49 protein-coding genes and 1 riboswitch (2 of these 50 running past the window's edge) are annotated in these 55,862 nt (G+C 66.1%); of the genes, 23 read left to right on the plus strand and 26 right to left on the minus strand.

The window, feature by feature from the left end:
• Nucleotides 1-1,097, minus strand: partial view of an MFS transporter gene (locus U0C82_RS07790; protein WP_322186508.1) — the 5' portion only. It extends 148 nt beyond the left edge of the window; 1,097 of the gene's 1,245 nt are visible here — the first part of the coding sequence; its start codon is at nt 1,095-1,097; its stop codon lies off the left edge, out of view.
• 311 nt (nt 1,098-1,408) lie between these two features.
• Between U0C82_RS07790 and U0C82_RS07795 the strand changes: the two genes are divergently transcribed.
• On the plus strand, nt 1,409-2,053 hold the full coding sequence (locus U0C82_RS07795; protein ID WP_322186509.1) for a hypothetical protein: 645 nt from the start codon (nt 1,409-1,411) through the stop codon (nt 2,051-2,053).
• 121 nt (nt 2,054-2,174) lie between these two features.
• Here U0C82_RS07795 and def read toward each other — a convergent pair whose 3' ends face one another.
• A complete protein-coding gene (def, locus tag U0C82_RS07800) occupies nt 2,175-2,699 on the minus strand; it encodes a peptide deformylase (RefSeq protein ID WP_322186510.1) in 525 nt (174 codons plus the stop codon).
• 572 nt (nt 2,700-3,271) lie between these two features.
• Here def and U0C82_RS07805 point away from each other — a divergent pair.
• Nucleotides 3,272-3,895 carry a CarD family transcriptional regulator gene (locus U0C82_RS07805; protein WP_322186511.1) on the plus strand — a complete coding sequence of 208 codons (624 nt, stop codon included), beginning with the start codon at nt 3,272-3,274 and terminating at the stop codon, nt 3,893-3,895.
• Between the two features lie 628 nt (nt 3,896-4,523).
• Nucleotides 4,524-5,387, plus strand: a complete 864-nt coding sequence (locus tag U0C82_RS07810; protein WP_322186513.1) for an RNA polymerase factor sigma-32 — start codon at nt 4,524-4,526, stop codon at nt 5,385-5,387.
• Between the two features lie 225 nt (nt 5,388-5,612).
• Here the strand turns inward: U0C82_RS07810 and U0C82_RS07815 are convergent, their stop codons facing one another.
• Together U0C82_RS07815 and U0C82_RS07820 are read right to left on the minus strand one after the other, a co-directional pair.
• The gene (locus U0C82_RS07815) at nt 5,613-6,134 is read right to left on the minus strand and encodes an arsenate reductase ArsC (protein WP_322186514.1); all 522 of its coding nucleotides are present in this window, start codon (nt 6,132-6,134) and stop codon (nt 5,613-5,615) included.
• A gap of 144 nt (nt 6,135-6,278) precedes the next feature.
• Nucleotides 6,279-7,031 carry a potassium channel family protein gene (locus tag U0C82_RS07820; protein ID WP_322186874.1) on the minus strand — a complete coding sequence of 251 codons (753 nt, stop codon included), beginning with the start codon at nt 7,029-7,031 and terminating at the stop codon, nt 6,279-6,281.
• Nucleotides 7,032-7,384: 353 nt separating this feature from the next.
• Here U0C82_RS07820 and U0C82_RS07825 point away from each other — a divergent pair, with 353 nt between their 5' ends.
• The gene (locus U0C82_RS07825) at nt 7,385-7,678 is read left to right on the plus strand and encodes an Rdx family protein (protein WP_322186515.1); all 294 of its coding nucleotides are present in this window, start codon (nt 7,385-7,387) and stop codon (nt 7,676-7,678) included.
• An 85-nt stretch (nt 7,679-7,763) separates the two neighbouring features.
• Here the strand turns inward: U0C82_RS07825 and U0C82_RS07830 are convergent, their stop codons facing one another.
• A complete protein-coding gene (locus U0C82_RS07830; RefSeq protein ID WP_322186516.1) occupies nt 7,764-8,165 on the minus strand; it encodes a DUF427 domain-containing protein in 402 nt (133 codons plus the stop codon).
• A gap of 225 nt (nt 8,166-8,390) precedes the next feature.
• Here U0C82_RS07830 and U0C82_RS07835 point away from each other — a divergent pair, with 225 nt between their 5' ends.
• Entirely contained in the window at nt 8,391-9,782 is a 1,392-nt protein-coding gene (locus tag U0C82_RS07835) for a nucleobase:cation symporter-2 family protein (protein WP_322186517.1), read from the plus strand.
• A 181-nt stretch (nt 9,783-9,963) separates the two neighbouring features.
• Here U0C82_RS07835 and ppa read toward each other — a convergent pair whose 3' ends face one another.
• Entirely contained in the window at nt 9,964-10,503 is a 540-nt protein-coding gene (gene ppa / locus U0C82_RS07840; protein WP_322186518.1) for an inorganic diphosphatase, read from the minus strand.
• A 310-nt stretch (nt 10,504-10,813) separates the two neighbouring features.
• On the opposite strand from ppa, the gene U0C82_RS07845 reads away from it, so the two are divergent.
• From U0C82_RS07845 to fliK, 7 genes are all read left to right on the plus strand, one after another.
• Nucleotides 10,814-12,670: a flagellin N-terminal helical domain-containing protein gene (locus U0C82_RS07845; protein ID WP_322186519.1), complete on the plus strand. Its 1,857-nt coding sequence runs from the start codon at nt 10,814-10,816 to the stop codon at nt 12,668-12,670.
• 342 nt (nt 12,671-13,012) lie between these two features.
• Nucleotides 13,013-14,836 carry a flagellin N-terminal helical domain-containing protein gene (locus tag U0C82_RS07850; RefSeq protein ID WP_322186520.1) on the plus strand — a complete coding sequence of 608 codons (1,824 nt, stop codon included), beginning with the start codon at nt 13,013-13,015 and terminating at the stop codon, nt 14,834-14,836.
• A gap of 219 nt (nt 14,837-15,055) precedes the next feature.
• The gene (fliF, locus tag U0C82_RS07855; protein ID WP_322186521.1) at nt 15,056-16,717 is read left to right on the plus strand and encodes a flagellar basal-body MS-ring/collar protein FliF; all 1,662 of its coding nucleotides are present in this window, start codon (nt 15,056-15,058) and stop codon (nt 16,715-16,717) included.
• A 3-nt stretch (nt 16,718-16,720) separates the two neighbouring features.
• Nucleotides 16,721-17,614, plus strand: a complete 894-nt coding sequence (locus tag U0C82_RS07860; protein ID WP_322186522.1) for a hypothetical protein — start codon at nt 16,721-16,723, stop codon at nt 17,612-17,614.
• Nucleotides 17,611-18,795: a MotB family protein gene (locus U0C82_RS07865; protein ID WP_322186523.1), complete on the plus strand. Its 1,185-nt coding sequence runs from the start codon at nt 17,611-17,613 to the stop codon at nt 18,793-18,795. Before U0C82_RS07860 ends, U0C82_RS07865 begins: the two co-directional genes overlap by 4 nt.
• 1 nt (nt 18,796) lies before the next feature.
• A complete protein-coding gene (locus U0C82_RS07870; protein WP_322186524.1) occupies nt 18,797-20,131 on the plus strand; it encodes a hypothetical protein in 1,335 nt (444 codons plus the stop codon).
• Nucleotides 20,128-21,669 carry a flagellar hook-length control protein FliK gene (fliK, locus tag U0C82_RS07875; protein WP_322186525.1) on the plus strand — a complete coding sequence of 514 codons (1,542 nt, stop codon included), beginning with the start codon at nt 20,128-20,130 and terminating at the stop codon, nt 21,667-21,669. Before U0C82_RS07870 ends, fliK begins: the two co-directional genes overlap by 4 nt.
• A gap of 79 nt (nt 21,670-21,748) precedes the next feature.
• Here the strand turns inward: fliK and U0C82_RS07880 are convergent, their stop codons facing one another.
• Complete coding sequence (locus tag U0C82_RS07880; protein WP_322186526.1) at nt 21,749-22,855, minus strand: 2'-deoxycytidine 5'-triphosphate deaminase; 1,107 nt, start codon at nt 22,853-22,855, stop codon at nt 21,749-21,751.
• Between the two features lie 107 nt (nt 22,856-22,962).
• A riboswitch (SAM riboswitch) is annotated at nt 22,963-23,040 on the plus strand.
• A gap of 91 nt (nt 23,041-23,131) precedes the next feature.
• Between U0C82_RS07880 and U0C82_RS07885 the strand changes: the two genes are divergently transcribed.
• From U0C82_RS07885 to U0C82_RS07900, 4 genes are all read left to right on the plus strand, one after another.
• The gene (locus U0C82_RS07885; protein WP_322186527.1) at nt 23,132-24,328 is read left to right on the plus strand and encodes an O-succinylhomoserine sulfhydrylase; all 1,197 of its coding nucleotides are present in this window, start codon (nt 23,132-23,134) and stop codon (nt 24,326-24,328) included.
• A gap of 247 nt (nt 24,329-24,575) precedes the next feature.
• Nucleotides 24,576-25,331: a sulfite exporter TauE/SafE family protein gene (locus U0C82_RS07890; protein ID WP_322186528.1), complete on the plus strand. Its 756-nt coding sequence runs from the start codon at nt 24,576-24,578 to the stop codon at nt 25,329-25,331.
• Nucleotides 25,332-25,524: 193 nt separating this feature from the next.
• Nucleotides 25,525-26,994, plus strand: coding sequence for a mannitol dehydrogenase family protein (locus U0C82_RS07895; RefSeq protein ID WP_322186529.1), 1,470 nt, complete (start codon nt 25,525-25,527; stop codon nt 26,992-26,994).
• A 102-nt stretch (nt 26,995-27,096) separates the two neighbouring features.
• Nucleotides 27,097-27,825, plus strand: a complete 729-nt coding sequence (locus U0C82_RS07900; protein ID WP_322186530.1) for a glutathione S-transferase — start codon at nt 27,097-27,099, stop codon at nt 27,823-27,825.
• Nucleotides 27,826-27,963: 138 nt separating this feature from the next.
• Here the strand turns inward: U0C82_RS07900 and U0C82_RS07905 are convergent, their stop codons facing one another.
• Entirely contained in the window at nt 27,964-28,788 is an 825-nt protein-coding gene (locus U0C82_RS07905; protein WP_322186531.1) for a lytic murein transglycosylase, read from the minus strand.
• A 359-nt stretch (nt 28,789-29,147) separates the two neighbouring features.
• Here U0C82_RS07905 and U0C82_RS07910 point away from each other — a divergent pair, with 359 nt between their 5' ends.
• A complete protein-coding gene (locus U0C82_RS07910) occupies nt 29,148-29,717 on the plus strand; it encodes a TlpA family protein disulfide reductase (RefSeq protein ID WP_322186532.1) in 570 nt (189 codons plus the stop codon).
• A 27-nt stretch (nt 29,718-29,744) separates the two neighbouring features.
• Here the strand turns inward: U0C82_RS07910 and U0C82_RS07915 are convergent, their stop codons facing one another.
• The 7 genes from U0C82_RS07915 to U0C82_RS07945 all read right to left on the minus strand — a co-directional run bounded on the left by U0C82_RS07915 (nt 29,745) and on the right by U0C82_RS07945 (nt 37,260).
• A complete protein-coding gene (locus U0C82_RS07915; protein WP_322186533.1) occupies nt 29,745-31,079 on the minus strand; it encodes an ABC transporter permease in 1,335 nt (444 codons plus the stop codon).
• Entirely contained in the window at nt 31,076-31,777 is a 702-nt protein-coding gene (locus U0C82_RS07920) for an ABC transporter ATP-binding protein (protein WP_322186534.1), read from the minus strand. Before U0C82_RS07920 ends, U0C82_RS07915 begins: the two co-directional genes overlap by 4 nt.
• Nucleotides 31,774-32,211 carry a hypothetical protein gene (locus U0C82_RS07925; RefSeq protein ID WP_322186535.1) on the minus strand — a complete coding sequence of 146 codons (438 nt, stop codon included), beginning with the start codon at nt 32,209-32,211 and terminating at the stop codon, nt 31,774-31,776. Before U0C82_RS07925 ends, U0C82_RS07920 begins: the two co-directional genes overlap by 4 nt.
• Before the next feature lie 173 nt (nt 32,212-32,384).
• Entirely contained in the window at nt 32,385-34,010 is a 1,626-nt protein-coding gene (locus U0C82_RS07930) for an alkaline phosphatase (protein ID WP_322186536.1), read from the minus strand.
• Between the two features lie 130 nt (nt 34,011-34,140).
• Nucleotides 34,141-34,464, minus strand: a complete 324-nt coding sequence (locus tag U0C82_RS07935) for a hypothetical protein (RefSeq protein WP_322186537.1) — start codon at nt 34,462-34,464, stop codon at nt 34,141-34,143.
• Nucleotides 34,465-34,579: 115 nt separating this feature from the next.
• Entirely contained in the window at nt 34,580-36,535 is a 1,956-nt protein-coding gene (gene acs / locus U0C82_RS07940) for an acetate--CoA ligase (RefSeq protein WP_322186538.1), read from the minus strand.
• A gap of 326 nt (nt 36,536-36,861) precedes the next feature.
• Nucleotides 36,862-37,260 (minus strand): DUF1761 domain-containing protein, encoded by a 399-nt coding sequence (locus U0C82_RS07945; protein WP_322186539.1) that lies wholly within the window; start codon nt 37,258-37,260, stop codon nt 36,862-36,864.
• A gap of 81 nt (nt 37,261-37,341) precedes the next feature.
• On the opposite strand from U0C82_RS07945, the gene U0C82_RS07950 reads away from it, so the two are divergent.
• A complete protein-coding gene (locus U0C82_RS07950) occupies nt 37,342-38,589 on the plus strand; it encodes a winged helix-turn-helix domain-containing protein (RefSeq protein ID WP_322186540.1) in 1,248 nt (415 codons plus the stop codon).
• A 40-nt stretch (nt 38,590-38,629) separates the two neighbouring features.
• On the opposite strand, the gene holA is transcribed toward U0C82_RS07950, so the two are convergent.
• Genes holA through leuS form a run of 3 tightly spaced genes read right to left on the minus strand, consistent with a single transcriptional unit; the run spans nt 38,630 to nt 42,855 of the window.
• Nucleotides 38,630-39,667 (minus strand): DNA polymerase III subunit delta, encoded by a 1,038-nt coding sequence (gene holA, locus U0C82_RS07955; protein WP_322186541.1) that lies wholly within the window; start codon nt 39,665-39,667, stop codon nt 38,630-38,632.
• 43 nt (nt 39,668-39,710) lie between these two features.
• Nucleotides 39,711-40,253, minus strand: coding sequence for a hypothetical protein (locus tag U0C82_RS07960; RefSeq protein ID WP_322186542.1), 543 nt, complete (start codon nt 40,251-40,253; stop codon nt 39,711-39,713).
• Nucleotides 40,240-42,855, minus strand: a complete 2,616-nt coding sequence (gene leuS / locus U0C82_RS07965; protein WP_322186543.1) for a leucine--tRNA ligase — start codon at nt 42,853-42,855, stop codon at nt 40,240-40,242. The genes U0C82_RS07960 and leuS overlap by 14 nt, the downstream gene beginning before the upstream one ends.
• Before the next feature lie 412 nt (nt 42,856-43,267).
• Here leuS and U0C82_RS07970 point away from each other — a divergent pair, with 412 nt between their 5' ends.
• Entirely contained in the window at nt 43,268-43,942 is a 675-nt protein-coding gene (locus tag U0C82_RS07970) for a YggS family pyridoxal phosphate-dependent enzyme (RefSeq protein WP_322186544.1), read from the plus strand.
• A gap of 75 nt (nt 43,943-44,017) precedes the next feature.
• Here U0C82_RS07970 and U0C82_RS07975 read toward each other — a convergent pair whose 3' ends face one another.
• Both U0C82_RS07975 and U0C82_RS07980 read right to left on the minus strand, forming a co-directional pair.
• Nucleotides 44,018-44,752, minus strand: coding sequence for a M48 family metallopeptidase (locus U0C82_RS07975; protein WP_322186545.1), 735 nt, complete (start codon nt 44,750-44,752; stop codon nt 44,018-44,020).
• Between the two features lie 257 nt (nt 44,753-45,009).
• Nucleotides 45,010-45,465 (minus strand): DUF2852 domain-containing protein, encoded by a 456-nt coding sequence (locus U0C82_RS07980; protein ID WP_322186546.1) that lies wholly within the window; start codon nt 45,463-45,465, stop codon nt 45,010-45,012.
• Between the two features lie 330 nt (nt 45,466-45,795).
• Between U0C82_RS07980 and U0C82_RS07985 the strand changes: the two genes are divergently transcribed.
• Nucleotides 45,796-46,236, plus strand: coding sequence for a YqaA family protein (locus tag U0C82_RS07985; protein ID WP_322186547.1), 441 nt, complete (start codon nt 45,796-45,798; stop codon nt 46,234-46,236).
• A gap of 118 nt (nt 46,237-46,354) precedes the next feature.
• Here the strand turns inward: U0C82_RS07985 and U0C82_RS07990 are convergent, their stop codons facing one another.
• Nucleotides 46,355-47,926, minus strand: a complete 1,572-nt coding sequence (locus U0C82_RS07990; RefSeq protein WP_322186548.1) for an SLC13 family permease — start codon at nt 47,924-47,926, stop codon at nt 46,355-46,357.
• 257 nt (nt 47,927-48,183) lie between these two features.
• Between U0C82_RS07990 and U0C82_RS07995 the strand changes: the two genes are divergently transcribed.
• From U0C82_RS07995 to U0C82_RS08005, 3 genes are all read left to right on the plus strand, one after another.
• The gene (locus tag U0C82_RS07995) at nt 48,184-49,458 is read left to right on the plus strand and encodes a glycerophosphodiester phosphodiesterase family protein (protein WP_416186635.1); all 1,275 of its coding nucleotides are present in this window, start codon (nt 48,184-48,186) and stop codon (nt 49,456-49,458) included.
• 103 nt (nt 49,459-49,561) lie between these two features.
• The gene (locus U0C82_RS08000) at nt 49,562-49,768 is read left to right on the plus strand and encodes a hypothetical protein (RefSeq protein WP_322186549.1); all 207 of its coding nucleotides are present in this window, start codon (nt 49,562-49,564) and stop codon (nt 49,766-49,768) included.
• 434 nt (nt 49,769-50,202) lie between these two features.
• A complete protein-coding gene (locus U0C82_RS08005) occupies nt 50,203-50,583 on the plus strand; it encodes a hypothetical protein (protein WP_322186550.1) in 381 nt (126 codons plus the stop codon).
• A gap of 315 nt (nt 50,584-50,898) precedes the next feature.
• Here U0C82_RS08005 and U0C82_RS08010 read toward each other — a convergent pair whose 3' ends face one another.
• The 5 genes in view from U0C82_RS08010 to ctaD are tightly spaced (at most 41 nt apart) and all read right to left on the minus strand, a layout consistent with a single transcriptional unit that may run on beyond the window.
• Complete coding sequence (locus U0C82_RS08010; RefSeq protein ID WP_322186876.1) at nt 50,899-51,312, minus strand: metallopeptidase family protein; 414 nt, start codon at nt 51,310-51,312, stop codon at nt 50,899-50,901.
• A gap of 19 nt (nt 51,313-51,331) precedes the next feature.
• Nucleotides 51,332-52,627, minus strand: coding sequence for a c-type cytochrome (locus tag U0C82_RS08015; RefSeq protein ID WP_322186551.1), 1,296 nt, complete (start codon nt 52,625-52,627; stop codon nt 51,332-51,334).
• On the minus strand, nt 52,627-53,268 hold the full coding sequence (locus U0C82_RS08020; protein WP_322186552.1) for a cytochrome c oxidase assembly protein: 642 nt from the start codon (nt 53,266-53,268) through the stop codon (nt 52,627-52,629). The genes U0C82_RS08015 and U0C82_RS08020 overlap by 1 nt, the downstream gene beginning before the upstream one ends.
• A 41-nt stretch (nt 53,269-53,309) precedes the next feature.
• Nucleotides 53,310-53,693 (minus strand): hypothetical protein, encoded by a 384-nt coding sequence (locus tag U0C82_RS08025; protein ID WP_322186553.1) that lies wholly within the window; start codon nt 53,691-53,693, stop codon nt 53,310-53,312.
• A gap of 13 nt (nt 53,694-53,706) precedes the next feature.
• Nucleotides 53,707-55,862: the 3' portion of a cytochrome c oxidase subunit I gene (ctaD, locus tag U0C82_RS08030; protein ID WP_322186554.1), read on the minus strand. It continues 487 nt past the right edge of the window; the window shows 2,156 of its 2,643 coding nt (coding positions 488-2,643); the start codon falls outside the window, past its right edge — the gene reads right to left on this strand; it ends in the stop codon at nt 53,707-53,709.

The following is a 55,862-nucleotide window of genomic DNA, read 5'->3' on the forward strand; positions in this document are numbered from 1 at the left end:
CAGACGCCCAGGAACGAGCCGACCTGATGCGAGAAGAACACCGCGCCGCCCAGGAGGCCGAGATATTTCGTGCCGAACATGATGGCGACGAGGGCGTTCGTCGGCGGCACCGTCGACAGCCACAGGATGCCCATCACGGCCGAGAAGACGACGACCGTCGCCGGCGTGATCGGCGTCAGGAGGAACGCCGTCACCGCGATGGAGCGCCCGATATAGATGAAGACGAGCAGCATCGGCTTCGGGCTTCTCTGGCCGATGACGCCGGAGGCGAGCGAGCCGATGATGTTGAAGAAGCCGATCAGCGCCATGCCGATGACGGCATAGGTGGCGTCGATCCCCTTGTCGGCGAGATAGGCCGGAAAGTGGGCGGTGATGAAGGCGACCTGAAAGCCGCAGACGAAGAAGCCGGCGGTCAGAAGGCGATAGCCCTTGGTGGCGAAGGCCTCGCGCAACGCCTCGCCCATGGTCTGCTCGACCTCGTGCGCCAGAAGCGCCGATCCGATCCTCGGCGCGCCGCGCAGGGCGATGGCGAGGATCGGCACGATCAGGAGGGTGCCGGCCATGACGAGGAGCGCGTCGGACCAGCCATAGGCATCGATGAGGCCCCTTGTGAGCGGCGCGAAGACGAACATGCCGGCCGATCCCGCCGCGGTGCCGAGCCCGAAGACGAAGGAACGCTGTTCGGGCGTGACGCGCCTTGCGAAGGCGGCGAGCACGATGCCGAACGATCCGGCCGCGACCGCGAGGCCGACGAGAATGCCCTGGCCGACGATGAGCCAGACCGGCGCTTCACCGAGCGCCGTGACGGCAAGACCCGCCGCGTAGAGAAGGCCCGACAGAACCAGCACCTTGGCCGTGCCGAACTTGTCCGCGATGGCGCCGAAGATCGGCTGGCCCGCGCCCCAGAAGAGATTCTGGATGGCGATGGCGATGGCGAAATCCTCGCGCGTCCAGCCCCGGTCGGTGATCATGGGAAGCTGGAAGAAGCCGATCGCCGAGCGCGGCCCGAAGGTGAGGAGTGCGATGAGGCAGCCGGCGGCGATCGCAAGGATCGTCGCGAACCGGGTGTCGGATGGGGAGTGCGTTGTCGTCGTCATCGGCCGTCGGTCCGTCATATCGTCGTTATAGGCGCGGCGTTTCCGTTCCCGCTTCCCGATGGGGAGAGAAGCAGGATGGAGCCCACGCACGGGTCGTTCGACTGCGTTGGCCCGAGCGGTGGACGGCCAGGATCGTGTCCGCTCGGATCGTTCGTTTTTTCAGGACGCGTTCTACGGCGCGGGAAGGGTTCCGGCAAGGGATTTCACCCTCCGGCTGCCGCTTGCCTCCCGTCGGACGGCGTCATCCTATGCTTGCATTCTGCACCGGATCTGGCCCATATCGCAATCGTCGGACAACGGGAAAGGAACGGATGAAGTCCCTCCGAATCAAGACTTTCGCTCCTCATCTGATGGTGGGAAGCCTGCTGTTGCTCGGGAGCGCGTCCAGCCTTGCGGCACAAGAGGACGAGACCCACGGCGAAGGCGCCTTCCATCCGGTCGATATCGTCTCGGTCGCCACCGGAGACTTTGACCGGAACGGCTCGCAGGATGCGGCCCTGCTCGTCCTGCCGGGGAACGGCGCCGCGTTCGGCCCCGACCTCCATATCCTGCTGAAGGGCTATGATCAGGATCAGCCGCCGGGCAAGCTGTCGCCGGCGCTCAGCGTTCCGAACGCCGCGATCGGCACCGCGCCGCTGTTCGCCGGACAGGTTCCGGCGCTCGAGGCGCTGCCCGACGGCTCGCTGCAGATCCTGTCCTTGAATACCGGGATCGGTCGCGCGGCCTGGGAGCAGCGGGTGACGCTGGCCTCTGGCGGCGACCGCTTCCACGTCACCCGTTTCCAGTACAATTCCTACGACAAGCTGCAGGAAGAGCCATCGGTCGATTGCGAACTCGATCTGTCCGCCGGCAAGGGCGTTCTCGACGGCAAGGCCATCAGCTTCGAGGCGCGCAGAACGCCGTTCGAGGATTGGGACGACCAGACCGCCTATGGGCTTTGCGGCATCGGCGGGTAGCCGATGGCCCGAAACGGGCGACCCTGGGGGCCTCTCAGGACAAGCGCCCGCGCGTGCCCGTGAGGACCGGGCGGGCGCGGAAGGGCGATCCGCGCGTTTCCGGGCGGCGGTGTGTCCGTGCTCAGGCGGTGACGCGCTTGGCCCTGGCCGCCTTGGTGAACTTCTTGATCACCATGTCGCGCTTCAGCTTCGACAGATAGTCGATGAACAGAACGCCGTTCAGATGGTCGATCTCGTGCTGCAGGCAGGTGGCGAGGAGGCCGTCGGCGACCTCCTCGTGCATCTCGCCGTCGAGGCCGAGATAGCGCACGGTGACGCCGGCGGGACGCTCGACCTCGGCGAAATAGTCCGGGATCGACAGACAGCCCTCTTCGTAGACGCTGATATCGTCCGCCACCCCGACGATCTCCGGGTTGAGGTAGACGCGCGGCTGGCGCTTGTCGTCCTCTTCCTTCGAGATGTCGATCGTCAGCATGCGCAGGGGCTCGCCCACCTGGATGGCGGCAAGGCCGATGCCGGGCGCTTCGTACATCGTCTCCAGCATGTCGTCGGCAAAGCGTTTCAGCGCGTCGTCGACGCGCGCCACGGGCTCGGAGACCTTGCGAAGGACGGGGTCGGGCAGAATGATGAGGGGCTTGATCGTCATGGGGCTGGAGGTAGCGAGACTTCGGGGGCCGGTCAATTCCCCGCCGCCGATCAAGGCATGTTCGTTGACCGCGTCGGGACAATCTCCGGGACGAGTGCGGGAGTGGACGGCGTCGCCGGCGCGCCATGTCCGTTCCGGACCGATCTCACCTTGCGGTCGCCATCGCCGTTTTGCCGGCCGCAACGCCTTGGGGACGCAAGGTCAAATGCTGCGGTGCACCCGATCTGCGACCCGACGTGCCGCCGAATTCCGCGCGAAAAGGCTCGAAACCGCGCACGAAATAGATTGATGTTGAGATTTCAGGCATTTTGAGGTATGTTGACGGAACGATCGGGCATTCTCGTTTTTGCATCGCATCGTGCGCAAAAGGGGCGCGCCGACATTACCACCATCCATCACGACGTTTGTTCGCTCATTCTGCGAGCCATCGCCGTGTCGCGGCTTGCCCGGAAGACAGAGCGCACCCGAATGTCGGTTCGTCACGACGACGAATTTGAATCAAACCGGCGGCATGACCGTCGCCCGTGTCTAGCGGCTGTAGCGGCCCGGCACAAGAAGGAGTTTGAAAGCGTATGAGTAGCCCAAAGAAGGCGTCCGCAAGCAAAGGCTTCAAGACCGGCGAAAGCGTCGTCTATCCGGCGCACGGCGTCGGCAAGATCGTTTCGATCGAGGAGCAGGAAGTCGCGGGGATGAAGCTCGAACTCTTCGTCGTCGATTTCGAGAAGGACAAGATGCGCCTCAAGGTGCCAGTGGCCAAGGCCGCCGCGGTCGGCATGCGCAAGCTGTCCGAGACCGATTTCGTCGAGCGTGCGCTGAAGGTCGTGCAGGGGCGTGCCCGGGTCAAGAAGACCATGTGGAGCCGCCGCGCACAGGAATACGATGCGAAGATCAATTCCGGCGACCTGATCCAGATCGCCGAAGTCGTTCGCGATCTCTACCGGGCCGACACCCAGCCGGAGCAGTCCTATTCCGAACGCCAGCTCTACGAGGCGGCTCTCGGGCGCATGGCGCGCGAACTGGCGGCGGTGAACGAGGTCTCCGAGACCGAGGCCGTGCGGTTGATCGAGGAGAACCTCAACAAGGGGCCGAAGCGCGGTCCCAAGGCCGAGGGCGACGACGAAGCCGACGATGACGCGGCGGAAGACGACACTGCAGCCGACAATGACGCATCCGTGGGCAAGGAAGAGGCGGCCTGATCCGTTCGATTGCCCCTGTTCCGGTGGGATAGCGCCGCAGGGTCCCGCCCGACATGATGAAAGCCGGTTCGTTCGTTCGAGCCGGCTTTTTTCATGGAAGCGCTCCGGCGGTCGGTCCGTTTGGTGGCCGCGGCAGCGCGCATCCCTGGATGATGGTGGTTGCGCCACCTGTTTCAATGCGGGAAAAGCGCGGTCTGTGCCCGCCGCCGCGAAGCCTTGTCGCTTCGAAGGGGGCAAGGCATGCGCGCCTCGTTCACCCGTTCGAAGCGCGTTTGCCCCGGGCCGGCACGGCGATCTCGCGCGCGGGCTTGATCGAGGCTCTTGTTTCCGGCATGCTGCGCTCCAGTCGGCACGGTCGCAGGTCCATGACCCGTGCGACGGCCAGACGAGAAGACCGGTCATTTCCAGCTCTGTCATGCAGGGCCGTGCAGGCCTCGGCCCGGAAATTTTTCGTACCCCACGGTCGCATATCTTGCCGAAGACACGAACCCCTCTACATTCCGTAAAAAAGTTTCCACCTTCGGGAACGTTCCTATGACCCGGCGCATTACGCCTCTACCGGAGTGTTGCGCGAGAGTCGTAACGCAGATGGGCCGAAACATCTGGAACGCTTTACCGGAGGGATAGCATGAAGTCTCAATCCGCTCGTCGCACAATGATCAGGGCCGCCATGGCGGCGCCCTATCTTGAACGAGAAGAAGAATACGAACTTGCCGTCCGCTGGAAAGAGAACCGCGACCAGCAGGCCCTCCATAAGATCACATCGGCCCATATGCGTCTGGTGATCTCGATGGCTTCGAAATTCCGTCACTTTGGTCTTGCGATGAACGACCTCATTCAAGAGGGCCATGTGGGCCTCTTGGAGGCGGCCGCCCGCTTCGAGCCAGAGCGCGAGGTGCGCTTCTCGACCTACGCGACCTGGTGGATCCGTGCGTCGATCCAGGACTATATCCTGCGCAACTGGTCGATCGTACGCGGCGGCACGTCTTCGGCGCAAAAGGCGCTGTTCTTCAATCTCCGCCGTCTGCGGGCTCGCCTGAGCCAGGGTGCCGAACCGATCAGCGGCAGCGCCATGTATCGCGAGATCGCCGGCGCCTTGAAAGTCTCCGAAAGCGATGTCGCGCTGATGGATTCGCGGCTTTCCGGTCCGGATTCCTCGCTCAACGCGCCGCTCCTCGACGATGAATCCGGCAGCGCCGATCGCCAGGACTTCCTGGTGGCGAACGATCCGCTCCCGGACGAGACGGTGTCCGTCTCCATCGACGACGAGCGTCGCGTCACGTGGCTGACCAACGCCCTCGACGTCCTGTCCGAGCGCGAACTCAAGATCATCCGCGAGCGCCGCCTTCAGGACGACGGCGCGACGCTGGAGGCGCTCGGCACCAAGCTCGGCATTTCCAAGGAACGCGTGCGTCAGATCGAGACACGTGCCCTCGAAAAGCTGCGGTCGGCTCTGCTCGAGACCAACAAGGACCGCTCGGCTTACGTCTAGAGCCAAACCCCTTCGGATGGCCGGATCGGACATGAACCGACGGTCCATCATCGCGCCATCGAAAAAGCCGGACCTTTCCACGAAGGACCGGTTTTTTTCGTTCGGGGCCCCGGAAAGCTTTTCGACGACGGGCTGGCTTTGCGCGCTCCGGGCAGGCGCGAGACGGCGCGAGACCCGCCTGCTGCGAGCGTCCTCCGGATCGTCGCTTCGGGCGCACGTGGACCGTCAGTCGGAGGCGGGATCGGCTGCCAGGGGGCTTGCGCCATCCATGGTGCCGATGGTTTCCATGGCGTGCCGCAGGGCGACCTTGGTCATGTTCTCGACGGGCAGGGACCGGAAAGCCAGGATGCGCGCCTCGATCTGAGCAAGTGCGGCCCGGAAGGCCGCCTTTCCGGTCGCGTCGTCCCCCTCCACGAGCGACGGGTTCACGATGCCCCAATGGAAGCGTTGGGGGGTACCGGGCCAGGCCGGACAGGTCTCGCCAACAGCTTCGTCGCAGAGCGTGATCACGAAATGCAGGTCCGGCGCGTCCTGGCTGGAAAAGCTTTCCCAGGATTTGGATTTGAGGCCGGTCGTCTCGTAGCCGGCCTCGCGCAACGTCTCGAGCGCCAGCGGGTGGATCGTGCCGCGCGGGCGGCTTCCGGCCGAAAACGCATCGAAGCGGTCTTCGCACTCGGCATTCATGACGGCTTCGGCCAGAACCGAGCGCGCCGAATTGCAGGTGCTGAGGAAAAGGACGTTCTTCATGGTCGAGCGGTCACTTTGCGCGGTGGGAGGGCGACGCGTCCTGACAAAGGTTCGTCAGCGCCGCATATCCCTGCGCGGACGCTCCGGCAATCCTTGAACGGAAGATGCCGTCGCGCATCGAGACGGGCGGGGCGTTCCGGGCGATCAATCCCCGGCATTGGGAATGTTCAACTGTTCGCCGCAGGCCTTGCAGTGGATGGCGTCGGGATCGTGCCGCAGCAGGCCGCAGGTGGGGCACTGGTACTGTACTTTGGGCGGCTTGAAGACGGCTTGCGCCAGGTTGAAGAACAGCGAGATGCCGATGATCATGATGAGGATCGAGGTGAGCTTTCCCGCCGGGCCGTCGAGCGTGATGTCGCCATAGCCCGTGGTCGTCACCGAGGCGACGGTGAAGTAGAGGGCGTCGAGATAGCCTTCGAGGCCGGACGTCTGGCGGAAGAAGAACGTGTAGATGAACCCGGTCGCCAGAAAGAGGAAGGTGACGAGGTTGACGACGGCCTTGGCGGGCAGCTCGTACTGCGAATATTTCGAGCGCCGCAGCGGCCGCCACAAGGTGCCGCTGCGCGAGAGCGACCACAGGCGAACGATGCGCAGGAACCCCAGATTGATGAACGTCATCGGGAAGATCAGCGTGACGAGGATGAAGATGTCGAGAAGGACGAAGAGCTGGCGCAGCCAGCGCTTCAGGTTCCGTGCCGCGACCGCGCGGGCGAGGAGATCGAGGGCAAGGATCGCGGCCACGGTATAATCGATCGGCAGGAAGTAGCGGGTATCGCGAAGCACGGGCGTGACGACGAACAGCGCGATGATGGCGAGATCGACCACCAGGATGATCGCCTGGAAGCGCAGCGCAGCCTTGCTCTGGCCGAAATAGAGCGCGCGCAGTCTCAGCCGCATGCGCCCGGAGGCGGTGCGCCGCGCCTCCTTGACCGGTTCGCCGCTATCCTCCTCGTCCTCGTCTTCCTCGAGGTCGCCGGTCCCGGACTTGCCGGATGCCGGCCTTGCGTCCTCGTCCGTTTCGCCCGCCTTCAACGAATCGTTCGCGACCGTCTCGTCCCCGTCATTCTTGGCCTGCCCGTCATTCTTGGCCTGTCTGTCTTCGGCGTTCTGGCCGAGGGTCGAATGTGTCATGGACGGTCTTTCGCGTGACGAGGATCGGCATGTGTCGTCATGCGAGGATGACTGGATCGGGGCACATTGAAACAGGCCGGGACGGCGCCGTCCACAGGCCAATGCGAGGAAACGAACCGATGACGAGCGAAACCGCGAAGGCCAAGCCGCAGATCGCGATCCATTACTGTACCCAGTGCCAGTGGCTGCTGCGCGCGGCCTGGATGGCCCAGGAATTGTTGTCCACCTTCGGAACCGATCTCGGCTCCGTCAGCCTGACGCCCGCGACGGGGGGCCGTTTCGAGATCTTCTATGACGGGCAGACGCTTTGGGAGCGCAAGGCCGACGGCGGATTTCCGGAGGCCAAGGTCCTGAAGCAAAGGGTGCGCGACCGGCTCGACCCGGCCCGCGATCTCGGCCACAGCGACCGCTGACAGGCGGGTGCGCGGCGCAAAGCCGCATGTTCCGTGGCGAAAACGGCGGACCGAACGGCCCGCCGCCTAGTCCGGGGATCGACGCTCAGCGCCCGGCGGCGGAAGCGCCGCCATCGTCGATCGTCACCTTCGAGGCATCGAAGGCGAGCGTGCCGGCCAGTTCCTCGACGCCTGCGTAGGGCGCGTCATAGGCCCAGACCGCGTTTTCCGCGCCCTGGCCCTCGGCGGAAATGTTCCAGTAGCGCGCCTCTCCCTTGCAAGGACAGCGCGTCCTGTGGTCGTTCTCCAGGAGAAAGGCCATCTCCACATGGTCCTTCGGGAAGTAGTAGACCGGCGCATGTCCGGTCTCGCGCACGATCAGGGCATCCTTCGTGGTGGCGAGGACCGCACCGTTGAAGGTGACGTTGACCGGGCCCGCCGCCTTCTCGATGGTGATCGGCGCCCGTGTGCCCGCCCTGTCCGCAGTGGATAGATTGTCGTTCGTCATGACTGTCTCCTTCGGTTCGTCGGGCGCGCCGTCGTCTTGCCCATGTCTTTCAGGAAGCCAAGTCGAAACGGCCCCGATCGTTCCGTTCGCAGGTTTCGCCTGCGACGAGGTTTCGCGCCGGGGCGGCCGCCTTTTGCCGATTGGCACGAAACCTGCCCGTCTCACGGGCAGAACACTCAATGGCAGGCCGTCGCGCACGGTTCTGGCCACGATCGGAGCAGCGTCATGGGCGAAAAACAGACAGGGCCGCTCGGCAGCATGATCTATGCGCTCGAGGACAGGCCCGCGCCGGGACCGGCGATGCTGGCCGCGACCCAGCACATTCTGGCGGCGATCATCGGCATCGTGACGCCGAGCCTCATCATCGGCGGCGCCCTCGGGCTCGGGGCGGAAGTGCCCTATCTCATCGCCATGTCGCTGTTCGTCTCGGGGGTCGCCACCTTCATCCAGTGCAAGCGCATCGGTCCGGTCGGGTCCGGACTTCTCAGCGTGCAGGGCACGAGCTTCGCCTTTCTCGGCGCGATCCTGGCCGCGGGCTTCGCGGTGAAGGGACGGGGCGGTACGCCGGACGAGATCCTCGCCATGATCTTCGGGCTCTGCCTCGTCGGCTGCCTCGTCGAGATCGTGCTTTCCCGATTCATCGGCAAGCTGCGCCGCATCATCACGCCCACCGTCACCGGCATCGTCATCACGGTGATCGGCCTGTCGCTGATCAAAGTCGGCTTCACCGATTTCGCGGGCGGGGCGAATGCCGGCGAGACCTTCGGGGCGCCGGTCAATCTCGCGCTCGGCTTCGTCGTCATCGCCGTGATCCTCGTCCTGACGTTCCAGGCCAATGCGATGGTGCGGATCTCCGCGATCATGCTCGGCCTCCTCGCGGGCTTCGCCATCGCGGCGGTTCTGGGCGAGGTGGATTTCTCGAACTTCGGCGCCGGGCCGTTCCTTGCTCTGCCGGTGCCGTTCAAATATGGCCTCGATTTCGATATCGGGCTCTTCCTGCCGATCGCCTTCATCTATCTCATCACCGCGATCGAGACGACCGGCGACCTGACGGCCAATTCGGTGATCTCCGGCGAGCCGGTGAAGGGCCCGCTCTATCTGGAGCGGATCACCGGAGGCGTGCTGGCCGATGGCATCAATTCGGGCCTTGCGGCGGTCTTCAACACCTTCCCCAACACGACCTTCTCGCAGAACAACGGCGTGATCCAGATGACCGGCGTCGCAAGCCGCCATGTCGGTCTCTACATCGCCGCGATCCTCGTCGTGATGGGCTTCCTGCCGGTCATCGGCAAGGCCTTCCTGCTGGTGCCCAAGCCCGTCCTGGGCGGTGCGACCCTCGTCCTGTTCGGCACCATCGCGGTGGCGGGAATCCGCATCATCGCGACCGAGGCGATCGACCGGCGCAAGGTCTACATCATGGCGATCTCGTTCGGCCTGGGGCTCGGGGTGACGCTGGTGCCCGAGGCGACCCGGCAGCTGCCGGACTTCATCCGCCAAGTGTTCGCGACGCCGATTACCCTTGCCGGCCTTTCGGCGATCCTCCTCTCCCTCGTCCTGCCGGAGGAGGAGGAGACGGCCGAACGAGCCGAGGAGGACGCGGCGGCGAGGGTGCCGTGACGGGGAAGGCCAGGGCGCCGCGCGACGTGAGCGCGATGCGAGGCAGCGTTATCCTCGCGTTGATCGCGTCGGCACCATCGAACCGCCGGGCTTTCGCGGGATGCGAAAAGGCCGCCCGCATGCCGGATCGCATGGGGCGGCCCCGTTGCCCGGTGCCGGAGCAACCGGCTTGAGCCTTGGTCTAGGCTTTGGTCTGCGCCTCGTAGCGCTCGACCGCCTTGGAAATCATGTCGCGGGCCCGGTCCACATCGCCCCATTCGTGGATCTTCACCCATTTGCCGGGCTCGAGATCCTTATAGTGCTCGAAGAAGTGCTCGACCTGCTTGAGCGTGATCTCCGGCATGTCGGCGACGGTCTTCACGCTCTCGTAGCGCCGGGTCATCTTCGTGGTCGGCACCGCGATGACCTTCTCGTCCTGGCCGCCATCGTCTTCCATGACAAGAACGCCAATCGGACGCACCGGAATGACGCAGCCGGGGATCAGGGGGCGGGTGTTGAGAATGAGGACGTCGATCGGATCGCCGTCGTCCGAGAGGGTGTGCGGCACGAAGCCGTAATTGCCCGGATAGCGCATCGGCGTGAACAGGAAGCGATCGACGAACAGGGCGCCGGATTCCTTGTCGAGCTCGTACTTGATCGGCTCGCCGCCGATCGGCACCTCGATGATGACATTGACTTCGTCCGGCGGGTTCTTGCCGCGCGAGATCGCCTCGATGCGCATGGGGTCTTCCTCTTTCGCTTCACGCCGCACACGTGGCGGCCGGATGGTCGGGGGTCATATAGGACGGCCCGCCGATGGAGAAGGCTTAAAACGGTCATCGCGGGCTGCCGCGTTCCGCCGTTCGCGCGTGCAGGCGGGCATCGCAAAAATTTCGCGCATCCTGCACGGACACGTTGTTTCAGGGCCGCTTTTTCACCGTGCGTTAACCTTAAGGATCTACGAATGGTCCCACACCAGCCGGGCATGAAGGGCCGGCAATCCACAGACTTCACCCATGATGGGTTCCCCGCTCATTTAGGTAGCCAAAGCAATGACCAGCATCAATACAAACGTCGCCGCGATGACCGCACTGCAGAACCTGCAGATGACGAACAATATGATGGAAGAAACCCAGAACCGCATTTCGACCGGCTTCCGCGTCGGCGATGCCAAGGACAACGCGGCCTACTGGTCGATTGCAACCACCATGCGCTCCGACAACAGATCTCTCAGCGCCGTCACCGATGCTCTGGGTCTCGGCGCCGCGACGGTGGACACCGCCTATACCGGCATGACCTCGGTCAAGGACGTCCTTGTCGACATCAAGGCCAAGCTGACCGCCGCCACCCAGGACGGCGTCGATCGCTCGAAAGTCCAGTCGGAAGTTTCCGAACTTCAGAAGCAGATGAAGAGCATTGCCGACTCCGCGAGCTTCTCGGGCGCCAACTGGCTCTCGGTCAATTCCGGCGCAGCAAGCTATTCCTCCGAAACATCGATCGTCTCGTCCTTCTCGCGCATGTCGTCGGGCTCGATCTCGCTTGGTTCGGTGAATATCTCCGTCGACGACCTGAAGCTCTATGACGCGAACAGCGCGTCCGATCCGACGAAGGCTGGTATCCTCGATCGGCAGATCGACCTGGTCGACAGAAACGGCAACAAGCTCGACATCGGTGGCACGTCCTCGAAACCCGGTAGCGGAACCGGAGGCCTGAAAGCCCAGGAAGCCACCGCCGGGAAGTCGATTGCAACGGCCGGTGCCGATTTTGCCGGACCGCTGACGTTTGACGAACTTGGCGACAAGATCTCGTTCAATGTCAATATTGTCACGACGGATGCCCAAGGCGTCCCCACGACCAAGACGACAGCGGTCACGATCGCCCGCGGAACCGTGCAAACGGCTCTCGACAATTCCGCCGACGCAGTCAGCATCACCACGGCCAGTGAATATGTGAAGGTCGTCCAGCAGGCGCTTATCGATGCGGGCATTCCCGGCGTCAATGTCGGCACCGCGCCGGGCACCGGTGCGGGCGGTACCATCCTGACCTACACGTCGGACAAGGGCACCGTTTCGATCACGGGTGCGACCGGTGCCAACGGGTCAGGTCCCAGCGGAACGGACCTGACAACGGCCACGCTCGCGCTTGACGCAACGGCGACCACCTATCAGCCGGCCGTCGCGACCATGGACGCCTTCAAGTCTCCGATGCAGCTGACCGGTGATGCGAATATCAAGTTCTCGATCGGGGTGGATGGTGCGGCGACCCCGACCCCGGTGACGATCGACAAAGCGACCATCAGCCGTGCTCTCGGCACGACGGACGGCAAGATCAACTCGGCCTATGAATTCCAGCGGGTGGTGCTTGCGGCCCTCGCCGATCCAGCAGGCGATGGTAGCGTTACTGCCATTGCGAACGTGACCGTCGGCTCGCTTGCCAATGGTGCCGTGACGTTCACCAGCCAGAATACGTCCGCGACCAGCGCGATCTCTATTTCCGCGGTCACGACGAAGAAGGACGGCACGAACTCGGCGGCCTCGACGAGCGCTCAGATCTCGATCGCCGACATCGACGTATCGGACAAGGCGTTCGAGGAGCGCGGGGCTACCACGACGGCTCAGATCAATGATGTGCTCCTCGCCTACATCAACGTCGTCGACCAGGCGATCGAGAGCGTGACGACGGCTGCCTCGAACCTCGGCTCGATCACCAACCGTATCGAGATGCAGCGCGACTTCCTGTCCAAGCTGACCGATACGATCGACAAGGGGATCGGTACGCTCGTCGATGCGGACATGACCGAAGAGTCGACCAAGCTGAAGGCCCTTCAGACCCAGCAGCAGCTCGGCGTCCAGGCGCTGTCCATCGCCAATGCTTCGAGCCAGTCGATCATGCAGCTCTTCCAGGGCTGATCGGAGCCGCCTGACCGTCTCCATCCAAACGTCATGCAAACAGGCCGCCCCTCGGGTGGCCTGTTTGCGTTTGCGCGGCCAGACCCCAAAAGCGCCGTCACGCACGGATAGAGTTCGTTAACGATAATTCATAATACTTCGTTAACGATAATATAACGGGATCTCGGTGAAGACTCCGGTCGATGAAAATTTTAGGAAATCGGAAAGGGGGCGGCTGTCATGTTGGGTCTACAGCGAGCGGTCGAGACAATACTTCCTCCGTAGGCATGATGCCGGTTCGCTGTCCCGGAATAGCCCGGAATGTACCCCTTCTTTCTGTACCTTTGAAACGGGACACTCCATATGACCAGCATCAATACGAACGTCGCCGCCATGACTGCGCTGCAGACCCTGCAGCAGACGAACAGCATGATGGACGAGACCCAGAACCGCATCTCGACCGGTTTCCGCGTCTCCGAAGCCAAGGACAACGCCGCCTACTGGTCGATCGCCAGCACCATGCGCTCCGACAGTTCTTCGCTCTCCGCAGTCCAGGACGCGCTGGGCCTCGGCGCAGCTACGGTCGACACGGCCTATACCGGCCTCACCGCTTCCAAGGACGTCCTGGGCGAGATCAAGAACAAGCTGACCGCCGCCAGTGCTGACGGTGTGGATCTCGACAAGGTCCAGTCGGAAATCAAGCAGCTTCAGGGACAGCTCAAGAGCATCGCCGAATCGGCTTCGTTCTCCGGCGCGAACTGGCTTTCGGTCAACTCGGGCAGCAGCAAGTTTTCCAGCGAGACCTCGGTAGTTTCGTCCTACTCGAAAGCCGGCGGAGCCGTCTCGCTCGGTTCGGTCAAGATCGACCTCAACGAAGTCAAGCTGTTCGACGCCGCAGCCACCGGAACGTCCGGCGGTATCATGGACAAGCAGATGACGCTGACGGGTGCGGACGGAAAGGCACTGACGGTTGGCGGAAAAGACTCGGTCGCCGCTCAGGGATCTGGTCCGCTCCAGGCAGGCTCCGCCGTGGCGGGGCGTGCGACCGCTGCTGCAACAGCTGACTTCGCGGCTCTGACGTTCGACAACCTCGAAGATACGATTACGTTCAGCGTCGCGGTTGATGGTGGAACGGCCAAGGACGTGACCATTGCGCGCGGCACGGTTCAGACCGCTCTGAACAATTCGGCGGATTCAGTTGTCATCAGCAATGCCGACGAAATGGCCCTCGTCGTCACTCAGGCCTTGAAAGACGCCGGTGTCGAGGGCGTTACTGTCGGAACCAAGGCCGGCGGTGCTGCCAACGCGTCCGTGCTCACCTTTACCTCCGCCAAGACCGGCCCAACCTCGAATGTCGCAGTGACGGCAGGCGCGGCCAATGACGGTGGCGGCACGGTCGACATGACGGCGTTCGCTGCCGGCATGATCGACTCAGCTGCGGCTACCTTCGAGAAGGCTTCCGTCACGCTTGGCGCGTTCAACGACAAGATGACGTTCGTCGACGATGACAGCATGTCCTTCAGCCTTGCCGTCGACGGCGGTGCTGCCGCGACGGTCAAGATCACCAAGCAGACGATCAGCGATGCGCTCGGCACCACGGACGGCAAGATCAATTCCGCCGCCGAGTTCCAGGCGGTCGTGATCAAGGCCCTTGCCGAGCCGGACGGTGCAGGCGGTGGTACAGCGATCACGAACGTCACAGTCGGTTCGATGGCAAAGGACGGCTCGCTGACCTTTACCAGCACTGGAACGGGCAGCACCAGTGCGGTCGCGATTTCCGGGATCGTGACCGACTTCGCCGAGAACGCCTCGGTTGGACAGGATGCACTGATCTCGGTTGCCGAGATCGACATCTCCAAGGCAGGCCTGAAGGGTCGCGGCGTCGAAACCGCAGCTGACACCAAGGCAGTCCTGACCGCCTACGTCAACATCGTCGACGCGGCGATCGAGAACGTGACGAGCGCCGCTGCGACGCTCGGTTCGGTCTCCTCGCGGATCGACATGCAGCAGAACTTCCTGTCCAAGCTGAACGATACGATCGAGAAGGGTGTCGGCACGCTCGTCGACGCCGACATGACCGAGGAATCGACGCGCTTGAAGGCCCTTCAGACCCAGCAGCAGCTCGGTGTCCAGGCGCTTTCGATCGCCAACAACTCCTCGCAGAGCCTGCTCTCGCTCTTCCGTTAATCGGCAAGGCACGGCTCATCATCTCGGGAAGGGGTCCGGCCGCAAGGCCGGGCCCCTTCTTTCGTTCCCCGGACGGCTCCTTCGATCCCCGGCGCAAAGCCTGTCGGGCGGCTGGACCGGACGCGTTAACCATTCATTAACCGGGGTTTCGCACAAGCTTGCAAACGCATGGTCGCCGCACGGGTAACCAATTCTTAAGCGTTGATCGAGGAGTGCGTCATGGCCGGTCTCTTGAGCGGACAGGGACAACAGCTTGTCTCAAATCTCACCCAACTCGGGCCGAAACGGCTGGCCGCTCTCGGGATCGTCGGTCTCCTGGTCGTCGTTCTCGTCGGGCTCGGCAGCTATTTCCTGTCGCGGCCCGACATGGAGACGCTCTATTCGGGCCTCGACCGGACCGATGTGACGCGCATCGGCGCGGCGCTGACGGAGGCCGGCATCCCGTTCGACGTGTCGGCCGAGGGCGACGCGGTGCAGACGCCGTTCTCGCAGACCGGGCCCGCGCGCATGCTGCTCGCCGAAAAGGGCCTGCCGCGCTCCGAAAACGCCGGCTACGAACTGTTCGACAATATCGGCTCGATCGGCCTCACCTCCTTCATGCAGGAGGTGACCCGGGTCCGGGCGCTCGAGGGCGAGATCGCCCGCACGATCCAGACCCTGTCCAACATCCGCGCCGCGCGCGTCCACATCGTCCTGTCCGACGAGGGCTCGTTCCGCCGCGAGCGCCGCAAGCCTTCGGCGAGCGTCGTGATCCGCACCGATTCCTCCGAGGATTTCGCCTCGGCCGCCGCGATCCGCTCGCTGGTCGCCGCCGCCATCCCCGGAATGTCGCCGCAGGAGGTCACGATCCTCAACTCCGACGGCACGCTTCTCGCCTCCGGCGACGAGGGCGTCTCGAACGCGCCCTCCAAGCTGTTCGGCATCGAGAAGATCATGTCGGGCAGCGTCGAGGAATCGATCCGCCGCACGCTCGCCCCCTATCTCGGCGTCGGCAATTTCCAGACCTCGGTGACCGCGAGCCTCAACACCGATCGCCGCCAGACCTCGGAGCGGATCTTCGATCCCGAAAGCCGCGTCGAGCGCTCGGTCCGCTCGGTCAAGGAAAGCGACGAGAGCAAGAACGCGGTGCAGAACGAGCCGGTCGGCATCGAGCAGGACATTCAGGCGGCCGACGAGGTCGAGGGCGCGCCGGGCGGCGAGACCTCCACCGACGAGAAGCAGCGCAAGGAAGAGCTGACCAATTACGAGATCAACGAAAAGACGATCCAGACGACGTCGGAAGGCTACGAGGTCGAGCAGCTCTCGATCGCCGTCGTCATCAATCGCCAGCGCCTGTCGGCCGTCATCGGCGAGAACGCGACCGATGAGGATATCGATGCGCGTGTCGCCGAGATCGAGAGCATCGTCGCCTCCGCCTCCGGCTTCTCGGAAGAGCGCGGCGATCAGCTGAAGGTGACGGCCGTCGATTTCGTCGACGCGGACGGCAGCCTCGAACCGATCCCGGGCCCGGGCTTCGGCGAGATGTTCATGCGTCAGTCCGGCACGCTCATCAACGCCCTGACCATTCTCATCGTCTCCGTCCTGGTGATCTGGTTCGGCCTCAAGCCGGCGATCCGGGCGCTGGCCGCCCCCGATGCGAACGGCGCCGACAACGACAACGACGCGCCGGACCTTGCCGAAATGCTCCAGCGCGCCGGCGAAGGCACGGAGACAGGTTCGGACGGTATGCTCGGATTTCCCGGCATGGGACCGTCCTTCATCGAGGACATGTCCGATGCCGTCAATTCGCCCCAGGCCCGGATCGAAGCCCTCGTGGATATGGACGAGAGTCAGGCCGCAAACGTCCTGAAGCAATGGCTCAAACAGAAAGAGGCGGCGTAACCCATGATTCCTCTCGCGCAATATCTCAACGAACAAGACGGGGACGGCGGGTTCCAGAGCTTCGCCCCGAAGGCGGCGAAGACGCAGGAGCGCCGCAAGGCCGATTTCCAGGCGGTCGGCAGCCCGCGTGCCCCCGCGCCGAAGGCGCGCTCCTTCGAGAGCCTCGCCAAGCCGGCTCCTCTCGATCCCGGTCTCGATGCCGACCCGCTGGACGACAGCGCCTTCGAGACCGACCCGGACGCGCTCTACCGGGAGATGGAAAGCGAACTGCGCCGCCGCGCCGCGCCCGATCAGCCGATCCATGACGCGCGCGCCCTCCAGAACGATCTGAAGGAACGGGCCGGCCAGGTGACGGCGGGACGGGCCCTCGACGAAGCCCGCAAGAGCGCCTACGAGCGCGGCCGGAGCGAAGCGCTGGCGCAGGCGGACGCCGACCGCGACGCGGCGGTCGAGGCCGCCCTCGAAGCCGAGCGCGAGGCTGCCGAACTGCGCCAGGCCGAGGCGATCGAGGCCGCACGCGCCAGCTGGGCCGAGACCGAGGGCGCGCGTCTTGCAGACGCGCTGGCCGAGCAGACGAAGCGTCTCAGCGACGCCATGCGCATGACCTTGTCGAGCATCTTGCGCCCGCTCGCCATCAATGCCCGCCAGCGCCAGAGCGTCGACGATCTCGTCGAAGCCATCGCGACCCTGTCCTATGACGGGCAGGCGATGTCGGTGAAGGCGACGGGCCCCGCCGATCTTCTCGACACCCTGCGGACAGCGCTCGGCGACCGGGCCGGCCATGTGACCTTCAACCCGTCCGACGACGCGATCGACGTCAAGGTCGAGATGGGCCAGACCGTGCTCCAGTCCCGCCTCGGCGAATGGCGCAACGCCCTCGAGGACGCCTTGTCATGAGTGATGCCGGCCACCGCGACCATCAGGAAATCATCATCGTCAAGCGGCGCGGCGGCGCCCACGACGAACATCATGGCGGCGTGTGGAAGATCGCCTTCGCCGACTTCATGACGGCGATGATGGCGTTCTTCCTCGTCATGTGGCTGACGAACTCCACGGACGAATCGACCCGCACCCAGGTGGCCCAGTACTTCAACCCGATCCAGATGACGGATTCGGCGCCGACTTCGCGCGGCGTCGACCAGAAGAACGTGCAGTCCGACGTTCTGTCCGAAACCGAGGGCGCCCTCGACGTGCAGGTGGACGGAACCCCGGGCGGCCAGCCTATGGCAGGCGACGAGACCGGCGGCGAGGAGCAGGCCATGTTCCGCGATCCCTATGCGGTGCTTGCCGAAATCGCGGCGAATTCGACGTCCTCGGGCTCGGGCGAGCGCGAGGGCGTGCCCGACGGGTCGGGCCTGCCGGGCATGAACGGCGGCGAGGCGTATCGCGATCCGTTCGATCCCCAGTCCTGGCAGCTCTCGCCGAACATGGTGGAATCCGGCGGCGCGGTCGAGGACCTGCCGCCGCCCGAGTTCAAGACCGCCGTGCTGCCGCCCGAAGGCGCAGCGGCAAGTGAGGGCGAGGCCGCCGCCGGCGGCGAGATCGCCGCGTCCGCCCTGCCGCCCGAGGCGGCCGCGGAAGGCGAAGCCGAGACCGAGGCTGCGCCGGAGACGGAAGCCAGCGCGGTCGCCGACCTGAAGAGCGACATCGAAGCCGAACTCGGCCAGATGGGCGAGGGCGTTCCGGCGAATGTCGAGGTGAGCCAGGGCGAAGAGGGGATCATGATCTCGCTCTCCGACGATTTCGACTCCGGCATGTTCTCGGTCGGCTCGGCCAAGCCGAACGGCGAGGCCGTGGCCATGATGGAGAAGATCGCCAACGTGCTGAAGACGCGGGCCGGCCGGATCGTCGTCCGTGGCCACACCGATGCACGCCCCTTCAAGAGCGAGAATTACGACAATTGGCGGCTTTCGACGGCGCGGGCGCACATGGCCTATTACATGCTGACGCGCGGCGGCCTTGAGACGGAGCGCTTCCAGGCGATCGAGGGCTTTGCCGACCGCAAGCCCAAGGACGCGGCAAATCCCGAATCCGACGTCAATCGCCGGATCGAGATCCTGCTCGTCGAGGACGTCTGAGATGACCCGTTCGTCCCTTGCCCTTTCGCTTCTGGCGGGCACCTGCCTGGCGCTCGCCGCACTCGCCCCCGTGCATGCCGCCGAGGACGCGCACGGCGAGGCGACGTCCGAGGAGGTGCGCGCGGCCGCGCAGGCCGCCCGGGGCGAGGAGCCGGCCGGCCATGCGGACGATGAGGCGGAGGTCGGCGAAGCCGAAGCCGCGGAAGACGCTCATGGCGACGACAGCGCGGAGGCGGGGGTCCATTGGCAGACCGAACGCCCGCCCATGCCCTTCGAGGTGGTGCGCTCGCTGCAATATCTCCAGGATCAGGCCGCGCGCGGCAATACGGCGGCGCTCAAGGTGCAGCGCAGGCTGCTCGCATGGTTCGGCCCGTCGCTCTCCCATCGCGCGCCTGAGATCTGGCAGGACAAGCGCAACGTGCGCGCCGTGGCGCTCTTCGTCCTGTCCGGCGGGCCGGCGGAAGCCTTGCGCGACCTGCGCCAGTCCGGCGTGTTCGAGGCCCATGACGAACCGATGATCGACGGGATCCTCGCCTATGCGGCCAACCGCACCGAGGAAGCCGAGGCCAAGCTCTCCGCGATCGATCTGTCCCGCGAGGAGACGATCTTCGCCGCCCAGATCAATCTGGCGCTCGCCCAGCTGCGCGAGATCGAGCATCCGGACGAATCGCTGCGGCTGCTCGAGAACGTGATGCTCGCCGCGCCGGGAACGCTGCTCGACGAGGCGGCCCTGCGCCTCGGGGTCTTGTTGGCGGAAAACGCCGGGAAGACCGAAAAGGCCGATCGCTACGCGCGGCAATATTTCGACCGATACGCCTCGTCGATCTATGCCGGCAACTTTCGCGCGCGCTTTTCCGCCGTCTATTCCGACCGGCCGCGCGGAAGCGAGCTCGAGACCCTGGAAACCATGGCGGACACCTTGCGGCTGCTGCCGGACGAACAGCGGCTTGCGATGTACCTGTCGGTTTCGCGCCGCTCGCTCGTCGGCGGCAATCTGGAACTTGCCGGCCAGGCCGCGCAGGAGGCCTTGCGGATCGAGAGTGCGGCGCCGGCCGATCGCCAGCGCGCGCTGCTCTATCATGTGGCCTCGACCCTGTCGGGGCGCGACCAGAGCGAGACCCTGACGACGCTCGCCGCGATCGACGACGCGCTTCTGCACCCGTCCGACCTTGCGCTCAAGAATGCGGCGATGGACGTGGTGAACGCGATCCGCGAGCCGGCGACGATCGCCTCCGCCGGGGCCTCGAGCGAGACGCCGGGGGAAAACCAGACCCTGGCGCGAGCCGAATCCCTCATCAACGCAATCGACAACGATCTGAAGACGTTCGCCCCATGAGTGCACAGATTTCAAGCGCCATGCTCGACGGCGCCGGCCCCACCAAGCGTTCGCCTGCACCAGGTGGGAGCGAGGACGATGGCGGGCAGTTCGACTTCATCCTGAAGACCGGATCGCATCACAGGAAAACCGACGCGGACAAGCCGGCCGGGGACGATGGCACCGACGGCCCGAACCGGCTTGCCACGGAGGCCGGGACAACCGGCGAGACGCCGGCCGTCGCGGGACGCACGCCCGGAAGGCTCGGCTTCGAACGGGCGCTCCTCCAGTCGAATGGGGTGTCGAATGGCGACATGGCGGGTTCGCCGGAGAGCGCGACCGCGCAGGCCGAGGCCATCATCCTTGCCGAGGGCATGGCAGGGCAGATCGTCCTGGCGAACGGTGCCAAGGGCATCGACGGCGCAAAAGACGATTTTGTCCGGGCGCCCGTAAGCGCCCGGGGTGCCGCATCCCTCGAGCAGCTTCTCGCCGGACAGAACGAGACGGCCGAAGCCGTGCTGCCCGGCGCGGTCGGCGCCGGCACGCCGGTCGGCAGGGGGGAAGGCGTCACGGTCCGCGCCGATCTGGTGTCGATGCGCACCGACTTCCAGCCTGTCGGCATGGGCGAGACCGGGGCGTTGGCGGCCGGCGCGGTCAATGGAGGAGCGGCCAAGCGGCTCGACGCCGCACTCCGCAGCCTTGGCAAAGAGGGCGTGCGGGACGAGGGTTCGGCGTCTGTTTCGGGGTCTGGATCGGCGTCTGGCTCGGGGTCGGCGAAGACCGATCCGGAGCTTCTGGCCGAAGGCCTGGACGGCCTTAAAGCCGATGGCAAGAGCGAGGCGGTACCGGACAACCGGGGCGCGGGCGCAAGAGGCGCAAGAGGCGCAAGCCTTGCCGCCGAGCGCGCGGCGCAGGGGGCCGCGGACGGCGCGAAGACGATCGAAAGGACGATCGATCCGAATGCCGATTTCGGCAAGCAGATCGGTACGGCGCTCGCCGAAACGCTGTCGCCGGGCGGCGAGCGCCAGGGCCCGGCGCCCGGCGCCGGCGCAGCGACACCCAGGTCCGGCTTTGCTCAAAGCGACGAACGGGTTCGCTACCAGGCTGGCGGCGCGGCCATGAAGACGCTGCAGATCCAGTTGCAGCCGGCGCATTTCGGCAAGCTCGACGTGCTGATGCAGATCGTCGCCGGCCAGATGACGCTCCAATTGTCGGTGACCGAGCCCGAGACGCTGATGCGCCTGCAGGACGACCGCGAGGGGCTGAAGAAGGCGATGGCCGGGGCCGGGTTCGATCTCGACGAGGCCCGCGTCACGATCACCCTGCGCGATCCGGGCACGCCGGTGCGTCAGGTGCCCGCGGGCGAAGAGATCGCGCAAGGCCGCCCGGACCAGCCCATGTCCCGTGGCGGCGAGGCCGGCAATTCGCGCGGCGAGACGGGGGGAGGGCGCGAGCGGCCCGCCGGAACCGCTGGATCGCCGGCCGTCTCGGAAAGCGCTGCTTCCGACAGCGCCGTCCTCGAGCGCGGCCGGCGACAGGGCTCGCAGGTCTATCTCTGACGGGGCGGCTCCGATCGACGGCTTCGCCGGACCGGGCGCCGGGCCTGCAGCTCGAAGCCGCCGAAGCGGCACGGGGCGCTCAGGCGAAGTGCTTGGACAGCTTGAGCCCCTGCGCCTGATAATTGCTCTTCAGGTCCGCGCCGTAGAGCCGGTTCGGCAGGGACGCCATGTGTTCGTAGACGAGACGGCCGACGATCTGGCCGTCCTCGAGAATGAACGGCACCTCGTGGCTCCGCACTTCCAGGACGGCGCGCGAGCCCTTGCCGCCCGCCGCATCGTGGCCGAAGCCGGGATCGAAGAAGCCGGCATAATGGACGCGAAACTCGCCCACCAGCGGATCGAACGGCGTCATCTCCGCGGCATAGGCCGGCGGCACGTGGACGCTCTCCTTGGACACCAGAATGTAGAACTCGTCCGGATCGAGCACGAGTTCGCCCTCGCCGGAACGATGGATCGGCTCCCAGAAATCGGCGATCCGGTTCGCCGCGCGCCTGTCCACGTCCACGACCCCGGTGTGGCGCTTGCCGCGATAGCCGACGAGATGGTCGGCATCGCCCTTCAGGTCGATCGACAGTGCGATGCCGCCGCCGGTGATGTTGGCGGCGCTGTCGGAGGTGAGGCGATGCTCGGCGTGGAGCGCTTCGAGATCCGCGCCGTTCAGAGCCGGCTCGCCGCGTCGAAACCGGATCTGGCTGAGGCGCGAGCCCTGCCTGACGAGGATCGGGAAGGTGCGCGGTGAGATTTCCAGATAGAGCGGCCCATGATAGCCGGGCGCCACCTTGTCGAACTCGCGGCCCCGGTCGGTGAGGACGCGGGTGAAGATGTCGAGCCGGCCGGTGGAGGATTTCGGGTTCGCGGTCGCGCGCACGGCGCCGGGCAGTGCCAGCCGCTCCTGCAGCGGCACGATGTAGACGCAGCCGGTTTCGAGGACCGCGCCGGCCTCGAGCGAGAATTCGTGCAGCGAGAATCGCGCAAGGTTCTCGTCCACCGTGCGAAGAAGCCCCGGCAGGAAGCTCGCGCGCACCCGGTAGGCCCGGTCGCCGAGCCGCAGGTCGAGGGAGGCGGGCTGGATCTGATCTTCGTCGCGGGCGCGGGGAGCGGCGATCGCGCCCGCCTCGAACAGGGCGGCGATGTCGCGATCGGGCAGGATGCCGGCGGGTTCTTGGTCCGTTTCGTCTGTCGCCACTGCCGTTCCTGCTCTCGTTCAGCCGCCCGTCCTTCCGCGACGCCGTCCGGGCGGGATCGAAGAAGCGCGTTCTCGTGATTTGACGCTTACGCGAAATTCCCGTAAGCGCAAAGCGAAGTGGTGATTTGGCCGGCCGGCTTGCAGCCACGTTAAACAATTCGCTAAAGGGCCGATCCGAAACGTGGACCTTTTTTGTCCGTCTCGAACCGGCCCCGAAGCGATCCTCGCAAGGGCCGGTTTTTTTACGTCGGGAATCTGGAGCGACCTGGAGCGACCATGCTGAAGACAAACGAAAGCCGCAAGAGCTGGCGGCCGGCGACCGAACTCGTGCACGGCGGGACCATGCGGTCGAACTTCGGGGAAGTGTCCGAAGCGATCTTCCTGACCCAGGGCTATGTCTACGATAGCGCCGAGCAGGCGGAAGCCCGTTTCAAGGGCGAGGATCCGGGCTTCATCTATTCGCGCTATTCCAACCCCACGACCCGCATGTTCGAGGAGCGCATGATGCTGCTGGAGGGCGCCGAAGACGCGCGCTCCACCGCCTCCGGCATGGCGGCGGTCGCCAGCGCCCTGCAGTGCCAGCTCCAGGCGGGCGATCACATCGTCTCGGCGCGCGCCCTGTTCGGCTCGTGCCGCTACGTGGTGGAGACCGTCCTGTCGCGTATGGGGGTCGCCTCGACATTCGTCGACGGCCGCAATCTCGACGAGTGGCAGGCGGCGGTGCGCCCCAACACCAAGGTCTTCTTCATGGAGACACCGACCAATCCGACGCTGGAGATCGTCGACATCGCGGCCGTCGCCGAGATCGCCCACGCGGCCGGCGCCCGCCTCGTCGTCGACAATGTGTTTGCGACCCCGCTCTTCCAGCGACCGATGGAACTCGGTGCCGACATCGTCATCTATTCGGCGACGAAGCACATTGACGGGCAGGGCCGCTGTCTCGGCGGCATCGTCCTGTCGTCGAAGGACTGGATCGAGGAATATCTGCACGATTATCACCGGCACACCGGGCCGGCCATGTCGCCGTTCAACGCCTGGGCGCTCCTGAAAGGCGTCGAGACGATGCCCTTGCGCGTCGATCGGGCGACGGCGTCCGCCGGGCGGATCGCCGACACTCTCGCCGAGCACCCGAAGGTCGCCCGCGTGATCTATCCGGGCCGCGCCGACCATCCGGACGCGGCGGTCGTCTCCAGGCAGATGACCGGCGGCTCGACATTGATCGCGTTCGAGCTGAAGGGCGGCAAGCGCGAGGCGTTCGCGTTCGCCAACGGGCTGGATCTGATTCTCCTCACGAACAATCTCGGCGACACGCGCACGCTGACGACCCATCCGGCGACGACGACCCACAAGAATCTCAGCCAGGACGCCCGCGACCAGCTGGGCATTTCCGACGGGCTGATGCGTCTTTCGGTCGGCATCGAGCATGTGGACGATCTGCTGGAGGATCTCGACCGGGCGCTTTCCGGCGTCTAGACCATCGTGGGTTTGAAAAGACGTAGGATGCTCCAGCCATCTCTTCGATTTTTGCGCATCGGGCTTACCGAAGATCCACGCCGATCTTCGGGCCGACGCTCCAGCGCCGGGCGATGAGGTGGCAACCGGTTTTGCGGCCGCCCGCCGCGACGCCTAAGAGAACCGCCGGCCAAGGGCGATACGAACCGAGCTGCCCTTGGCTGCAGTGCACCATGGCCGTCAGGCCCGAAATACCGGCAGGCATTCGATGTCCATCCTTACCATCGCGCTTCTGTTCTTCGCGGGCTTCGTGTCCGGCTCGATCAATGCGGTCGCGGGCGGCGGCACGTTCATTTCGTTCGGTGCCTTCACGTTGATCGGCGTGCCGCCGATCATGGCCAACGCCTCGTCCTCGATCGCGCAGCTGCCGGGCTACTTCACCTCGACCCTGCCTTACCTCAAGGACCTGAAGACGCTCTGGCGCGGGCTGGTCGTGCTGTCCATCGTCTCGGTGATCGGCTCGCTTCTGGGCGCGCTGCTGCTGCTGTGGCTCGACAATGACCGGTTCCGCGCCCTCGTGCCCTGGCTGCTTCTCGCCGCGACCCTGCTGTTTGCGGCGGGGCCCTGGCTGAAGCCGAGACCGAAGCACGAGGAGACCGCGCGGCAGGGCCGGAACATTTCCGGCCCCCTCCTGCAGTTCGTCACCTCGATCTATGGCGGCTTCTTCGGGGCCGGCATGGGGATCATGATGCTGGCGACGCTGGGGCTCACCGAAAGCGGCGACTATCATCGCCTCAACGCGATCAAGAACGTCCTTGCCAACGTGATCGCGATCGTCGCGATCGTGGTGTTCGTCTCCGGCGGCGTCGTCAACTGGCCGGGTGCGCTCGCCATGGCGCCGGGCATCGCGCTCGGCGGCTATTGCGGCGTGTGGATCGCCCAGCGCGTGCCGCAGATCGCGGTGCGGATCTTCGTCATCGCGTTCGGCCTGTTTCTGGCGGGCTATTACTTCCTCGCCGGCTGAGGTCGCCGACCCGTGCAGCTTTTGGCGGGCGCCGTTCGCTGGCGCAACGATAAGCGCGGCATGATGGAAGGCCGGACGGGCGAACCGGAAGGCAAGAGCTTGCCGACGTCGCGATCTTCCTATGTTCGCAAGGAACGAGCCACCGCGCGGGCCGGGCGGATTCCAGAGCCTGCGGCATGTTGAGGACAGTCCGATGACCACGAAACTCTCGCTCGAAACCCTTGATCGGCTGCCGGCGAATGTCGGGACGCCGGCCTATGCGCGCGCCGACCTGACCGCGGGCATCCTGCATATCGGCGTCGGCAATTTCCACCGTGCCCATCAGGAGGTCTATCTCGACCGCCTGTTCGAGACCGGGCGCGACCTCGACTGGGCCGTCGTCGGCGCGGGGCTGATGCCGTTCGATGCCAAGGTGCGCGACACGCTGAAGGGTCAGGACTATCTGGCGACCGTCGTCGCGCAGGAAGCCGAAAGCTCGACAGCCCGCGTCACCGGCGCGCTGATCGACTTCGTCGAGCCGGGCGACCCGCAGGCAATCGTGGACCGCCTTGCCGATCCGCGCATCCGCATCGTCTCGCTGACCGTGACCGAAGGCGGCTATTTCGTCGATCCCTCGACCGGCGCGTTCGATCCGCACCACCCGAAGATCGTCGCCGATGCGGCCGACCTCGACAATCCGCAGACGGTTTTCGGCGTCATCCTGAAGGCCCTGAAGAACCGCCGCGCGGCGGGCGAGACCCCGTTCACGGTGATGAGCTGCGACAATCTTCCGCACAATGGCAAGGTGGCCCGGGACGCCGTGATGGGGCTTGCGAAGGCGGCCGATCCGGAACTTGCGGCCTGGATCGGCGAGACCGTCGCTTTCCCGAGCGGCATGGTCGACCGGATCACCCCGGCGACGGGCGAGCGGGAGCGCCGGATCGTGCGCGAGGATTTCGGCGTCGCGGACGATTGGCCGGTGTTCTGCGAGGATTATATCCAGTGGGTGCTCGAGGACCGGTTCACCGCCGGCCGCCCGGCGCTCGATCGGGTCGGCGTCCAGTTCGTGCCCGATGTCGGCCCTTACGAGACCATGAAGATCCGCATCCTCAACGGCGGCCATGCGGTGATCGCCTATCCCGCGGGGCTGATGGACATCGAATTCGCCCATGAGGCGATGGAGAACGACCTCGTCGCCGCCTTTCTCAAGAAGGTCGAGGGCGACGAGATCCTCCCGATCGTGCCGCCGGTGCCGGACACGAGCCTTAACGACTATTTCAAGCTGATCGAGACGCGCTTCGCCAACCCGAAGATCGCCGACACGATCCGCAGGCTCTGCCTCGATGGCTCGAACCGCCAGCCAAAGTTCATCATCCCCTCGATCAGGGACAATATCGCCAGGGACCGGGACGTGTCGGGTCTCGCGCTCGCAAGCGCGCTCTGGTGCCGGTACTGTTTCGGAACGACCGATTCCGGTGCGGCGATCGAGGCCAACGATCCGAACTGGGATCGCCTGACCGAGCGTGCGAAGGCCGCGAAGACCGATCCGTCCGCCTGGCTGGAAATGACGGACATCTACGGCACGCTGAAGGACGAACCGCGCTTTGCGAACGCATTCGCCGACTGGCTGCGCATGCTGCACGACAAGGGCACCGCGGCGGCGCTGAAGACCTATCTTGGCTAGGTTGCAAGCGTTTCGCTCGGCGGCCGCGCGGCGACGTCTGCCGCGGCGGACGAGTGTCGCACATTCCACGGTGCGGGGCGGCAGGCGAGGGCGGGGGCGATCATGATCGATCTTTATTACTGGCCGACCATTCCCGGGCGCGGGGAATATGTGCGGCTCGTCCTCGAAGCCGGCGGCCTCGCCTATCGCGACGTCGCGCGGCTTCCGGTTGAGGAGGGCGGCGGGATCGAGCCCATGGCCGCCATCATCGAGGGGCGAAAGGGCGGCTTCGTGCCGTTCGCGCCGCCCTTCATCGTGGATGGCGGCCTGCTGGTGTCCCAGACCGCACTGTGCTGCGCCCATGTGGCTCGGCGTTGCGGGCTGGTTCCGACGGATCCGGCCGGCGAGGCCGCCGCCCTTTCGATCGCGCTGACGGTGATGGACCTCGTGTCCGAGGTCCACGACACCCACCATCCGATCGCCGTTTCGCTTCGCTACGAGGACCAGATCGACGAGGCCCGGCGCCGGGCCGCGGACTTTCGAGCGAACCGGCTTCCGAAATTCCTGTCCTGGTCCGACAATCTCATCGAAAACAACGAGCACGATTCCGGCTGGCTCGTGGGCAGGACCATGACCTACGCCGATCTCGCACTGTTTCAGACCTGCCGCGGGCTCGATCATGCGTTCCCCAATGCGATGGAAACGGCGTGGCCGGAAGCGCCCAAGGTGAAGGCGCTGGCGCGGGCGATCGGCGACCTTGCGAGCATCGCGGCCTACCTGGCCAGCCCACGCGCGCTGCCGTTCAACGAGGACGGCATCTTCCGGCGCTATCGGGACCTCGATCCGGCTTGAGCCTGCCGGCGGCGCCGGGCTTTCTGGCCGGGCGGCGGGGACTAACGCGCCCGGATCTCGAACGGTCGCCCGCGAAAAAGCCCCGGACGGTGTCGCCCGGGGCTTCGTCATGTCGCAGATTCAAGCGGGGCTGGACGCTCAGCTGTCGATCTGGGCGCCGAGATAGGCGATCGCCTGCTGGTAGACCGGGGCCGCGTTCCAGCCCTGAATGCCGCGATAGCCGGCCTGGCCCTGCTGGTAGTTCGCCGTCATGCCGTGCTGGCGCAGGAAGTTGGCGGTGGAGTAGAGCGCATCGCGCGTGGTCGACAGATCGACGCGGCCGTCTCCGTCGCCGTCGACGCCGTACTGCAGGATGTTGTTGGCGAGGAACTGGGTGTGGCCGAACTCACCATGGCCGGCACCGCGCGAATTGGGCGACAGGCCCCCACGATCGATCAGCTTGAGCGCTGCGACGAGATGCGGCTTGAAGAAATCGGAACGGCGGCAATCGTAGGCGATGGTCGCGGCCGACGAAACGACGTTTTCCGAGCCCATGAAGCCGCCAAAGCCGGTCTCCATGCCCCAGATGGCCAGGATCGGACCCGGCGTGATGCCGTAGCGGTTCTGGATGTCGGCGAACATGGCTTTGTTCTGGGCGAGCTTCTTCTTGCCCGTGCTGACGATGGAGGCGCCGCCACGCTTGTTGAGGAAGGTGTCGAGGCTCATGGTGAAGGCGGACCCGCCCTTCTGGGCCGCGCGGTCGATGCGGATGGTCTTGTCGTTGTAGCGCGCGCCCGCGAGCGCCTGCAGGCCCCGGTTGCCGACGCCGTTCGCCTGGGCGACGCCCGCGAACTGCTGCTTCCACTGCTCGAAACCGGCCGGGCCGTTGCCGCAGGATTGCGCGAACGCGCTGGTCGCGCCGAGCGACAAGGTGAGGCCGGCGGCAACGCCGAGAGCCTTCAGTGTGGTCTTGAATGCGGTCATTTACAGGTCCTTGTCGGCTGGCCCTTCCTGGGCACGGTCGAAAAAATTCTAGGCTCGGAACGCGGTGCGCGCTCGCCAGGTGTCGGGCGAAGCGGTTGAACCTCCCCTGAACGGCGCGGCGGCGGCATCGAGGCCGGCAATCAGGTTCGTGAAGAGTCCCCATCCCCTACGGCACGCGCTTTTCATCCGAAGAGAACGGCAAAATGGTGACATGATGGCGTTTCGGCGGCAAATGCTTTCAAGGTCGTTGCAAAACGGCATCAAGCGCCCGTAAGGGCACGGCGATCCTGCTGCGTACGGCATCCGCGACCTGCCCATGCGAACGCCGGTCGGCGCCGTGGATAGCGGAAAGGAAGGCGATGACCGACGAGGCTGCAAGCGAGGAAACCCGGCCCGACCAGGGGCGCAGGCGCATGCTGGGGGCGATCCTCGCCGGCTTCGCTTCCGCGGGCGTGTCCGGGCGCGCCGGCCGGGCCGCCGAGGGTCGGGCGCTCGATCTCGGCGCGATCACGGTGACGGACGGCACGCGGGTGCGGGCACTCGAAGATGTCCTGCCGGCGGAACCGACCCTTCTCCATTTGTGGGCGACCTGGTGCGCGCCCTGCCTGACCGAACTGCCACAGATCGCTTCCTTCGCCGCCGAACTGGACCGAAGGGGAGCGGCCGGGCGCCTCCTTCTGGTCTCGGTGGATCGCAAGCCGTTCGCGCAGGTTCGCAGCTTTCTCGACGACGACCTCGCTTTGCCGGACCTTCGCACGTGGCAGGTCGCGGACGGGCCCATCGGATCGGCGTTTCGCGTGTTCGGCTATCCGGCAAGCTTCATCATCGGGCCCGGACCGTCGCTCCTGTGGCGGCACGAGGGCTCGCTGTCGTGGACGGAGCCGGGCGTCGTCGCAGCGCTTGCCGAGCGCCTTCGACTGAACCGGTGAAAGGCGGGCCGCGAAGGCCTGGCGGCGTCAGGCCCTCAGATCGGCGACCGGCGGCCGCATTAGGGCGATCGTCGCCGGCAAAAGCGCGATGACAAGGGTCAGGCTGACGAAGCCGGCGACGAGATGGAGTTCCGTCCAGCCGAGGGAGGCCTCGATGAGAATGTCCGTGCGCGCCGAGACGATGGCCGAGATGATGCGCGCCGCGCCGTAGCCGACGAGAAGCCCGGCGCCCGACCCGGCAAGGATCAGGACCGCGGCATAGGACCAGACGACGGCGAAGACGAAGCGCGACGGTGCGCCAAGCGCCCTGAGGAGCGCCATCTGCCGCGCGAACAGCCGGGAGAGGATGACGAGACCGGCAAGGACGCCGGCCGTGACGAGAACCTGCGTGACGATCGCCAGAACCGACATCGCCTCGCGCACATCGCCCAGAAGCCCGTAGAGGCTCGACAGGACGGCGCCCGGAAAGAAGGCCATCGTCCGCTCGGTCTGATAGGTCGCCCGAAGTGCGTAGGCCTGCGTGAGTTCGCTGGCGGTGACGAGAATGGCGGGCGTGCCGGGAAAATAGGCGGCGTCGAAGGGCGGGCCGACCTGTTCCTCATGCTCCGGTGCGTGGCCGTTCGCAAGGCCATGCACCTCCCACACCGCCTCGATGGGCACGAGCAAAGCCCGGTCCCAGGGGCTTCCCGTCGGCGCCATGCGCCCGACCACCGAAAATTCGTAGCCCTCATGGTCGTGGTGATCGCCGGCTTCGCCCTCCGCCTCTTCGGTGCCGTGCCGCGGGGTGAAGCGGTCGCCCACGCCGAGCGGGGCGAGGGCGCCGGCGACCGCCTCGAAATGATCGGCGAACATGCGGCCCTGCGCCGGTTCGCCGGCCAGGTGGGCGACAAATTGCGGCGTGGTGCCGACGACCGGCGCCCCGTCCAGATGATCGCCGAAGCCGATCGGCGCGGCGATGGCCACCCGCGGATCGTCCGCGATCTCGGCATAAAGGTCGCCGGGAACGAGCGGCACGTCGGAGGCTTCGAGATAGACCGCGGCGAGCATCGCCGTGATCTCGCTGCCGGGGGCCGCGATGACGAGATCGAACGGGTCGGCCGCGCGGGCCGTGCCTTCGCGAAGCGCCCGCTCCTGTGCGATCAGCCCGGTGCCGATTCCGACCGAGACGGCGATGAGGGCGCCGAACAGGAGGCTGGTGAAGGTGAAGCGCTTCGCCATGGCGGCTGCGAGCGCGAACGGCCTGTGGCCGGCGACGACGAGGACGCCGAGAAGAAGGCCGGGGGCGGCGAGAAGGCAGAGCCAGAGAAGGTCCTGCGCGAGGGCGGGAAGGCCCGACCACCAGTCGCCGGCGAAATCGATCATCCTGCATCCGCCTCCACAAGCCGGCCGTCGGCGATCCGTACGCGGCGCTGCATCGCATTGGTCAGCCGGGCGTCGTGGCTGACGACGATCAGCGTTCTGTCTTCCTCGCGCGCAAGGCCGGCGAGATCGTCGATCAGCCGGTCGGCATTGGCCCGGTCGAGGGCGGCCGTCGGCTCGTCCGCGAGGATGATGTCGGGATTGCCTGCAAGCGCGCGGGCAACCGCGATGCGCTGGCGCTCGCCGCCGGAAAAGCTGCGCACGGTGCGCGCTTCCACATCGCCGAGGCCGAAGCGCTCGAGCAGCGTCCGGGCCCGCTCGACGATGGCGCGGCGCCTGGCGCGCGGGGCATAGCCGGCCGAGATCGCGGCGTTGGCAAGCGGGCTCAGCTCCTCGAAGAGAAGATGATCCTGGAAGATCATGCCCAGATGGTTCTTGCGGAACCGGGTGCGCTCGGTGCCGCTGGCGGCCAGAAGATCGGTCGCGCCCCAGCGGATCGATCCGGACGTGTGCGTCACGAGGCCTGCGAGCGCGTAGAGAAACGTCGACTTGCCTGCGCCGGAGGGGCCTTCGATCGCAAGCGAGACGCCCGGCGCGGCTTCGAGGGCGGGCACCGTGAGGATCACCCGGCCGTCCTCGCCGCGCACCGCGAGATCGCTGATCGAGAGGCTCGACGCAGCCGGTGTCCGAGGCCCGGTCATGCGCGTTCGTATGTCGCGTCGGCGAGGCGGACCATCGAGACGAAGCCGGTTTCGGGATCCTTGAACTCGCCGAGTTCGAGCCGTCCGGTGGTCACGAGCTTGATCGAGTAGCGGACCACGTCGACGGTTCGCTTGGTGTAGATCGCGACGATATCGTCCGGCCAGTCGAGGGAGGTCTCGCAGAACGGGCAGACCGCCATGGGGCGGCGGGTGAGGACGAAGAAGGAGGATTCGGCCTTCAGCGGCGGCGCCATGTAGCCGATGACGCCGACGCGCTCGCCTTCGAGGCGCTTGGCGAGAGCGGTGAAGCTCTGGTCCTTCTCGTAAAGATCGCGGAGCCTGATGATGTCGCTCGCCCCGAACGCATCCTGCGGCATGGCGCAGGCGGCGAGGAGTCCCGCGCCGGAAAATTTCAGGAAGTCCCTGCGTTTCATCGCCGTCTTTCCTCTTTCGGCCCGGGCCGGCGCCGGGCGCGCACCTCGCAACGCCCGTCACGCGAACTTTGCGAACCTTGCGAAGCGGGCCCGGCCGCAAAACCGGCATCGAGACCCGGCATGCGAAACGGGAGGCCCGTCGCCGCGCCTCCCGACCTCGCCCATGACGATGCCTATTGCGCGGCGTCGGCCGCTTCCAGGGCCGCGTGGTTCATTACGTGGAAAATGTAGTTCTGCTCGATGACGCCGTCGAAGAGGTGGGCCCATGGGCCCTTGGCGAACACCATGACGTCTTCGCCCGAATGGGTTTCCGACGAAAGCGGGATCAGCGCCTGCTGGATATAGTCCATGTCGGTCGCCTCTTCCTCGGTCACGTCGGGACGCGAGCCGGAGAAATTCTCCGTTTCCGGAGCGGCATCGCCGGTGACCGATGCTTCGACGGCGTCGGCGGTCTGGTCCGTCGGCGGAACGGTCTCGGCCGTCTCCATCGGGGTGAGGACCGAGCCCGGGCCGTTGAGATAGCCGATGACCGTGTAGGGCTTGCCGTCGTCGGCCAGGAGCGGCGTGTCGCTGTGCTTGATTCCGTTCGGATCGACATCGTGGCAAAGGCCGAGGATCGGGTTGCCGCGTCCGCAATATCCGTTGAAGGAAATGGCATGCTCATGGTCGGCGGTGACGATGATGAGCGTGTCCTCGTCATCGGTCGCCGCATCGACCGCGGCGACCGCACGGGCGAATTCCTGGCCATCGGTGAGGGTGCGGTAGGCGTTGCCGTCATGGTTGGCGTGGTCGACACGGCCCGACTCGATCTCGAGATAAAAGCCCTGATCGTTGTTCTTCAGATAGTCGAGGGCCGCGAGCGAAATGTCGGTGAGCGAAGGCTCGCTGTCCGGACGATCGACCTCGTAGCTCATGTGGCTCGATCCGAAGAGGCCGAGCACCGGCTTGTCGCCGGACATGTCGGCAGCTTTCAGGGTCTCGGCATTGTAGGCGTAGCTTGCGCCGGCGCTGGTCGCCTCTTCCACGAGGTTCTTGCCGTCTTCGCGCTTGCCCGCGTAGGCGCCTTCGGTGTCGGCCCCTTCGGAGAAGAACATGCCGCCGCCGCCGCCGAGGGCGATGTCGACGACGCCCGCCTTCATCTGCTCGACAAGCTGGGTCGCGATGTCCGTGCAGCCTTCGGGGGCCGAGGCTTCCCAGTCGCGGCTGGCGGTCTTGGCGTAGACACCGGCCGGCGTTGCGTGGGTGATGCGGGCGGTGGAGACCACGCCCACCGACTTGCCGGCTTCGGTCGCCATTTCGGCAAATGTTGTGAGCTTGTTGCCCTCCTCCGAAGCGCATTGGTCGTGGCGACCGTCTTCGGACAGGTTGATCGTGTTGAAGCGCTGCTTGATGCCGGTGTTCATCGCGCCGGCGGTGGGCGCCGAGTCGGGGGTCTGGGCGTTGATATTGTAGGTCTTGACGAGAGCCGTGTTCGGGAAAGCCTCGTAAGGAAGCACGTTTTCCTCGCCGAGCATGCCCTTGGACTGGCCGTCGAAGACGCGGACGGCGAAATTGGTGCCGACGCCGTTGCCGTCGGACACGAAGAGGATGACGTTCTTGGCACGGTTGGTGTTCGGCTGGCGGGCCAGCATCTCCTGGATGCGCACCTGGGCGTCCGTGTACCAGACCGAGTTCGCCTGGGGCAGGGTGGCGGTGGACGCGTCCGCCGGCGAGGCCGCGGCGTTCGAGCCCGCGTCCTGGGCGAGGGCGGTTCCAGTCAACAGCGACGCTGTGAGCGTAAGGGTGAGCAAGTGTCTCATGATCGGCCGATCCCGTTGAACCCGAGGCAATCCAAGTTGCCCGTGCACGTTGCGTAGCGGCTTTTCATGACAGGGACGCAACAGGCGATCCCATTTCGAACGGTATCCCGAACGCGCGATCGCGCGGCTGTCAGGCCGGCGCGTCGCGTGCCGCCCACCAGCGCGCATAGGAGGAATTCCACGGCGCCTTGCGGGTTTCGTCGGGCGCGCCGTCCTCCCACCAGACGGGGCCGCGTTCGCCGAGACGGCGTTTGGCCGCATCGACGGCGCCGCGGGCCGCGCGGGTTTCCACCTCGGAGCGTGCCTGTCGCACCGCGCGGCGTGCGGCCATCAGATCGTCGACGGCGGCCTGCCGGATGTCCTCGGGCAACCGCGGATCGCTGCAGCGCCAGAGCCGGTCCTTGGCGACGAAATATCGGCCGTCGGGCGTTACGGGATAGGCTGGGCCGGGCATCCATGTCCTCGCTGCCGGTGGAAAGACCGAGACGACGCCCTATCGCGGACGAGGAGACGGGCCCGAAGGCCCGTCCCGCCACGCGTTCCGATGGCGGATCGCGACACCAGCCGGCTTAGCTGGAGGCTGCGCCGCCCTTGTTCTGGCGGTTCTCGATCAGGTCGTCGACGACCGTCGGGTCGGCGAGGGTGGAGGTGTCGCCGAGTTCGTCGAGCTTGTCCTCCGCGATCTTGCGCAAAACGCGGCGCATGATCTTGCCCGAACGGGTCTTCGGCATGTCGGGCGCGAACTGGATGGCGTCGGGCTTGGCGATCGGGCCGATTTCCGAGCGCACATGGCTGACGAGTTCGTCGCGCAGCGCGTCGCTGGGCTCGGTGCCCTCCATCAGGGTCACGTAGCAATAGATGCCCTGGCCCTTGACGTCGTGCGAGAAGCCGACGACGGCCGCCTCCGAAACCGCCTTGTGGGCGACGAGGGCGCTTTCCACTTCCGCCGTGCCCATGCGGTGGCCGGACACGTTGATCACGTCGTCGACGCGGCCGGTGATCCAGATATAGCCGTCCTCGTCGCGGCGGGCGCCGTCCTCGGTGAAGTAATAGCCCTTGTACTGCTGGAAATAGGTGTTCGCGAAGCGCTGGTGATCGCGGTAGACCGTGCGCATCTGGCTCGGCCAGGAATCGGCGATCGCGATGACGCCCTCAACGCCATTGCCTTCGAGAACCTCGCCCGACTGCGGATCGAGGATGACCGGCCGGATGCCGAAGAAGGGCTTCGTCGCCGAGCCGGGCTTGAGGTCCGTCGCGCCCGGCAGCGCGGTGATCATGATGCCGCCGGTCTCGGTCTGCCAATAGGTGTCGACGATCGGGACGCGGCCCTGGCCGACCTCGTTGTAGTACCAGTTCCAGGCTTCCGGATTGATCGGTTCGCCGACCGTGCCGAGCACCTTGAGGGCCGACATGTCGTGGTCCTCGACGAACTTGCGGCCCTTGCCCATGAGGGCGCGGATCGCCGTCGGAGCGGTGTAGAACTGGGTGACCTTGTGCTCCTCGCACACCTTCCAGCAGCGCGAGGCGTCCGGATAGGTGGGCGTCGATTCGAAGACGAGGGTCGTCGCGCCGTTGGCGAGCGGGCCGTAGACGATGTAGCTGTGGCCGGTGATCCAGCCGACGTCGGCGGTGCACCAGTAGATGTCGCCATCATGGTAGTCGAAGACGTATTCGTGGGTCATCGAGGTGTAGACGATGTAGCCGCCCGAGGTGTGGACGACGCCCTTCGGCTTGCCGGTGGAGCCGGACGTGTAGAGGACGAAGAGCGGGTCCTCGGCGTTCATCGTCTCGCACGGGCAATCGTTGGAGACGTTCGCCTCCATCTCGTGCAGCCAGAAATCCCGGCCCTCGGTGATCGGGGTCTCGTCGCCGGTGCGCTTGACCACGAGGCACTTCACGTCGCCGGTGATGCCGTCGAAGGCCTTGTCGGCGTTCTTCTTGAGCGGCGTCGCCCGGCCGCCGCGCGGGGCGTGGTCGGCGGTGATGACGAGCTTGGCGTCGGAATCGTTCACCCGGTCCCGCAGCGCCTGGGGCGAGAAGCCGGCAAACACCACCGAATGGATCGCGCCGATGCGGGCGCAGGCCAGCATGGCATAGGCGGCCTGCGGGATCATCGGAAGGTAGATGACGACGCGGTCGCCCTTCTTGACGCCGAGTTCCTTCAGGACGTTGGCGAACTTGCAGACATGCTCGTGCAGCTGCTTGTAGGAAATGTGCTGGGCGTTGCCCGGCTCGTCCGCTTCCCACAAAATGGCGGTCTGGTCGCCGCGATCCTTCAGATGGCGATCGACGCAATTGTAGCAGACATTGAGTTCGCCATCCTCGAACCATCGGATCGAAACGTCGGGATAGGTGAAATCCGTCGACTTGATCCTGGTCGGCTCCTTGATCCAGTCGATGCGCCTGGCATGTTCCTTCCAGAAGCCCTCCGGATCGTCCATCGACCGCTTGTACCACTCCTCATAGGTCGCCGCGTCGATCTTGGCGCGGCTCTTCCATTCGTCCTGAACTTTGATCATCGTCATGCGTGTCTCCTCCCGGATCTGTCTTCTTTGCCCGCCCGCCTTCGCGGTCGCAACCCTTCCCGCGCGCGCCCCAGTGAGGCGATCGGGTCGCACCCGGTCGCGGCGCGACGGGTCTTGCCCGCATCTTTCACGTCCAGATAAAGCCCCCAGACGTTCTGACAATCCGTCGGCTGCCGCAAGCACCTGCATGCGGTGTTTTCGTTCCGGGCCGACCGAACGGTCCGCGAACGCCCTGCGGGACGCCGCCCGCTTGTTCGTCCGATCGTGCGCTCCCCGTCGATCCGGTGCCGCCCTCGCGCAGAACCGGATCACGCGCTACACAGGTCTCACGATCCGAAAAAACCGATAATGACGCTCATGATCAGGAACACGCCGAACCAGTGGCCGGCATTGATCATGGTCAGGGTGCGGGAGCGGGCTTCGTAGGAATGATCGACGACGATGGTGGCGAGCACGAAGCCGGCCCAGACGAGGATGCCGGTGACGAAGGTCTCGGAAATGCCGACGGGCCCGATGTGCGCCGTCAGCCCGGCCAGCATGCCCGCAATGACGATGTAGGCGATGAAGACGACGGTCAGCGGCCAGAGTTTCAAGGCCGGCTTTCCGGCATATCCCGCCGCGGTCATCCACGGCTTTTCCAGCATCTTGTGCCAGAGAAATCCGAAGAGGAAGGCGGCAACCGCCGCGACGACGACGCCGAGCGGATCGAAATTGGTGTAGCCCATGAATGACTGGTCCTTGTCCTGCGGTGCCGCACCTCGGCGATCCGGCATCGTCCGCGACGCCACGATCGACACGAGATCGGCTTGGCTGGGGAACGCCCGGGCGATGCCTTCGGTTCAATCGAGCGGCTCCCGATGACGGTTCCGGTGCTTTGCAACGAAGCGGCGCGGCGCGTCTTCATGGCGCGGCATCTCCTGACCGGTTCGCCGAAAGGGGGCGAGCGGCCGGACACGCTGGCGCGGCGGGTCGAGGATCTCGGTTTCGTTCAGCTCGACAGCATCCGCACGGTCGAACGGGCCCAGCACATGATCCTGCGCGTGCGCCATCCGGCCTATCGTCCGGCGGCTCTGAAGACGTTGATGGAGCGCGATCGTGCCGTGTTCGAGCACTGGACGCACGACGCGTCCGTCATCCCGATGGCGTTCCTGCCCTATTGGCGCTTCAGGTTCGCACGCGACGAAGCGCGATTGCGCGCGACGTTCCGTCGGTGGCAGGGCCCGCATTTCGAGGACAAGCTCGACGAAACGCTTCGTCACATCGCATCCGAGGGCCCGGTCGGCACGCGCGATGTCGGCGGAGGCGAAGCGCGCGCCGGCGGCGGATGGTGGAACTGGCATCCCTCCAAGACCGCGCTGGAATTCCTGTGGCGCACGGGCCGACTGGCCGTGACGCGGCGGGACAATTTCAACAAGATCTACGATCTTTCCGAACGGGTCTATCCGGACGGCCCCATGGCGGGACAGGCGGAGACGATCGACTGGTCCTGCAACGCCGCGCTCGACCGCCTGGGTTTTGCGACGGCCGGCGAGCTTTCGGCCTTCTGGCGCATCGCGACGCCGCAAGAGGCCGGAAGCTGGGCCGAGAGCGAACGGGCCGCGGGACGGATCGAACATCTGGACGTGGCGGGCCACGACGGCAGGCTGCGCCGCCATTTCGCACGCCCCGGTCTTGACGCGACGATCCCCGCCATGGCGAACAATCCGACGCGGGTGCGCATCCTGTCCCCGTTCGATCCGATGCTGCGCGACCGCAAGCGTGCCGAGCGCCTGTTCGGTTTTTCCTATCGCATCGAGATCTTCGTGCCGGAACCGCAACGCATCTACGGCTACTACGTCTTTCCGGTCCTCGAGGGGGACCGGATCATCGGGCGTCTCGACGCAAGGGCCGCCCGGTCCGCATCGCGCCTGATCGTGCGGGCCTTCTGGCCGGAAGCGGGCGTTCGGATGGGCCGGGGCCGCATCGAGAGGCTGACCACCGAGATCGAGCGCCTCGCCCGCTTCGCGCAGTGCACCCTGACCGACTACGAGACCGGCTGGCTGCGCACGGCCTGAAGGCTGCGTCGCGTCGTGGTCCCTGGGCCGGAGAAGGGCATCACCGTCGGCGGTGCAGGGCCGCTTCCACGGCGATCGACAGCATCATCTGGCGCGTGATCGTGAGCGCCATCTGGTTTTCCTTGCGGCTCTTCAGAATATCGGCCTCGATCCGCCGTCCGGTGCGCGACAGGGCCTCCAGCGGCCAGGCGCCCAGCGCGGTCTCCAGTGCCGGCTTGCGCTTGAAATGCGGCCGGCGCCGCTCGATGACCCGGGCGACCGGCTCGCCGTTGCGCTCGACCGATTCCCGCATGGCCTGAAGCTGCTGGATGGTGCGCAGCAGGGTCTGCTGAAGCTGGTAGACGGGCGTTCCGGCGTCGGTCAGGCGCTCGATGAGGGCGGGCAGCTTCTTGACCGCACCGCTGATCGCCGCATCGATCGCCTCCTCCACCGCATCGGCCGAAACGTCGCCGACAATGACCGCGACGTCGGCGGCGGTGATCTTGTCGGTGCCGTAGGCGTAGACGCAGAGCTTTTCGACTTCGCCGCGCGAGGCGAGGCGGTTGGCGCCGAGGCGGCTCTTGAGTTCGTCGCGCCCCTCCCTGTCGATCTGCAGCCCGCTTCGGTTCAGCTCCTCGTCGATCATCCGGTCGAGGGCTCGCGCCTCGTCCTGATAGCAGGGCAGGGCCAAAGCGTACTTCGCCCGCTCGACACCGAGGCGCAGGCCCGAATTCTTCTTCAGCTCGCCTGCCTCTATGATGAGGATCGCGCCCTCGAGCTTCCTGGCCGACAGGTCGACGACGGCTTCGCCCAGCGCCTTGCCATTGCCTGCGCCACGGATCCGGATCAGGCGCTTGCCGCCGAACATGGACACCGTCAGCGCCTCGTCGTAGAGGCGGCCGATGTCCTTTTCCAGATCATCGGCGGCGAGCGTCACGCTCGCGAACGGATCGCTCGCATCGACGCCCGACTGCTTCGCGATCGTGTGGGCGCGCTCGGAGACGAGGCCGGGGTCGGGCCCGTAGAGAAGGATGACCGGATAGGAGAAATCCGGCCGCGACAGAAAGGCATCGACCTCCCCCGCCTTCTTCTGGGCCATCAGTCCGTGTCCCGGATCTTCCGGTCGCGGAGGCCGGGAAGCCTCAAGCCCCCGCGCCCTGCAGCGCCGTCGCGATGGCGATTTCGAGCTGGGCGGCCGCTTCCGCGCCGGCCTGCTTGCGGGCGGCCATCAGCGCACGCTGCGACAGGAACAGTTGCTGCGTGCGATCGAACGGCGTGATGATCTCGCGGCTGCCGCTGTCGATGACCGCATTGTCCGAAAGGCGCACGAGGCTGTAACGGGTTCTCAGGACGTAGACCGAGGCGCTGGCGATGCCGCCCTCCTCGATCGAGATTCCGCGCTCCTGCCCGGCGACCTCGAGCCGCACCTCGTAGAGCGGGTTTTCGACCCGGGCTCCGGCGTTCAGACGCGTCAGGAGGCCGTTGCGCACGATCTGGTCGGTCCGCGTGATCGGCTCGGTGACGGCGATCCGTCCCCTGAGGCTGGCCAGACGCTCCATCGAGACCTCGTCCGAGGCCGCGGGATCGGCGTAGAGGGGCCGGGCGGTGCAGGCGGACAAGGCGGCGAGACCGAGAACGAGGCCGGTCGCGAGCCCTGCGCGCTTCAGACGATCAGACGACCACATTGACGATTCTCCCGGGCACCACGACCAGGCGCTTGGGCTGGCCACCATTCAACGCATCCCGCACGACCTGGCTGTCGAGCGCGGCTTGTTCGATGTCAGCTTTGCTGGCGTCCGCCGGGACGGTCAAGTCGCCGCGCTTCTTTCCGTTGATTTGGAGCGGGAGTGTGACGCTGTCGTCGCGCAGGAGCGCCTCGTCGATCTGCGGCCAGCTTCGAGCGGCGACGAAATCCTCGTTTCCGAGGACCGTCCAGCATTCCTGCGCCAGATGCGGCATCATCGGGGCGATGAGCTTGACCAGGAATTCGAGAGCTTCGGCAGCGGCCGCCTTCGTCTCGTCGTCGCTGCGGGCAAGGTCCCCCAAGGCGCCGGCGAGCGTGTTGACGAGCTCATGAACGCGCGCGACGGCCTTGTTGAAGCCGAGCCGCTCGATATCGGCGGTGACGCCGCTGGCCGTGCGGTGCGCGGCCTTGCGGATGGCGAGAGCGGTCTCGCCGGTCACCGATGCGGGGCGCGCGGCGTCGCCGAGATGGGGCGCGGCATCGCCGACAAGACGCCACAGGCGCTGGACGAAGCGGAAGGCGCCCTCGGCGCCCGCCTCGGTCCAGATCACGTCGCGGTCCGGCGGCGAGTCCGACAGCATGAACCAGCGGGCGGTATCGGCGCCATAGGAGCCGATGATGTCCTCGGGATCGACGACGTTCCGTTTCGACTTCGACATCTTCTCGATGCCGCCGATCTCGATCGGCGCGCCGGTCGAAACGCGTGTGGCCTGACGCTGGCCGTCCACCTCCTTGAAGGCGACATCGCTCGGCGGCACCCAGTCGCGGCCGTCCTTATAGGTTTCGTGCACGACCATGCCCTGCGTGAACAGGCCCCTGAACGGCTCGACCAGATCGAGATGGCCGGTCGCCTTCATGGCGCGCACGAAGAAGCGGGAGTAGAGAAGATGCAGGATCGCATGCTCGACGCCGCCGATATACTGGTCGACGGGAAGCCAGGCGTCGGCGATGGCGGGAACCGTCGGCGTCTCGGCGCGGGGGCTGGTGAAGCGCGCGAAATACCAGGACGAATCGACGAAGGTGTCCATCGTGTCGGTTTCGCGCCGCGCCCCGCCGCCACACCGGGGGCATGTCGCCTGCCGCCAGGTGGGATGGCGATCCAGCGGATTGCCGGGCTTGTCGAACTCCACATCGTCGGGGAGCCTGACGGGAAGATTCTCGCGCGCTTCCGGCACGACGCCGCATGTCTCGCAATGCAGGACCGGGATCGGGCAGCCCCAGTAGCGCTGGCGCGAGACGCCCCAGTCGCGCAGGCGGAAATTGACCTTGCGCACGGCCTGGGGCGCGCCGTCGAGCATCGTCTCGCCCAGTCGGGTCGCGACGGCCTCGAAGCCTTCCTGTGGGCTCATCCCGTCGAGAAAGCGCGAATTGAACAGGACGCCGTCGCCGCCATAAGCCTCGGCATAGATGGTGAAGACGGTGGGATCCTCCCGGCTCGGCAAAACGACGGGGGTGACCGGCAACTCGTATTTGCGGGCGAAATCGAGATCGCGCTGGTCGTGCGCCGGGCAGCCGAAGATGGCGCCCGTGCCGTAATCCATCAGCACGAAGTTGGCGACATAGACCGGCAGCGTCCAGGCGGGATCGAAGGGATGGACCGCCTCGACGCCGGTGCGGTAGCCGTTCTTCTCCGCCGTCTCCAAGGCTTCGGCACTGGTGCCCGCGCGCCGGCATTCGGCGATGAAGTCGGCGAGCGCCGGATCGTTCCGGGCAAGGCTCGCGGCCAGCGGATGGTCGGCGGCGACCGCGAGGAACGAGGCGCCGAACAGGGTATCGGGCCGGGTGGTGAAGACGGTCAGCTCGTCGTGGCCGGCGGGCGCGGTGCCGCCGGCCAGCTGCCAGCGGACCATCAGCCCTTCCGACTTGCCGATCCAGTTCTTCTGCATCAGCCGGACCTTGTCCGGCCAGTTCGGCAGGTGATCCAGCGCCTCGAGGAGATCGTCGGCATATTCGGTGATCTTGAAGAACCACTGGACGAGCTCCCGCTGCTCGACGAGCGCGCCCGAACGCCAGCCCCGTCCGTCCTCGACCTGCTCGTTGGCGAGCACGGTCATGTCGACCGGGTCCCAGTTCACCTTCGACTTCTTGCGATAGGCAAGGCCGGCATCCAGGAAGTCGAGGAACAGCATCTGCTGGCGATGGTAATATTCGACGTCGCAGGTCGCGAACTCGCGCGACCAGTCCAGCGACAGGCCCATGGATTTCAGCTGCGCGCGCATCGAGGCGATGTTCTCGTACGTCCACTTGGCCGGATGGACCCGGTTCTGCATGGCCGCATTTTCCGCCGGCATGCCGAACGCGTCCCAGCCCATCGGGTGGAGAACGTTGAAGCCCCGGGCCCGCTTGTAGCGCGCCACGACGTCGCCCATGGCGTAGTTGCGCACATGGCCCATATGGATGCGGCCCGAGGGATAGGGAAACATTTCGAGGACGTAGTAGGTCTCGCCCGGCGCGTCGGATCTTGCCTCGTAGAGCTTGGCCTCGTCCCAGGCTTTTTGCCAGCGAGGTTCGACTGCGCGGGGATTGTAGCGTTCGGTGGTCATGATGTCGGTGTGCTTTGTCGCTGGGGAAGCGCCTGAAAATCGGCGAAAATCATCGCCCGCCGTTCAACACCGGTTCGGTGGGAGCGTCAACCGAGGACTGGTTCGACGATCTCGGCGCCGGCACCGGGGAGGACGTGCGGATCGCGCGATATGGTTGCGTCTCGCGCGGGCTGCCCTTACGAAGCGGCCGGAAGGAGCCGGATGTCGAGACGGACGCCACCGATCCGGTCGAGCGCTGCCTCGGGTTCGCACGTGCGAGGCGGTTGGTCTTCTGTCCCGATCGCCCGACCCGGCCCCGGCGCCGATTTTCCGATCGCCGCGCGCGTTTCATCGCAGTCGACTTGCTCAGGATGCGTGCACCGGATAGGCCGACGGACACGACCCCCTCGCCAACCGCGCACAGAGATCCATCATGCCCATCGCCGACCAATATCATGCCGTGGCCGACGCCATCGCACGCGTGACGCAGGATGCGGGGCGTGCGCCGGGAAGCGCGGTGCTGGTCGCGGTTTCCAAGACCCATGGCGAAGACGCGATCCTGCCGGTCCTGGAAGCCGGGCAGCGCATATTCGGCGAGAACAAGGTGCAGGAATCGCAAGCCAAGTGGCCGGCCCTGCGCGAGCGCTTCCCCGACATCGAATTGCGGCTGATCGGCCCGCTGCAATCCAACAAGGCCGGCGACGCCGTGGCGCTGTTCGACGTCATCGAGACCGTCGACCGCGAGAAGATCGCCCGCGAGATCGCCAAGGAAATCGCCGGGCAGGACCGCACGCCGCGGCTCTTCGTCCAGGTGAACACCGGCGAGGAAGACCAGAAGGCCGGCATCATGCCGAAGGAGGCGGTGGCGTTCGTCGAGCGCTGCCGCACCGAGCACGGGCTGGCGATCGAGGGCCTGATGTGCATTCCGCCGGTGGACGAAAATCCCGGACCGCACTTCGCGCTGCTGGCCAAGCTTGCGGACGAGGCCGGCGTCGAGAAGCTCTCGATGGGCATGAGCGGCGATTACGAGACGGCCATCCGGTTCGGAGCCACCAGCGTGCGCGTCGGCTCGGCGATCTTCGGCGCGCGCGAATACGCAAAGGCCTGAGGACGGGCGTGCAAGGACGGGTGTGCAAGGGCGGGCCGACATGGGGCGTCCGGCCGTTCGGCCGGACATGTCGCATCAGAACCTGATCCGGTGGAGCGAGGCGCCGTTGGCTTTCAACCAGGCCCGTCCCTCGTCCATGTCGGGACAAAGGCTTCGGCAGACGGCCCAGAAGGCCGGCGAATGGTTCATCTCGACGAAATGCGCCACTTCGTGGGCGGCGAGATAATCGAGCACCCGGGGCGGCGCCATGACGATGCGCCACGAGAAGGACAGGCGCCGGTCCATGGTGCAGGAACCCCAGCGGCTGACCGTGTCCTTGAGGGTCAAGGCTTTTGGCTGGAGACCGACGGTTTCGGCGTGGCGGGCGACGGCGGCCGTGAGATCGGTGCGGGCTTCCTTCTTCAGATAATCGGCGACGCGGCGGGGAAAATGTTCCGGCAATCCGCCGATGGAAAGTTCGCCCGCCTCGGCGTCGAGCCTCGGGACGCGCCGACCTCCGAGACAGGAAAGACGCACCCTTTCGCCGCGCACGGGGATGATCGCGCCATTCTCGATGAGGAGCGGCGTGCGCCGGCCGCCGGCCCGTTCCGCGATCCAGCCGCGATGACGATCGACGAAGTCGGTCAGCGTCTTTCCGGAGGTTCGCGGCGGCACGGTGACGACGGCGCCGCCATCGGGCGCGATGCGCAGGATCAGCCGCTTGGCGCGGGCGTTCTCGCGAAAGGTCAACGGAACCTGATGTTCGCCCGCCTCGACGAACGTCGGTAGAACCGGATTGGGTTCGCGTCTGTAGAGGCTGCGAAGTTTCATCGGCATGGCGGACTTGGTGAGAGCGATTCGAACCGGACGGCGGATCGTACCATGGCTGCAAGTCCGCACTCAAACGGGTCGTTGCTTGGCGAAAGGCCGTGCCGGCATGGACCGCGCCGTACCATGAAAAAGGCGGCATCCGGGGATGCCGCCTCGAGGATTTTCAGGGCGAAGGGACCATCGCGTCGATGATCCCACCAAACCTTGCGTCAGGCCGGCCCAATGTCGGTCCGGCCCGGCGTCAGTCCGAACCGCTGTCAGGCCGGGTGGCCGTCGACGATCGGACCATCGTTGCGTGCATCGTTGCGGGTCTTCTCGCGGGCTTGACGGTCCTTCATGAACCGGTCGAACTCTTCCTGATCCTTCGCACGGCGCAGTTCGCGTGCATGGGCCTCGAACTCGGCCGCGGCTTCGTTGAGCTTGCGGCGCTCGTCGTCGAGACGCTTGAGTTCCGCGTCGCGCCAGTCGTCGAAGGCGACATTGCCGGTGTTCGAGGCACCGAAGGCGGTGCCGCCGAAGCCCGAGCGCTTGAGGCCGCCGAAGAGGCGATCCGTCGAGGTGTTGACGTCACGCTTGAAAGCATCGAGGCGTTCGCCCCAGAGAATATAAGCCAGCACGGCGAGGCCGAGCGGCCAGAAGACGAAGAAACCACCCACCATGAGGGCAATGGTGGCCGGCGTCCAGGCCGGACGAATGAGGGCACGTGAAGACATCGAGATCCCGTTCCTTCCTATAAGGCGTGCGATGTCAAGCATCGCAAGCTGAATCATTATGTTAGACTGTATTTCCTCTCTGATGTGGTGGGTCTCCTTGCCGCCTTCAATCGTCGCGACAGAAAAAATGAGAGGCCGGGTGTCGATTTCTCGACGCGGCGGGCCGTCCCGTCTGGCGTTTCCCGAACGGCCGTGCTGATGAAGGCCGCCGGTCCCGGTTCGCCGACCGCCCGCGCTGCGGATCGGCCGGGTTCGAACGATCCGCGGCAAGGGCGCCGGGGCGTTTCCGATGGGGTGCCGAGGGCCGATGGTCGTGGGGGAGCGAGATCGATGACGGACTTCGCCCTGTTGACAGGCCTTTTCTGGAGCGCGTTCCTGGCGGCCACGGTGCTGCCGGGCGCGTCCGAACTGGTGCTGATCGCGGCGCTGACCGAAGGCGAAGTCGACCCGGTCGCGGCCGTGCTCGTGGCGGGCCTCGCCAACACGCTCGGCTCCGTCGTCAACTGGGCCATGGGACGGTATTTTTCGGCCTATGCGGATCGCAGATGGTTTCCGGTGCCCAGACCGGCGCTCGCCAAGGCGGAGGCCATGTTCAAGCGCTACGGCGTGTGGACCCTGCTCCTGGCCTGGTGGCCGTTCGGCGGCGACGCCCTGACGCTGGCGGCCGGCTTCCTGCGGGTTCCGATTCTCACCTTCACGCTTCTCGTCGGCGCCGGAAAATTTGCCCGTTACGCCGTCGTCGCAGCCACGACGCTCGGTCTGTCGGGATGATGCGCGGTTCGGGCCCGGCGCCGCGACGACCTGCGCAAAGGCGGGGTCCAGGCATGTCGAACGCCGCCGAACGGGCCTCGCGCCGGATCCGCCCGAAGCCTCGGTGGCGGACGGCGGCCTATTGCGCGCCGGCGTCTGCCCCGGTCGCCCAGGCGGGCATTTCCCCGACCGTGACGCCGAACAGGGTCGTCAGGACGAGGTAACCGACCGTCGAGATGACGAGGAGGGCCGCCACATTGTGCCAGGCGCCATAGCGGACCATCTGCGGGATCGAGACGTGCCCCGAGGAAAAGACGAGGGCGTTCGGCGGGGTGGCGACCGGCATCATGAAGGCCATGGATGCCGAGAGCGCGGCCGGTACGGCGAGCATCAGCGGGTTCTCGCCGATATTCATGGAAAGCGCTGCCAGAAGCGGAAGGAAGGTTGCCGCTGTCGCCGTGTTGGAGGTGAACTCGGTCAGGAGCAGCATGATGGTCGCGACGACCATGACGAGAAGGATGAGGGTGAGCGAGCCGGCAAAGCCGCCGATGCCCGCGCCGATCCATTCGTCGAGCCCCGTTCCCGAAACGGCGGAGGCGAGGCTGAGGCCGCCGCCGAAGAGAATGAGAATGCCCCAGGGAAGGCGCGAGGCGGTCTTCCAGTCGAGCAGCGCGATGCGCGTGCCGTCCGCATCGCGCCCGATCGCGGCGGGAACGGCGAAGAGAATGAGCGAGGCGCCGATGGCGATGCCCGCATCGTCGAGCCCGGGAATGAAGGTCTGGAGCCAGGAGCGCAGGATCCAGAGGACGGCGGCGCCGGCGAAGACGGAGCCGACCACGATCTCCGCCCGCGACATGCGGCCAAGGCCCTTCAACTCGCGGTGGATCATGTCGTGCGCACCCTCGATCTCGTCCTTCGGCAGGCGCAACGCGACGCGGGTGAGGAGCAGCCAGGAGATGGCGAGCATGAGAACGGCGACCGGCACGCCGATCAACATCCAGCGGCCGAAGCCGAGATCGTAGCCATAGGTCTGGCTAAGGGTTCCGGCGAGAAGCGCGTTGGGCGGCGTGCCGATGAGGGTCGCGACGCCGCCGATCGAGGCGGAATAGGCCACGCCCAAGAGCAGCGCGATGGCGAACCTGCGGCTGTCCTCGCCCTCTCCGGCCCCGCCCGACACGAGCCCCACGACCGAGAGTGCGATGGGCAGCATCATGACGGTGGTCGCGGTGTTGGACACCCACATGGAGAGGAACGCGGTCGCCAGCATGAAGCCGCCGACGATGTGGTGGCGGCGCGAGCCGGTGCGCGCGACGATGTTGAGGGCGATGCGGCGATGAAGGTTCCAGCGTTCCATGGCGCCCGCGAGCATGAAGCCGCCCATGAAGAGGAAGATCGTCGGATCGGCATAAGGGGCGGCGGCATCGTCCATGGAGATGGCGCCGGTCAGGGGGAACAGGACGAGCGGCAGCAGCGCGGTCGCGGGCACCGGCACCGCCTCGGTGATCCACCATACGATCATCAGGCTGGCCACGGCGACGACCCGCCATGCCTCGATCGCCAGACCCTCGGGCGCCGGCAACAGGAGAAGGACGACGAAGACGGCAAGCCCGATGAGCATCGGCAGGAGCTTCAGGGAACCGCCGGCCGGAGCTGCCGCGGTTTTCCGGGCGTCGCCCGGGTTTGCACGCTTCGAGCTGTTTCCAAGACCCATCGAGCCCTCGCATCCGTTGATCGTCCATCGACCGGCTGGACATTGGCATTTGCGGCGCGGCGGCAAGTCCTTTCGCGCGATCGCGGACCCGAAAAAGGTGGCAGGTTCCAATGTCTTCGCTGGGATCTTCGCCAGCCGGCGAGGCGTGTCGCGCGCCTGTCGCAAACATCGGCTAGGGCCTTTGGTGACGGCGACGCGCCGGTTCCGGTGCGGGACGTGCGTCGAGCTGGCTGGATCGCGACCCCCGGAGGCATTGCATGCGAAAGACCCTTCTCATCGCCATGGTCCTGTCGACCTGCCTGGTCGGCCAGGTTTCCGAGGCCCAGGAGCCGACGGCTCCCGCCGCCGCGCCGTCCATGGATAAGGCGGAGATCGGCGTGCGCCCGGCCTATCTCGTCGACCAGCTTGAGGACGGCGACCTGAAGTCGAGGCTTTCGGCCTGCCTCGGCCAGCCGATGGCGGCGAGCGACTGGTCGATCGGCCATCGCGGCGCGCCCCTGCAGTTTCCCGAGCACAGCCGCGAATCCTATACGGCCGCTGCCCGCCAGGGCGCCGGCATCATCGAATGCGACGTCGCCTTCACGCAGGATCGCGAACTCGTCTGCCGCCATGCCCAGTGCGACCTGCACACCACGACCGATATCCTGACCCGGCCCGATCTCAGCGCCAAGTGCTCGGTGCCGTTCTCGCCGGCCGGCGAGGGCCGCGAAGCGGAGGCCAAATGCTGCACCTCGGACATCACGCTTGCAGAATTCAAGACGCTGAACGCCAAGATGGACGGCTTCGACCCGGCGGCGTCCACACCGGAAGAATACCAGGGTGGCATCGCGAACTGGCGCACGACCCTCTATGCGCCTGGCACGGTGATGAGCCATGCCGAATCGATCGCGCTCGTCAAATCCTTCGGTCGAAAATTCACCCCTGAACTGAAGGCGCCGGAAGTGCCGATGCCGTTCGAAGGCGAATACAGCCAGGACGATTACGGCCGGGCCTTGATCAAGGCCTATCTCGATGCCGGCGTGCCCCCGGGCGACGTGTATCCCCAGTCCTTCAATCTCGACGACGTGCGCTTCTGGATCCGGGAGTTCCCCGAGTTCGGCGCGCAGGCCGTCTATCTCGATGGCCGCGACGAGACGCAGGAGGGCTTCGATCCGATGAAGCCCGAAAGCTTCGAGCCCTCGATGCAGGCCCTTGCCGACGAGGGCGTGAAGATCATCGCGCCGCCGCTCTGGATGCTGGTGACGGAGCGGGACGGCGAGATCGTGCCCTCGCCCTATGCGGAAGCGGCGAAGGCGGCCGGACTCGACATGATCGCCTGGTCTCTCGAACGCTCCGGCCCGCTCGCGGAGGGCGGCGGCTGGTACTACCAGTCGATCAACGATGTCGTCTCGTCGGACGGCGATATGCTGAACCTTCTCGACGTGCTGGCCAACGATATCGGCGTGCGTGGCGTGTTCTCGGACTGGCCTGCGACGACGACCTTCTTCGCCAATTGTCTCAAGGGCGAGAGCACGGATTCGGCGGCGAACTGACCCCGGTCGTTCACCGCAAATTAACTTTCGATGACAGTGGAACGGCCGTTTCAACAGACCGTTTCACTGTCATACTCCTTCATCCGGCACGGTGGGAAACGCGATGACTTTCTCTTTTCTTCGCAATCGCAATATGGCTCGCGCGCTGAACGGCGGTCAGGAGACAGGTGACGCGCCGGTGGCGCTGGTGATTCCGGCCGAAACCGAAGCCTTGCGCAGCCGCCCCTACACCAATGTGAGCGATGAGGTCGCCCTCTACCGCGTCGCCTCGGCGGCCGGGTGTGCGACAGCCATGGCGTCCTGCGACTGACGCATCGACGGGGCGGCGCGTTCCGGCCGCTACCAGCGGCGCAAGAACGCGTCACCCCTGCCGGTTCATCATGGGCTCGGGCAAGGCGGATCTTCGTTTCGGAAGGTCCGCCCTTTTTCGTGGATACAACGGCTGATTCAATCCGCACCGATGGTTGACGCCTGCTGGCTGTCCCGGTCCTGACGCTCCCACGCAGGGTCCGAAGCGTCGTCACCGGGTTCGCGCCCGTCCCTCCACCCGTCCGTCGGGCCACGTTCGACTGCCGGCTGGCGCATCGGGCGTCTGATCCGATGCACGATGCGCCGGCCGTCTTTCTGGCTTCACGCAACAGGCGGTCCGAAAATCAATTCCGATTTTCGAGGCAATGCTCTAACGTCATGATTCCAGACGATTTCGTGCGTGGCACGAGAGACCGGACAAACCGAGACCCGTTCATGATTTTGTCAACGAGACGCATCGTGCTGACGCTTCCGCTCCTGTTGGGCGCAGCTTTTCTTTCCGGTTGCTCGGGCGGCGGCGGATACGCTCCTCCGGGCGTCTATGCACTGGGACCGGACGGTGCCGGGCCTGTCTACGACCGCGGCCGCGACTATCGCGGCTGGCCGGACGACGACCGGTATGGGAGAGGCGGGCCGGTCTACGGCCGGGGCGGACCGGTATACGACAGGGGCGGGCGCGGCGATTATTATGGCGGTCCCGGTCCGTCCTACGACCGGGGCGATCGTCGCGGGGCCGCCTACGTCCGCTGCCCGGGCGGCGCGCAATTCATCGCCGGGCGATGCCGCAGCGCCGATCCGTACGGAAATTTCAGGTGATCTTTCGCCAACGCGTCGACGCTTCCCGCATGATTGCGCGCCGTCCGGCGTGCGGGACGGCGACGACGCGATGCCGCGGGCTCGGGACCCGGACGTGTCGACGTGAAGACGGGGAGCCGCCGGGCACCTGACCTGCAACAGCCGGCCCGCCGGCTCGCGAGGCGGCGCCGGTCGGTTTTCGGGGCGCCGGTCGTCGCAAGGACCGTGGTGGCTTCCGCATCCCTTCGGGTCGGCGCTCGGCGCGGCTCGAACGTCGGGTGACGAAGCTGCGTGCGGAAGGACAGCCGAGAACCGCCTCCCGCACCGTGCGCGAAGTCAGGCGTTGGCTTCGATCGTCTCCATGTCGTCGTCGGAGAGGCCGAAATGATGACCGATTTCGTGGATCACCACATGGCGGACGATGTCGCCGAGACGCTCTTCGTGCTCGGCCCAGTAATCGATGATCGGCCGGCGATAGATAAGGATCCGATTCGGCATTTCGCCGGTCACCGGTTCGGCCATTTCGCCGATTCCACGGCCCTCGAACAGGCCGAGAATGTCGAAGGGGCTGTGCAGATCCATTTCCTTGACGACGTCGTCGTCCGGAAAATCGGCGACGAGAAACCTTATGTCGCCACACAGGGCGCGGAATTCGGCCGGCAGGCCGCGATAGGCCTCAATCGCCATCGCCTCGAAATCGTCGAGGCTCGGCGCAAGCGCCCGGACCCAGTTCTCGTCGTCGGTCGCCATCGGCTCGTCCATGTCCCGTTCATTCCCCGACCGGACGGCTCGCATACCAGGCGGCGACCGCGTCGATCTGCTCAGCGGTAAGGTTCACCGCGATCTCGTCCATCAAATGGGCGAATTTCGTACCGCTGCGCTCGCCATGCTTCCACAGTTCCAGATGGGTCTTCGTATACCAGGCCGGCTGACCGCCGAGATACGGAAAATAGGCGTTCTTCCTGCGCCCCTCCGCCCCGTGGCAACTGTCGCAGGCCGGCAGCTTGCGGGCGGCGATGCCCTTTTCGGCGATGAGCTGGCCGAGCTGGAGCATGCCCCGGCTCCCCTCGGTCGGCAGGCCCCCGGCGGCGAGTTCGATGTCGTAGGCCTGTGCGGAGCGGTTGGCGGCCGGGAAGATCTGCGGCGGGATGCCGTCCCCCGAGGGCAGGGGAGAGGCGGGCGCGATGGGCCCTTCGATGGCGGAGGGCGTTTCGGGCGCGATCGCCCCGGCGGGCTGGGCGGCGTACCAGCCGGCGAGCGCGCGCAGGACGTCCACCGAATAGCGCGAGGCGGGCGGCTGCATGTAGCCCGAATGACGATAGCCGTCCTTGAAGGCCATCAAGGTGGCGAAGAGATAGGGTTCGGGCTGGCCGGCGATCACCGGGAAGGCGCCCGCGCTCTCGCCTTCCCCACGCCCGAGGCCGTCCCGGGCATGGCAGCGGGCACAATCGGCAAGGGCGTCTTCCACGACGCCGTCGAGGCCGGCGGTCTGTTCGGTGCCCGCCTCGAATTCGACGCGCGCGCGCGTGCCGCCGAGGGCAAGCCTCGCATAGGTTTCGGCGCTCATGCCCGGAAGGACGCGCAGGAAGGCGACGACGGACCAGACCTCGTCGTCGCGGTCCTGGGCCGGCCAGGCGGGCATGCCGGAATATTTGATGCCGTGAAGCCCGATCCAGTAGAGCTCGCGGTCCTTCCACTCGCCCACCTTGCCTTCCAGGCGGGGCGGATGGGGCGTCATCGACAGGACGACCGGCGACTGGGCAACGCCCGGAGCACCGTGACAGGGGGCGCAGCCGGTGGCGAAATGACCGCTCGCCCGCTGGACGAGGGCGGGGTCGGACAGATCCACGTCCTCGGGCACCTCGGTGCCGAGGGACTGGCGAGCGACGGCGTTCTGCATGGTCCAGTGGAGGAACCAGCCGACCGGCTTGAAATGGTCCGACGAGGCGGCGATCGACACCATGCCGGAGAACGAGACAGCGAGGGCGAGGACGACGATGCCGAGACCGGCGGCGGCAATCTTCTTCCAGGTGAGGACGAAATCGAGGGCGATCCGTTTTTTCATCAGGCCGGCCTTGCTGAGGTGTCGTTGAGGATCGAGGCGAGGCAGGCAAGGCCGCCGACGAGATAGGCGGAGCCGCCGACGATGAGCATGATGACACCGCCGGCCTGCTGGTCGGCAAGCGGCGTCATGGTCGCGAGCGGGCTGCAGATCTCGGCGCAGGCGTAGAGCGTGCGAGGGCTCATCAGAAGGAGCGCCCCAAGCAGCGTCATGTGCATGGAGGTGACGAGGAGAGCGACGACCCCGGCCGCCCGGGACCTGAGCTGCGTCGCCCCGGCCGCGCCGAGTGCCGAGAGCCAGACGATGAGGCCGGCAAGGAGAAAGGATGTCTGTTCAACGGCAAACACGAACGCGTCGGTGCGGGCGAGATCGTGCGGGGCGGGTGCGTGCCAGCCCCAGACGATCGCAAATTCGGCGAAGGAGGCGACGATCGCGACGCCGGCCGGAATCCGGTTCGTCGCGGCCGGAAAGGCGCGCGCGAGACCGACCGCAAGGAGCGGCGCGGCAAGCGCGACCACGGCCATGTGCATGATCATGTGCGCTGCGAACGAGCTTGCGGCGCGCACGGCGAGCGGCCCGACCCAGACGGCGACGAGAATGAGCGCGCCCGCGACGAGCGGCCAGAGCCGGCTGGTCCGGTTCATTCCCGCCAGTCCTCCATCCGATGCGAGGCGCGCGCCGGCCATCAGCGGCAGTCCACGTTGAAGAAGGCCGGAAGCGCGACGAAGACGACCGCGATGAAGGAGAGACCGGCCAGCAGGACGGTGGAAAATTCGAGGAACCGCTCGCGCGACAGGTCGGTGGCCTCGTCGTTGACGGTGCCGCCGCCGTGACCGCGCCACTCGCCCAGGGAGCGCAGGAAGATCAGGCCGATGAGGACGAGTGCGACGATCGTGAGGCCGAAGATCATCCAGCGCGCGGCGGTGATGGTCTGGAAGATGTCGACGTTCGGGGCGCAATCGACCGAGGCGACGACGTAGGATGCCAGGAAATGCAGCGCCCAGATCGTCGGTGCGGCGATGAGGGTCCAGATCGTATCGGCGGTCTGGCCCTTGTGGCGAAAGATCATGTCCGGCCCCTTCTCAGCTTGCGAGCGGTGTCAGGGAGAGCGTTGCGACTGTCACGAAGGCGGTGCACGCCATGAAATGCCAGTAGAGCGCGACGTTCTGGATGTCGGCGTCGTATTCGGGCGTCAGGTGTCCGACAAGCGAACGGGCAAGGCAGTAGAAGAGCATCAGGGCGCCGACGGCCGCGTGGACCGCGGTCCAGATCGCGATGATCCAGACGGTGGCGGGATAGACGTGGGTGACGGGATCGAGCCCCGCGGCGTAGGGCGCCCACAGGAGCAGCGTGCCGGCGGCGAGCGAGAGGGCGCCGCCGAGAGCCATGCAGAGCCGCCCGGTGAGCACCTGGCCGGCCGCATTGGTCCGGCGGGCCGCGATCGTCGCGACCCAGGCGGCGGCGAAGACCGCGAGCGCGGCGAAGGGCCAGAACAGGCCGGGCCCCTCGACGCCCGTCGGCGGGAACTGCTCGTGGATCGTCAGGTAGAAGAAATAGCCGAAGATGAGCGAAAGGAACGCGGTTCCATCGCCCACCATGGTGATGAACATCGCCCACCAGCCGACCGCCTTCGGGCCCGAGACGTAGAGCGGCAGGGAGAGGCCGAGGCCGACGTCCTTCTCGCGCTTTTCCGGGATGACGGCGGTGCCGCGCCAGACCCAGACGAGGATGGCGCCCGTGGCGAGGACCGCGGCGGCGATGGTCATGTACCACCAGTGGAAGGTGGCGAAGATGAAGACCGCGCCGAGGAAGATCGCCGCCCACATGGTCATGAAGGTGGGGCCGGGCACGCGCAGGACCTGGATCGGCTCGGCATCGAGAACGCCGGTGACCAGCGTCTCGCGCTTCAGTTCCTCCGCGTCCGGCAGGTAGAAGCGGCCCTTGTCGACATCGTCGAGGAAGTTCGGCTGGTCCCACAGGGGATAGCGCGAGGAGATGATGGGGATCGAGCGCACGCCCCAGCCCTTGTCCTCCGGCTCGGAGATCCATTCCAGCGTGCCGGCGTTCCAGTGATTGCGCCTGGCGAGGGGCAGGTGGCCGCGCGGCCTCACAATGTCGGCGACGACGACGAGGAAGCCGGCGGCGAAGATGAAGGCGCCGATGGTGGAGACAAGGTTCGGCAGGTCGAGGCCGAGCCCGCCCGGATAGGTCCATACGCGGCGGGGCATGCCCATCATGCCGGAGAAATGCATGGGGAAGAAGCCGACATTGAAGCCGACGAACATCATCCAGAAGGCGATCTTGCCGAGCGTGTCCGACAAGGCGCGCCCGCCCAGAATAGGCCACCAGTAATAAAGGCCTGCCACCAGCGGGAACAGCATGCCGCCGATGAGGACGTAGTGGAGGTGGCCGACGACGAAATAGGTGTCGTGGGCCTGCCAGTCGAAGGGGGCGAGGGCGACCATGACGCCGGTGAGACCGCCGATGACGAAGATGGCGAGCGCGCCGGACACGAACAGCATCGGCACGGAGAAGATGACGCGGCCGACGAGAAGGGTGGCGATGAAGACGAAGATCTGGACCCCGGTCGGGATCGCGACGGCCTCGGAGGCCGCGGAAAAGAAGCCGAGCGAGATCGAGGGCAGGCCGGTCGTGAACATGTGGTGGACCCACAGGCCGAACGACAGAAAGCCGGTGCCGACGGCGGCGAGCACGATCCAGGAATAGCCGACGATGGGCCTTCGCGCGAAGGTCGGCACGATCATGGCGAGGAGGGCGATGGCCGGCAGGAAGACGATGTAGACCTCCGGATGGCCGAAGATCCAGAACAGGTGCTGCCACAGCATGGGGTCGCCGCCGCGCTCGTGATCGAAGAACGGCCAGTTGAACAGGCGCTCCATCTCGAACAGGATGTCGCCCGCGATCAGCGGCGGGAAGGCGAACAGGATCATGCCGGCGACGACCAGCACATACCAGGCATAGAGCGGCATCAGGTTGAGGCGCATGCCGGGCGGGCGGCATTTCAGCGTGCCGACGATGAGTTCGACGGCGGCCGCGATGGACGCGACCTCGATGAAGGACAGGCCGAGAAGCCAGATATCGGGCCCGTAGCCGGGCGTGAACCGCTCCTGCGTGGTGAGCGGGGGATACATGAACCAGCCGGACGCAGGGGCGCTGTCGAAGAAGATCGAGCCGCACACGAAGACGCCGCCGATGAGGAAGCACCAGTAGCCGAACG

It is taken from the genome of Fulvimarina uroteuthidis (genome assembly GCF_034321785.1).
Taxonomy (GTDB): domain Bacteria; phylum Pseudomonadota; class Alphaproteobacteria; order Rhizobiales; family Rhizobiaceae; genus Fulvimarina; species Fulvimarina uroteuthidis.

Excerpts from the sequence above, each read along its gene's own strand:
- U0C82_RS07795 (WP_322186509.1), top strand. The coding sequence starts at position 1,409 with ATGAAGTCCCTCCGAATCAAGACTTTCGCTCCTCATCTGATGGTGGGA.
- def (WP_322186510.1), bottom strand. The coding sequence starts at position 2,699 with ATGACGATCAAGCCCCTCATCATTCTGCCCGACCCCGTCCTTCGCAAG.
- U0C82_RS07805 (WP_322186511.1), top strand. The coding sequence starts at position 3,272 with ATGAGTAGCCCAAAGAAGGCGTCCGCAAGCAAAGGCTTCAAGACCGGC.
- U0C82_RS07810 (WP_322186513.1), top strand. The coding sequence starts at position 4,524 with ATGAAGTCTCAATCCGCTCGTCGCACAATGATCAGGGCCGCCATGGCG.
- U0C82_RS07815 (WP_322186514.1), bottom strand. The coding sequence starts at position 6,134 with ATGAAGAACGTCCTTTTCCTCAGCACCTGCAATTCGGCGCGCTCGGTT.
- U0C82_RS07820 (WP_322186874.1), bottom strand. The coding sequence starts at position 7,031 with ATGCGGCTGAGACTGCGCGCGCTCTATTTCGGCCAGAGCAAGGCTGCG.
- U0C82_RS07825 (WP_322186515.1), top strand. The coding sequence starts at position 7,385 with ATGACGAGCGAAACCGCGAAGGCCAAGCCGCAGATCGCGATCCATTAC.
- U0C82_RS07830 (WP_322186516.1), bottom strand. The coding sequence starts at position 8,165 with ATGACGAACGACAATCTATCCACTGCGGACAGGGCGGGCACACGGGCG.
- U0C82_RS07835 (WP_322186517.1), top strand. The coding sequence starts at position 8,391 with ATGGGCGAAAAACAGACAGGGCCGCTCGGCAGCATGATCTATGCGCTC.
- ppa (WP_322186518.1), bottom strand. The coding sequence starts at position 10,503 with ATGCGCATCGAGGCGATCTCGCGCGGCAAGAACCCGCCGGACGAAGTC.
- U0C82_RS07845 (WP_322186519.1), top strand. The coding sequence starts at position 10,814 with ATGACCAGCATCAATACAAACGTCGCCGCGATGACCGCACTGCAGAAC.
- U0C82_RS07850 (WP_322186520.1), top strand. The coding sequence starts at position 13,013 with ATGACCAGCATCAATACGAACGTCGCCGCCATGACTGCGCTGCAGACC.
- fliF (WP_322186521.1), top strand. The coding sequence starts at position 15,056 with ATGGCCGGTCTCTTGAGCGGACAGGGACAACAGCTTGTCTCAAATCTC.
- U0C82_RS07860 (WP_322186522.1), top strand. The coding sequence starts at position 16,721 with ATGATTCCTCTCGCGCAATATCTCAACGAACAAGACGGGGACGGCGGG.
- U0C82_RS07865 (WP_322186523.1), top strand. The coding sequence starts at position 17,611 with ATGAGTGATGCCGGCCACCGCGACCATCAGGAAATCATCATCGTCAAG.
- U0C82_RS07870 (WP_322186524.1), top strand. The coding sequence starts at position 18,797 with ATGACCCGTTCGTCCCTTGCCCTTTCGCTTCTGGCGGGCACCTGCCTG.
- fliK (WP_322186525.1), top strand. The coding sequence starts at position 20,128 with ATGAGTGCACAGATTTCAAGCGCCATGCTCGACGGCGCCGGCCCCACC.
- U0C82_RS07885 (WP_322186527.1), top strand. The coding sequence starts at position 23,132 with ATGCTGAAGACAAACGAAAGCCGCAAGAGCTGGCGGCCGGCGACCGAA.
- U0C82_RS07890 (WP_322186528.1), top strand. The coding sequence starts at position 24,576 with ATGTCCATCCTTACCATCGCGCTTCTGTTCTTCGCGGGCTTCGTGTCC.
- U0C82_RS07895 (WP_322186529.1), top strand. The coding sequence starts at position 25,525 with ATGACCACGAAACTCTCGCTCGAAACCCTTGATCGGCTGCCGGCGAAT.
- U0C82_RS07900 (WP_322186530.1), top strand. The coding sequence starts at position 27,097 with ATGATCGATCTTTATTACTGGCCGACCATTCCCGGGCGCGGGGAATAT.
- U0C82_RS07905 (WP_322186531.1), bottom strand. The coding sequence starts at position 28,788 with ATGACCGCATTCAAGACCACACTGAAGGCTCTCGGCGTTGCCGCCGGC.
- U0C82_RS07910 (WP_322186532.1), top strand. The coding sequence starts at position 29,148 with ATGACCGACGAGGCTGCAAGCGAGGAAACCCGGCCCGACCAGGGGCGC.
- U0C82_RS07915 (WP_322186533.1), bottom strand. The coding sequence starts at position 31,079 with ATGATCGATTTCGCCGGCGACTGGTGGTCGGGCCTTCCCGCCCTCGCG.
- U0C82_RS07920 (WP_322186534.1), bottom strand. The coding sequence starts at position 31,777 with ATGACCGGGCCTCGGACACCGGCTGCGTCGAGCCTCTCGATCAGCGAT.
- U0C82_RS07925 (WP_322186535.1), bottom strand. The coding sequence starts at position 32,211 with ATGAAACGCAGGGACTTCCTGAAATTTTCCGGCGCGGGACTCCTCGCC.
- U0C82_RS07930 (WP_322186536.1), bottom strand. The coding sequence starts at position 34,010 with ATGAGACACTTGCTCACCCTTACGCTCACAGCGTCGCTGTTGACTGGA.
- U0C82_RS07935 (WP_322186537.1), bottom strand. The coding sequence starts at position 34,464 with ATGCCCGGCCCAGCCTATCCCGTAACGCCCGACGGCCGATATTTCGTC.
- acs (WP_322186538.1), bottom strand. The coding sequence starts at position 36,535 with ATGACGATGATCAAAGTTCAGGACGAATGGAAGAGCCGCGCCAAGATC.
- U0C82_RS07945 (WP_322186539.1), bottom strand. The coding sequence starts at position 37,260 with ATGGGCTACACCAATTTCGATCCGCTCGGCGTCGTCGTCGCGGCGGTT.
- holA (WP_322186541.1), bottom strand. The coding sequence starts at position 39,667 with ATGGCCCAGAAGAAGGCGGGGGAGGTCGATGCCTTTCTGTCGCGGCCG.
- U0C82_RS07960 (WP_322186542.1), bottom strand. The coding sequence starts at position 40,253 with ATGTGGTCGTCTGATCGTCTGAAGCGCGCAGGGCTCGCGACCGGCCTC.
- leuS (WP_322186543.1), bottom strand. The coding sequence starts at position 42,855 with ATGACCACCGAACGCTACAATCCCCGCGCAGTCGAACCTCGCTGGCAA.
- U0C82_RS07970 (WP_322186544.1), top strand. The coding sequence starts at position 43,268 with ATGCCCATCGCCGACCAATATCATGCCGTGGCCGACGCCATCGCACGC.
- U0C82_RS07975 (WP_322186545.1), bottom strand. The coding sequence starts at position 44,752 with ATGAAACTTCGCAGCCTCTACAGACGCGAACCCAATCCGGTTCTACCG.
- U0C82_RS07980 (WP_322186546.1), bottom strand. The coding sequence starts at position 45,465 with ATGTCTTCACGTGCCCTCATTCGTCCGGCCTGGACGCCGGCCACCATT.
- U0C82_RS07985 (WP_322186547.1), top strand. The coding sequence starts at position 45,796 with ATGACGGACTTCGCCCTGTTGACAGGCCTTTTCTGGAGCGCGTTCCTG.
- U0C82_RS07990 (WP_322186548.1), bottom strand. The coding sequence starts at position 47,926 with ATGGGTCTTGGAAACAGCTCGAAGCGTGCAAACCCGGGCGACGCCCGG.
- U0C82_RS07995 (WP_416186635.1), top strand. The coding sequence starts at position 48,184 with ATGCGAAAGACCCTTCTCATCGCCATGGTCCTGTCGACCTGCCTGGTC.
- U0C82_RS08000 (WP_322186549.1), top strand. The coding sequence starts at position 49,562 with ATGACTTTCTCTTTTCTTCGCAATCGCAATATGGCTCGCGCGCTGAAC.
- U0C82_RS08005 (WP_322186550.1), top strand. The coding sequence starts at position 50,203 with ATGATTTTGTCAACGAGACGCATCGTGCTGACGCTTCCGCTCCTGTTG.
- U0C82_RS08010 (WP_322186876.1), bottom strand. The coding sequence starts at position 51,312 with ATGGCGACCGACGACGAGAACTGGGTCCGGGCGCTTGCGCCGAGCCTC.
- U0C82_RS08015 (WP_322186551.1), bottom strand. The coding sequence starts at position 52,627 with ATGAAAAAACGGATCGCCCTCGATTTCGTCCTCACCTGGAAGAAGATT.
- U0C82_RS08020 (WP_322186552.1), bottom strand. The coding sequence starts at position 53,268 with ATGAACCGGACCAGCCGGCTCTGGCCGCTCGTCGCGGGCGCGCTCATT.
- U0C82_RS08025 (WP_322186553.1), bottom strand. The coding sequence starts at position 53,693 with ATGATCTTTCGCCACAAGGGCCAGACCGCCGATACGATCTGGACCCTC.